This window comes from Massilia genomosp. 1 (assembly GCF_011682185.1).
Classification (GTDB): Bacteria; Pseudomonadota; Gammaproteobacteria; order Burkholderiales; family Burkholderiaceae_D; genus Telluria_A; species Telluria_A rubra.
The window spans coordinates 1-57,671 of sequence record NZ_WHJF01000036.1 but is presented as its reverse complement, the minus strand read 5'-3'; the positions used below and the strand labels follow the sequence as shown (position 1 = coordinate 57,671).

The 57,671-nt window shown below is 64.1% G+C and carries 52 protein-coding genes (1 of these 52 running past the window's edge); 14 read left to right on the top strand and 38 right to left on the bottom strand.

Translation table 11 applies throughout. The features are described 5' to 3' along the window. From pgsA to F1735_RS15430, 23 genes are all read right to left on the bottom strand, one after another. A protein-coding gene (pgsA, locus tag F1735_RS15540; protein ID WP_167237777.1) for a CDP-diacylglycerol--glycerol-3-phosphate 3-phosphatidyltransferase crosses the window boundary here: on the bottom strand, positions 1–579 show its 5' portion. It extends 6 nt beyond the left edge of the window; the window shows 579 of its 585 coding nt (coding positions 1–579); it begins with the start codon at positions 577–579; its stop codon lies beyond the left edge, outside the window. A 122-nt stretch (positions 580–701) separates the two neighbouring features. After that, positions 702–2,591 carry an excinuclease ABC subunit UvrC gene (gene uvrC / locus F1735_RS15535; RefSeq protein ID WP_187364257.1) on the bottom strand — a complete coding sequence of 630 codons (1,890 nt, stop codon included), beginning with the start codon at positions 2,589–2,591 and terminating at the stop codon, positions 702–704. A 26-nt stretch (positions 2,592–2,617) separates the two neighbouring features. Beyond that, positions 2,618–3,010 (bottom strand): holo-ACP synthase, encoded by a 393-nt coding sequence (acpS, locus tag F1735_RS15530; RefSeq protein WP_166895699.1) that lies wholly within the window; start codon positions 3,008–3,010, stop codon positions 2,618–2,620. Then, on the bottom strand, positions 3,010–3,780 hold the full coding sequence (gene pdxJ, locus F1735_RS15525) for a pyridoxine 5'-phosphate synthase (RefSeq protein WP_167237776.1): 771 nt from the start codon (positions 3,778–3,780) through the stop codon (positions 3,010–3,012). The genes acpS and pdxJ overlap by 1 nt, the downstream gene beginning before the upstream one ends. 46 nt (positions 3,781–3,826) lie before the next feature. Then, entirely contained in the window at positions 3,827–4,642 is an 816-nt protein-coding gene (recO, locus tag F1735_RS15520; protein WP_167237775.1) for a DNA repair protein RecO, read from the bottom strand. Between the two features lie 18 nt (positions 4,643–4,660). Next, positions 4,661–5,563, bottom strand: a complete 903-nt coding sequence (gene era, locus F1735_RS15515) for a GTPase Era (protein ID WP_167237774.1) — start codon at positions 5,561–5,563, stop codon at positions 4,661–4,663. Continuing rightward, on the bottom strand, positions 5,560–6,396 hold the full coding sequence (gene rnc / locus F1735_RS15510) for a ribonuclease III (RefSeq protein WP_229477290.1): 837 nt from the start codon (positions 6,394–6,396) through the stop codon (positions 5,560–5,562). Before rnc ends, era begins: the two co-directional genes overlap by 4 nt. Positions 6,397–6,422: 26 nt before the next feature. Beyond that, positions 6,423–6,830 carry a DUF4845 domain-containing protein gene (locus F1735_RS15505; RefSeq protein ID WP_167237773.1) on the bottom strand — a complete coding sequence of 136 codons (408 nt, stop codon included), beginning with the start codon at positions 6,828–6,830 and terminating at the stop codon, positions 6,423–6,425. Between the two features lie 16 nt (positions 6,831–6,846). Next, on the bottom strand, positions 6,847–7,761 hold the full coding sequence (gene lepB / locus F1735_RS15500) for a signal peptidase I (RefSeq protein WP_167237772.1): 915 nt from the start codon (positions 7,759–7,761) through the stop codon (positions 6,847–6,849). Next, positions 7,758–9,551 (bottom strand): translation elongation factor 4, encoded by a 1,794-nt coding sequence (lepA, locus tag F1735_RS15495; protein ID WP_054267248.1) that lies wholly within the window; start codon positions 9,549–9,551, stop codon positions 7,758–7,760. Before lepA ends, lepB begins: the two co-directional genes overlap by 4 nt. 256 nt (positions 9,552–9,807) lie before the next feature. After that, on the bottom strand, positions 9,808–10,068 hold the full coding sequence (locus F1735_RS15490) for a glutaredoxin family protein (protein ID WP_167237771.1): 261 nt from the start codon (positions 10,066–10,068) through the stop codon (positions 9,808–9,810). A 61-nt stretch (positions 10,069–10,129) separates the two neighbouring features. Then, positions 10,130–11,599, bottom strand: coding sequence for a DegQ family serine endoprotease (locus F1735_RS15485; RefSeq protein WP_167237770.1), 1,470 nt, complete (start codon positions 11,597–11,599; stop codon positions 10,130–10,132). A 135-nt stretch (positions 11,600–11,734) separates the two neighbouring features. Continuing rightward, positions 11,735–12,391, bottom strand: coding sequence for a sigma-E factor negative regulatory protein (locus tag F1735_RS36530; RefSeq protein WP_229505801.1), 657 nt, complete (start codon positions 12,389–12,391; stop codon positions 11,735–11,737). A 62-nt stretch (positions 12,392–12,453) separates the two neighbouring features. Further along, entirely contained in the window at positions 12,454–13,056 is a 603-nt protein-coding gene (rpoE, locus tag F1735_RS15475) for an RNA polymerase sigma factor RpoE (RefSeq protein ID WP_166895720.1), read from the bottom strand. 69 nt (positions 13,057–13,125) lie between these two features. Further along, a complete protein-coding gene (locus F1735_RS15470) occupies positions 13,126–13,719 on the bottom strand; it encodes a protein YgfX (RefSeq protein WP_222852996.1) in 594 nt (197 codons plus the stop codon). Positions 13,720–13,811: 92 nt separating this feature from the next. Then, complete coding sequence (gene fabF / locus F1735_RS15465) at positions 13,812–15,059, bottom strand: beta-ketoacyl-ACP synthase II (RefSeq protein ID WP_167237768.1); 1,248 nt, start codon at positions 15,057–15,059, stop codon at positions 13,812–13,814. 28 nt (positions 15,060–15,087) lie between these two features. After that, positions 15,088–15,327: an acyl carrier protein gene (acpP, locus tag F1735_RS15460; protein ID WP_018059410.1), complete on the bottom strand. Its 240-nt coding sequence runs from the start codon at positions 15,325–15,327 to the stop codon at positions 15,088–15,090. Between the two features lie 179 nt (positions 15,328–15,506). Further along, positions 15,507–16,244 (bottom strand): 3-oxoacyl-ACP reductase FabG, encoded by a 738-nt coding sequence (gene fabG, locus F1735_RS15455; RefSeq protein WP_167237767.1) that lies wholly within the window; start codon positions 16,242–16,244, stop codon positions 15,507–15,509. A 44-nt stretch (positions 16,245–16,288) separates the two neighbouring features. Then, positions 16,289–17,236 carry an ACP S-malonyltransferase gene (gene fabD, locus F1735_RS15450; protein ID WP_167237766.1) on the bottom strand — a complete coding sequence of 316 codons (948 nt, stop codon included), beginning with the start codon at positions 17,234–17,236 and terminating at the stop codon, positions 16,289–16,291. 99 nt (positions 17,237–17,335) lie between these two features. Continuing rightward, a complete protein-coding gene (locus tag F1735_RS15445) occupies positions 17,336–18,322 on the bottom strand; it encodes a beta-ketoacyl-ACP synthase III (protein WP_308627578.1) in 987 nt (328 codons plus the stop codon). A 10-nt stretch (positions 18,323–18,332) separates the two neighbouring features. Then, a complete protein-coding gene (gene plsX / locus F1735_RS15440; protein ID WP_167237765.1) occupies positions 18,333–19,394 on the bottom strand; it encodes a phosphate acyltransferase PlsX in 1,062 nt (353 codons plus the stop codon). 196 nt (positions 19,395–19,590) lie between these two features. Further along, positions 19,591–19,773: a 50S ribosomal protein L32 gene (gene rpmF, locus F1735_RS15435; protein WP_008449924.1), complete on the bottom strand. Its 183-nt coding sequence runs from the start codon at positions 19,771–19,773 to the stop codon at positions 19,591–19,593. Between the two features lie 206 nt (positions 19,774–19,979). Then, positions 19,980–20,477: a YceD family protein gene (locus F1735_RS15430; protein WP_167237764.1), complete on the bottom strand. Its 498-nt coding sequence runs from the start codon at positions 20,475–20,477 to the stop codon at positions 19,980–19,982. 180 nt (positions 20,478–20,657) lie between these two features. On the opposite strand from F1735_RS15430, the gene F1735_RS15425 reads away from it, so the two are divergent. Both F1735_RS15425 and F1735_RS15420 read left to right on the top strand, forming a co-directional pair. Next, positions 20,658–21,260, top strand: a complete 603-nt coding sequence (locus F1735_RS15425) for a Maf family nucleotide pyrophosphatase (protein ID WP_167237763.1) — start codon at positions 20,658–20,660, stop codon at positions 21,258–21,260. Positions 21,261–21,265: 5 nt separating this feature from the next. Then, on the top strand, positions 21,266–22,012 hold the full coding sequence (locus F1735_RS15420; RefSeq protein WP_167237762.1) for an SAM-dependent methyltransferase: 747 nt from the start codon (positions 21,266–21,268) through the stop codon (positions 22,010–22,012). Positions 22,013–22,070: 58 nt separating this feature from the next. On the opposite strand, the gene F1735_RS15415 is transcribed toward F1735_RS15420, so the two are convergent. The 3 genes from F1735_RS15415 to aceA all read right to left on the bottom strand — a co-directional run bounded on the left by F1735_RS15415 (position 22,071) and on the right by aceA (position 26,144). Further along, a complete protein-coding gene (locus tag F1735_RS15415; protein WP_167237761.1) occupies positions 22,071–23,330 on the bottom strand; it encodes an EAL and HDOD domain-containing protein in 1,260 nt (419 codons plus the stop codon). A gap of 51 nt (positions 23,331–23,381) precedes the next feature. After that, a complete protein-coding gene (locus F1735_RS15410) occupies positions 23,382–24,512 on the bottom strand; it encodes a 23S rRNA (adenine(2030)-N(6))-methyltransferase RlmJ (RefSeq protein ID WP_229505800.1) in 1,131 nt (376 codons plus the stop codon). 333 nt (positions 24,513–24,845) lie between these two features. Continuing rightward, positions 24,846–26,144, bottom strand: a complete 1,299-nt coding sequence (gene aceA / locus F1735_RS15405) for an isocitrate lyase (protein WP_167237759.1) — start codon at positions 26,142–26,144, stop codon at positions 24,846–24,848. A 667-nt stretch (positions 26,145–26,811) separates the two neighbouring features. Here aceA and F1735_RS15400 point away from each other — a divergent pair. From F1735_RS15400 to F1735_RS15390, 3 genes are all read left to right on the top strand, one after another. Continuing rightward, entirely contained in the window at positions 26,812–27,888 is a 1,077-nt protein-coding gene (locus tag F1735_RS15400; RefSeq protein WP_167237758.1) for a cache domain-containing protein, read from the top strand. A gap of 403 nt (positions 27,889–28,291) precedes the next feature. Then, positions 28,292–29,368, top strand: a complete 1,077-nt coding sequence (locus tag F1735_RS15395) for a cache domain-containing protein (protein ID WP_167237757.1) — start codon at positions 28,292–28,294, stop codon at positions 29,366–29,368. 21 nt (positions 29,369–29,389) lie between these two features. Next, positions 29,390–29,980: a hypothetical protein gene (locus F1735_RS15390; RefSeq protein WP_167237756.1), complete on the top strand. Its 591-nt coding sequence runs from the start codon at positions 29,390–29,392 to the stop codon at positions 29,978–29,980. Between the two features lie 107 nt (positions 29,981–30,087). Here the strand turns inward: F1735_RS15390 and rraA are convergent, their stop codons facing one another. Next, positions 30,088–30,582 carry a ribonuclease E activity regulator RraA gene (gene rraA / locus F1735_RS15385; protein WP_166895745.1) on the bottom strand — a complete coding sequence of 165 codons (495 nt, stop codon included), beginning with the start codon at positions 30,580–30,582 and terminating at the stop codon, positions 30,088–30,090. Between the two features lie 232 nt (positions 30,583–30,814). On the opposite strand from rraA, the gene F1735_RS15380 reads away from it, so the two are divergent. Beyond that, the gene (locus F1735_RS15380; protein ID WP_167237755.1) at positions 30,815–31,546 is read left to right on the top strand and encodes a hypothetical protein; all 732 of its coding nucleotides are present in this window, start codon (positions 30,815–30,817) and stop codon (positions 31,544–31,546) included. A 9-nt stretch (positions 31,547–31,555) separates the two neighbouring features. On the opposite strand, the gene F1735_RS15375 is transcribed toward F1735_RS15380, so the two are convergent. Then, entirely contained in the window at positions 31,556–32,764 is a 1,209-nt protein-coding gene (locus F1735_RS15375) for an MFS transporter (RefSeq protein ID WP_167237754.1), read from the bottom strand. A 73-nt stretch (positions 32,765–32,837) separates the two neighbouring features. On the opposite strand from F1735_RS15375, the gene F1735_RS15370 reads away from it, so the two are divergent. Then, positions 32,838–33,665, top strand: a complete 828-nt coding sequence (locus F1735_RS15370; protein ID WP_229505799.1) for an AraC family transcriptional regulator — start codon at positions 32,838–32,840, stop codon at positions 33,663–33,665. Between the two features lie 96 nt (positions 33,666–33,761). On the opposite strand, the gene F1735_RS15365 is transcribed toward F1735_RS15370, so the two are convergent. The 3 genes from F1735_RS15365 to F1735_RS15355 are packed head-to-tail and all read right to left on the bottom strand — an operon-like array spanning position 33,762 to position 35,769. After that, positions 33,762–34,304 carry a hypothetical protein gene (locus F1735_RS15365; protein WP_167237753.1) on the bottom strand — a complete coding sequence of 181 codons (543 nt, stop codon included), beginning with the start codon at positions 34,302–34,304 and terminating at the stop codon, positions 33,762–33,764. Between the two features lie 14 nt (positions 34,305–34,318). Beyond that, on the bottom strand, positions 34,319–34,873 hold the full coding sequence (locus F1735_RS15360; RefSeq protein ID WP_167237752.1) for a hypothetical protein: 555 nt from the start codon (positions 34,871–34,873) through the stop codon (positions 34,319–34,321). 14 nt (positions 34,874–34,887) lie between these two features. Further along, positions 34,888–35,769 (bottom strand): questin oxidase family protein, encoded by an 882-nt coding sequence (locus F1735_RS15355; protein WP_167237751.1) that lies wholly within the window; start codon positions 35,767–35,769, stop codon positions 34,888–34,890. A 250-nt stretch (positions 35,770–36,019) separates the two neighbouring features. Between F1735_RS15355 and F1735_RS15350 the strand changes: the two genes are divergently transcribed. The 3 genes from F1735_RS15350 (at position 36,020) to F1735_RS15340 (ending at position 41,956) form a co-directional block, all read left to right on the top strand. Then, positions 36,020–38,434 carry a catalase gene (locus F1735_RS15350; RefSeq protein WP_167237750.1) on the top strand — a complete coding sequence of 805 codons (2,415 nt, stop codon included), beginning with the start codon at positions 36,020–36,022 and terminating at the stop codon, positions 38,432–38,434. 1,809 nt (positions 38,435–40,243) lie between these two features. Further along, entirely contained in the window at positions 40,244–40,600 is a 357-nt protein-coding gene (locus F1735_RS38240; protein WP_373888532.1) for a response regulator, read from the top strand. Positions 40,601–40,909: 309 nt separating this feature from the next. Next, a complete protein-coding gene (locus F1735_RS15340; RefSeq protein ID WP_167237748.1) occupies positions 40,910–41,956 on the top strand; it encodes an NF038122 family metalloprotease in 1,047 nt (348 codons plus the stop codon). A gap of 119 nt (positions 41,957–42,075) precedes the next feature. Here F1735_RS15340 and clpB read toward each other — a convergent pair whose 3' ends face one another. After that, positions 42,076–44,658 carry an ATP-dependent chaperone ClpB gene (gene clpB, locus F1735_RS15335; protein ID WP_167237747.1) on the bottom strand — a complete coding sequence of 861 codons (2,583 nt, stop codon included), beginning with the start codon at positions 44,656–44,658 and terminating at the stop codon, positions 42,076–42,078. 170 nt (positions 44,659–44,828) lie between these two features. Here clpB and pepN point away from each other — a divergent pair, with 170 nt between their 5' ends. Next, entirely contained in the window at positions 44,829–47,441 is a 2,613-nt protein-coding gene (gene pepN / locus F1735_RS15330) for an aminopeptidase N (protein ID WP_373888531.1), read from the top strand. Positions 47,442–47,505: 64 nt separating this feature from the next. On the opposite strand, the gene yiaA is transcribed toward pepN, so the two are convergent. The 5 genes from yiaA to F1735_RS15305 all read right to left on the bottom strand — a co-directional run bounded on the left by yiaA (position 47,506) and on the right by F1735_RS15305 (position 52,135). Next, a complete protein-coding gene (yiaA, locus tag F1735_RS15325) occupies positions 47,506–47,940 on the bottom strand; it encodes an inner membrane protein YiaA (RefSeq protein WP_167237745.1) in 435 nt (144 codons plus the stop codon). 21 nt (positions 47,941–47,961) lie between these two features. After that, positions 47,962–48,336 carry a fluoride efflux transporter CrcB gene (crcB, locus tag F1735_RS15320; protein ID WP_167237744.1) on the bottom strand — a complete coding sequence of 125 codons (375 nt, stop codon included), beginning with the start codon at positions 48,334–48,336 and terminating at the stop codon, positions 47,962–47,964. Then, the gene (gene moaE, locus F1735_RS15315; protein ID WP_167237743.1) at positions 48,333–48,791 is read right to left on the bottom strand and encodes a molybdopterin synthase catalytic subunit MoaE; all 459 of its coding nucleotides are present in this window, start codon (positions 48,789–48,791) and stop codon (positions 48,333–48,335) included. The genes crcB and moaE overlap by 4 nt, the downstream gene beginning before the upstream one ends. Then, positions 48,788–51,364 carry a DUF349 domain-containing protein gene (locus F1735_RS15310; protein WP_167237742.1) on the bottom strand — a complete coding sequence of 859 codons (2,577 nt, stop codon included), beginning with the start codon at positions 51,362–51,364 and terminating at the stop codon, positions 48,788–48,790. The genes moaE and F1735_RS15310 overlap by 4 nt, the downstream gene beginning before the upstream one ends. Positions 51,365–51,523: 159 nt before the next feature. Then, on the bottom strand, positions 51,524–52,135 hold the full coding sequence (locus tag F1735_RS15305) for a hypothetical protein (RefSeq protein ID WP_167237741.1): 612 nt from the start codon (positions 52,133–52,135) through the stop codon (positions 51,524–51,526). A 446-nt stretch (positions 52,136–52,581) separates the two neighbouring features. Here F1735_RS15305 and F1735_RS15300 point away from each other — a divergent pair, with 446 nt between their 5' ends. Beyond that, positions 52,582–55,581 carry a PAS domain S-box protein gene (locus F1735_RS15300; RefSeq protein ID WP_229505798.1) on the top strand — a complete coding sequence of 1,000 codons (3,000 nt, stop codon included), beginning with the start codon at positions 52,582–52,584 and terminating at the stop codon, positions 55,579–55,581. An 86-nt stretch (positions 55,582–55,667) separates the two neighbouring features. Continuing rightward, on the top strand, positions 55,668–56,096 hold the full coding sequence (locus F1735_RS15295; protein ID WP_167237740.1) for a hypothetical protein: 429 nt from the start codon (positions 55,668–55,670) through the stop codon (positions 56,094–56,096). On the opposite strand, the gene F1735_RS15290 is transcribed toward F1735_RS15295, so the two are convergent. Further along, a complete protein-coding gene (locus tag F1735_RS15290; protein ID WP_167237739.1) occupies positions 56,093–56,704 on the bottom strand; it encodes a metallophosphoesterase in 612 nt (203 codons plus the stop codon). The genes F1735_RS15295 and F1735_RS15290 overlap by 4 nt on opposite strands. A 200-nt stretch (positions 56,705–56,904) precedes the next feature. Between F1735_RS15290 and F1735_RS15285 the strand changes: the two genes are divergently transcribed. Then, on the top strand, positions 56,905–57,306 hold the full coding sequence (locus tag F1735_RS15285) for a hypothetical protein (protein WP_167237738.1): 402 nt from the start codon (positions 56,905–56,907) through the stop codon (positions 57,304–57,306). Positions 57,307–57,671: the final 365 nt, after the last annotated feature.

Here is a 57,671-nt window from a genome sequence, read left to right as displayed (position 1 = left end):
CATCATGCCGCCTTTTTCCTTGATCAGCGGCCAGGCCAGGCGCATGTAGTAAAACATCGACCAGACGGTCAATACGGCGGCCAGCACCATCAGGTATTGGCCGAGCTGCTGGGTGTCGATGAAGCGAAACAGCATGTCGTGCCACAGCAGCAGCGGAATGGCGGTCATCTGCGCGGCGGTCTTGATCTTGCCGATCGAGCTGACCGCGACCGAGCGCGACGCACCGATCTGCGCCATCCATTCGCGCAGCGCCGAGATGGCGATTTCGCGGCCGATGATGATGAAGGCGATGAAGTGGTCGACCCGGTCCAGATGCACCAGCACCAGCAGCGCGCCGGACACCATCAATTTGTCGGCCACCGGATCGAGGAAGGCGCCGAAGGCCGAGGTCTGGTTCCAGCGGCGCGCCAGGAAGCCGTCGAACCAGTCGGTGACGGCGGCGATGACGAAGACCAAGGTGGCCGCCATGTCCTGGTCGGAGCGCGGCAGCCAGTGGACCGGCAGGTAGTACACGCCGACGACGAGCGGAATCAGGGCTACACGTAACCAGGTCAGGAGAATCGGGATATTAAAGGGCATAGAGGCGGGCGCACTGGTTAAGCGTTGATAGATGCTTGCGCCGCTAGTCTACCTTGCTCACGGTGTTTTAACCAGTTTGGACCGTGCGCGCGGTCGGCGCGCACGGCCCTGCGTCTACATCGTCAGTGCAGCTGCTTGTAAATCTCTTCGGCCAGCTGGGTCGAGATGCCTTCGACCGACATCAGGTCTTCGACGCTGGCGTCGACCACGCCGCGCAGCCCGCCGAAGCGCGCCAGCAGCTTCTGGCGGCGCTTGGCGCCGATACCCTCGATCTCTTCCAGGCGCGAGGTCTGGCGCGTCTTGGCGCGCTTGGCGCGCATGCCGGTGATGGCAAAGCGGTGCGCCTCGTCGCGGATCAGGGCGACCAGCATCAGCGCCGCCGATTCCTTGCCCAGCTCCTGCGACGCGCGCCCGTCGACGAACATCAAGGTCTCGAGGCCGACCCGGCGCCCCTCCCCTTTGGCCACGCCGACGATCAGCGAGATGTCCAGGCCCAGTTCGGCGAACACCTGGCGCGCCATTTCGATCTGGCCCTTGCCGCCGTCGATCAGCACCACGTCGGGCATGACGCCGTCGCCGTTGGCGACTTTTTCGTAGCGCCGCATCAGTACCTGGCGCATGGCCGCGTAATCGTCGCCCGGCGTGATGCCATTGATGTTGTAGCGCCGGTATTCGCCGTTCTGCATGGCGTGGTGATGGAACACCACGCACGAGGCCTGCGTGGCCTCGCCTTGCGTGTGGCTGATGTCGAAGCACTCGATGCGCAGCGCATCGAGGTCGCTCGCGTCGAGCGAGAGCGCTTCGGCCAGCGCGCGCGTGCGCGATTGCTGCGAGCCCTGTTCCGACAACAGGCGCGCCAGCGAAATGTCGGCGCCCTTGTGCGCCATCTCGAGCCACTGGCGGCGCTGCCCCTGCGGCTGGAAAATCAGGCTGATGCGATGCCCGCACTGCTCGGTGAGCGCCACCATCAGGGCCGGCTGGTCGAATTCGATATTCAGGATCAGCACCCCGGGGATGAATTTTTCGCTGTAGTGCTGCGCCAGGAACGCGGCCAGCACTTCCACCTCGATCGAGCCTTCCGCGATCGCTGCGGCGTCGCTGACCTGGGTCGGGAAGTAGGCGCGGTCGCCCAGGTGGCGCCCGCCGCGCACCATGGCCAGGTTGACGCAGGCGCGCCCGCCCTGCACCACCACGGCGATGATGTCGACGTCGGCGTCGCCGCCGGTCTCCATGCTTTGCTGGTGCAGCACGCGCGCCAGCGAGGCGATCTGGTTGCGCACCGCGGCGGCCTGCTCGAATTTGAGTTCGCCCGCGAAAGCGTGCATCTTCGCTTCCAGGTCGGCCATCACTTCGCTCTGGCGTCCGCGCAGGAATTTGGCGGCGTTGTCGACATCGCGCTTGTAATCGTCGCGCGAGACCAGGTCCACGCAGGGCGCGCTGCAGCGGCCGATCTGGTGCAGCAGGCAGGGGCGCGTGCGGTTCGAGTACACGCTGTCCTCGCAGGTGCGCAGCATGAACACCTTCTGCAGGATCTGCATCGATTCCTTGACCGCCCAGGCGCTCGGAAACGGCCCGAAATACTGGTTCTTCTTGTCGACCGCGCCGCGGTAGTAGGCCATGCGCGGCACGTCCTGCCCGCTGATCTTCAGGTAGGGATACGATTTATCGTCGCGGAACAGGATGTTAAAACGCGGCTTGAGCGTCTTGATCAGGTTGTTTTCGAGGATCAGCGCCTCGGCTTCGCTGTGCGTCACCGTGGTCTCGAGGCGCGCGATGCGCTCGACCATCATGGCAATGCGCGGGCTGGACAAATTCTTCTGGAAGTAGCTCGACACGCGCTTCTTGAGGTCGCGCGCCTTGCCCACGTACAGGACCGCGTCAAGCGCGTCGAAATAGCGATACACGCCCGGCAGGTTGGGCAGCTTCGCCACCGTGGTCAGCACCTGTTCGCGCGCGGCCGTCGCCGCGCCCGGGTCGGCCGCGCCGGGAAGTTCGGGAGTCACATCGGTCATAACACAATCAATCCGGGTCAATTCAATCAGGCTTGCCGGGTGACGATCACGAAAGCGACGCCGTATTCGGCTTCATCGCTCACCGTCACCTGGGCGCAAAGCCCATTTTGCCGCATAAAGTCGGCCAGCGCGCCACTGCAGACCATGACCGGCTGGCCGCCGGGCGTATTGAGCATCTGGGCGCTGCGCCAGGCCATCGGCAGGCGCAAGCCCAGGCCGAGCGCCTTCGAGAACGCTTCCTTGGCCGCGAAGCGCGTGGCCAGGTAACGCAGGCCGCGCACCGGGTTCTGCGCGCGGCGCTGGCGGAACACCGCCAGTTCGTCGTCGCCCAGGATCTTGCCGGCAAAGCGCTCGCTGCGCGCCAGCGCCGCGTCGATGCGCGCGACCTGGACGATGTCGGTGCCGATCCCGTAGATCATCAGCGCGCCGCGGTTCCCGCAGCCAGGCGCGCCGCGACCATGATCGCCTTCATCTCGCGCACCGCGTTCTCGAAGCCGGCGAACAGCGCGTGCGAGACGATCGCGTGGCCGATATTGAGTTCACCGATATCGGCAATCGCCGCGATCGCCTGCACGTTCTGGTAGTGCAGGCCGTGGCCGGCGTTGACCTTCAGCCCGCGCGCGACGCCATAGCGCGCGCCCGTGCGGATGCGCTCGAGTTCATGCGCCAGCTGGTCCGGGCCCGCTTCGGCGTAGCGCCCCGTATGCAGTTCGATCACCGGCACGCCGATGTCGGCGGCCGCGCCGATCTGCGCTTCGTCGGCGTCGATGAAGAGACTGACGCGAATGCCCTCCCCTTGCAGCTGCCTGACGGCCGCTTCGACTTCCCTTTGGTAGCGGATCACATCGAGGCCGCCTTCGGTGGTCACTTCCTCGCGCCGTTCCGGCACCAGGCACACATCCTGCGGGCGCACCGAGCAGGCAAAGTCGATCATCTCGCGCGTGACGGCCGCTTCCAGGTTCATGCGGGTCATCAGTTGCGGGCGCAGCGCAATCACGTCGGCGTCCTTGATGTGGCGCCGGTCTTCGCGCAGGTGCAGGGTGATCACGTCGGCGCCGGCCTGCTCGGCCAGCATGGCCGCGCGCAGCGGGTCTGGATAGACGGTGCCGCGCGCATTGCGCAAGGTCGCCACGTGGTCGATGTTCACGCCCAGGTCGATGACCGGGCCATTCGGTTGGAGGAAGCTCATCTTGGTTGGTTGCTCGCTTGGGTTGCGTGGTTAATCCGCAGTTAATCTATAACTGCATCAGGTCGATCAGGATCTGGCGCGTGTTCAGGGTGGCGCCGCCGAGCTGGTGCGCCAGCAGGAAGCGCAGCAGGAGTTTGCTCTGCGCCTGGGTGAGCGGGTCGCTGTAATCTTCGCGTTCCATGTCGAGCAGGGTCTTGCCGCTCACCACGGGCCAGCTGTCGCTAGCGCGCGCCGGGCGCGCGCCGCGCTCGGGGTCGACCACGTAGTCGCCATCCGCTTCGACCGCCGCGCGCGTGCTGGTGCAGCGGGTCAGGTCGGCGGCCACGCCTGTCTCTTTAAGTAAGGCCCGTTCGAATTTTCGCAAGACCACCGGCGCCGGTTCGTTATGCGCCAGCTGGTTCAGGGTCGAGACGTAGTGGTCGAACAAGGCCGGGTGCGGGTCGTCGCGCGCGATCAGCTTGACCAGCAGTTCGTTGAGGTAGAAGCCGCACAGCAGCGCCGTCTTTTCGAGCGGGAGCATGCCGCCCACCCACTCGGCGTCGATCAGGGTGCGCAGTTCGGACTTGCCGCTCCAGGCGGCCTGCAGCGGCTGGAAGGTTTGCAGCACGCCGCGCAATTTTGACAGCGGCCGCTTGGCGCCCTTGGCGACCAGGCCCACGCGGCCGAAGTCGCGCGTGAACATGTCGACGATCAGGCTGGTTTCTTTGTAGGGATAACTGTGCAGCACGAAGGCTGGCTGGCCGCTCACCTTCTCCACGCGCTGGGGCGCGCGCCGCCTGGCGGATGGCGCCGCGGGTGCTTGCGCGGCCGGCGTCGCGTTGGCCGCTACGGCGACGGTCAGGTCGGCGTCGTTGGTGGGCATGCGGCGGGCGGGGACGCCTTACTCGTAGCCGTAGGCGCGCAGGCCGGCTTCATTGTCGGCCCAGCCGGACTTGACCTTGACCCAGATTTCCAGGTACACCGGGCCGCCGAACAGCTTTTCCATGTCCAGCCGCGACTGGGTCGATACTTCTTTCAGGCGCGCGCCCTTGTTACCGATGACCATGGACTTGTGGGTGTCGCGCTCGACCAGGATGGCGGCGAAGATGCGCCGCAGGTCGCCTTCCTGTTCGAATTTTTCGATCAGGACGGTGCTGGTGTAAGGCAGCTCGTCGCCCACCAGGCGGAACAGTTTTTCGCGCACGATTTCGGAAGCGAGGAATTTTTCGCTGCGGTCGGTAATGTCGTCCGGGCCGAACACCGGCGCGTTCTCGGGCAGCAGGCGCTTGATTTCGTTTTGCAGGCCGTCGAGCTGGAACTTGAGCTTGGCCGAGACCGGCACGATGGCCGCGAAATCATGCTTGGCCGCGATCTGCTGGGCGAATGGCATCAGCGCCGCCTTGTCCTTGACCCGGTCCGACTTGTTGATCACCAGGATGCACGGCACGTCGGTCGGCAACAGGTCGATCACTTGCTGGTCGGCCGGGCCGAAAGTGCCCGCTTCGATCAGGTACAGGATCACGTCGGCCGAAATGAGGGTGTTGGTGACCGTCTTGTTGAGCGTCTTGTTGAGCGCATTCGCGTGGCGCGTCTGGAAGCCCGGCGTGTCGACGTAAATGAACTGGGCATCGTCCACGGTCTGGATGCCGGTGATGCGGTGGCGCGTGGTCTGGGCCTTGCGCGAGGTGATCGAGACTTTGGCGCCGATCAGCACGTTCATCAGGGTCGATTTGCCCACGTTGGGGCGGCCGACGATGGCGATATAGCCACAACGGAAGTTTTCTGGGGTGCTTGTGGCGTTCATGCTGATTTCGTTTCCGGATGCGGGTGTTTAGGGGTTTTGGCGTCGACCGGCAAGGCGCCGTCGTCGTCGTGATCGCCATCGCTCTGGATGGTGGCGATGCCGGCCAGTTTGAGCTGGGCCGCGCGCGGCTTGGCCTTGCGGCCGGCCGCTGGCGTCTTCAGCAGGGCCTGCTCGGCCACCTCGAGCGCCAGCTTGGCGGCGGCCTGTTCGCCGGCGCGGCGGCTGCCGCCACGGCCGTAGACCTGGATGCCAAGCTTGGGCACCAGGCATTCGATCTCGAATTCCTGGCTGTGCGCGGCGCCATGCGTGGCCACCACATTATAAGTCGGCAAAGAGATTTTTTTGCTTTGCAGAAATTCCTGCAAGAGCGTCTTGGCATCCTTGCCCAGGGTGCGCGGGTCGACCGAGTCGAGAATTGGGATATAAAAGGCGCGGATCACGTCGCGCGCGGCGTTGAAACCGGCGTCGAGGAAAATCGCGCCCAGCAGCGCTTCGAGCGTATCGGCCAGGATCGAGGGACGGCGAAAGCCCCCCGACTTGAGTTCGCCCTCGCCCAGGCGCAGGAACTGCGACAGTTCCAGTTTCTGGGCGATTTCGTAGAGCGACTGCTGCTTGACCAGGTTGGCGCGCAGGCGCGACAGGTCGCCCTCGTCGATGGCGGCAAAACGCTCGTACAGGACCGAGGCCACCACGCAGTTCAGGATCGAATCGCCCAAAAACTCGAGGCGCTCGTTATGCAAACTGCTGTGGCTGCGGTGCGTCAAGGCTTGCTGCAACAGGCCAGCATCCTGGAACGTATACCCTAAGCGCGTTTGCAATAACTGAAGATTCATGTGTCGGACTTCTTGGTTGGACTGCCTTAACGGACGGGTTCAGCTGGTTTTTCAGGGATCTTGCCGCTTGGATCGGTGGTGCCCGAGTAATCGATCAGCAGGGTGACGTTGGTGATCAGCGGGATGCGCGCGGTGTAGGCAAACGCGACCTGGGTCTCGCCGGTATCCTTGGTGATGATCAATTCGTTACCCTTGATGGAGTTGATGCTGTTGATATCGGCGTGCTTGTCGAAGGCGATCTGGATCTCGCGCACCGTGCCGTCGGCTTTTTTGGCCGAAATAATGCCGGCCTTGACCGAGCGGTATTCCAGGAAGGTCGGAAAGACTTTCATGGCAAACATGGCAAGGAAGGTAATGATGCCGAGCACAAAAATCAGCCCGAGCAGGGAGACGCCTTGCTGTTGTGCCAGATTGGCCGGTTTCGGTCCGTACATAGTAAATTCCCTGACGTTAGTGAATGCTGCCGATGCGTTTGAGGCTACTGAAATTCATCCAGACAAAAAACGCCTTGCCGACGATATTCTTGTTCGGGACGAAACCCCAGTAGCGGCTGTCGGCGCTGTTGTCGCGATTATCACCCATCATAAAGTAATTGCCCGCAGGTACGACACAAGTAAATTGCTCGGCGCTGTAAGTACAGGCTTCATGTTGCGGAAAGTTCTTTACCTGCTCCGGGTTATACGTCAACTTGCTTGGCTCGTTGAGGATACGGTGCGGCGGCTCCGACAGGTTTTCGGTGAATTGCTTATGGTACACGAGCTTTTCGTCGTCGAGGTAGTCGTCCAGCGGCGCGTAAGCGAGCTCCTTGCCGTTCACCGTGAGGCGCTTGTTGGCATAGGTGATTTTATCACCGGGCACGCCCACCACCCGCTTGATGTAGTCCTGCGTCATGTCTTCCGGGTATTTGAACACCATCACATCGCCGCGTTGCGGGTCGTTGACGTCGATCACCTTCTGGTTCAGCACCGGCAAACGGATGCCGTAGGTGAATTTGTTCACCAGGATCAGGTCGCCAATCATCAGGGTCGGCACCATCGAGCCGGACGGAATCTTGAACGGCTCGTACAGGAAGGAACGCAGGATGAACACCAGCGCGATCACCGGGAAAAAGCTGCCCGAGTACTCGATCCAGGTCGGCTGGCGCAGGATCGCCGCTTCGATCGACTGGCGGCTGGTGTTGTCGACCTTGATGCCTTCGGCGGTCAGCTTGGCATTGCGCGCGTCGAAGGCGGCCAGGGCCGCATCGGCCGAGGCGCGCCGCTGACGCGCGAACCAGAACACATCCAGGCACCAGATAATGCCCGTAAGCACCATCGCCACGAACAGGATCAGGGCAAAGTTCCCTAAGATAAACTGCAGGTTCATTTATCGTCCACTTGTAAAATTGCCAGGAAGGCTTCTTGTGGAATTTCCACCGAGCCAACCTGTTTCATGCGCTTTTTACCGGCTTTTTGTTTCTCAAGCAATTTCTTCTTACGGCTGATGTCGCCGCCATAGCACTTGGCCAGCACGTTCTTGCGCAAGGCTTTGACGTTCTCGCGCGAAATGACGGTGGCGCCGATGGCGGCCTGGATGGCCACGTCGAACATCTGGCGCGGAATCAGTTCGCGCATCTTGGCGGCCACCTGGCGGCCACGGAACTGGCTGTTGGCGCGGTGTACGATGATCGCCAGCGCGTCGACTTTTTCGCTGTTGATCAGCATGTCGACCTTGACCACGTCGGCGGCCCGGTATTCCTTGAACTCGTAATCCATCGAGGCATAGCCGCGCGAGGTCGATTTCAGGCGATCGAAGAAGTCAAGAACGATCTCGGCCATCGGCATTTCGTAGATCAGCTTGACCTGGCGGCCGTGGTAACTCATGTCCATCTGCACGCCGCGCTTGCCGATGCACAGGGTGATGACCGAACCGACGTATTCCTGCGGCATGTACAGATTGACCGTGACGATCGGCTCGCGCACTTCCTCGATCTTGGACGGGTCCGGCATCTTGGAGGGATTGTCGACCCGGATCAGGGAACCGTCGCGCATGATCACTTCGTACACCACGGTCGGCGCCGTGGTGATCAGGTCCATGTCGAATTCGCGTTCCAGGCGTTCCTGCACGATTTCCATGTGCAACAGGCCGAGGAAGCCGCAACGGAAGCCGAAGCCCAGCGCCTGCGACACTTCCGGCTCGTACATCAGGGCCGCGTCGTTGAGCTTGAGCTTTTCGAGCGAGTCGCGCAGCGCGTCGTACTGGTTCGCTTCGACCGGGAACAGGCCGGCGAACACCTGCGGCTGGACTTCCTTGAAGCCCGGCAAGGGCGCCGCAGCCGGCCGGGCGGCGTGGGTGACGGTGTCGCCCACCTTGGCGGCCTTGAGCTCCTTGATGCCGGCGATCACGAAACCGACCTGGCCGGCCGAAATCTGCGGCAGCGATTGCGATTTCGGGCTGAACACGCCCACGCTCTCGACCAGCTGCACCGATTCGGACGCCATCAGCAGGATTTTTTCTTTCGGTTTCAGGGTGCCGTTGATCACGCGCACCAGCATCACCACGCCGACATAGTTATCGAACCACGAATCGACGATCAGCGCCTGCAGCGGCGCGTCCGGGTCGCCTTTCGGCGGCGGCACGCGCGCGATCAGCGACTCGAGCACGTCTTCCACGCCCAGGCCGCTCTTGGCCGAGCACTTGACGGCGTCGGTCGCATCGATCCCGATCACGTCTTCGATCTCGGCGATCGCATTGGCCGGATCGGCGTGCGGCAAGTCGATCTTGTTCAGGACAGGCACCACTTCGACGCCCAGGTCGAGCGCCGTGTAGCAGTTGGCCACGGTCTGCGCTTCCACGCCCTGGGAAGCGTCGACCACCAGCAGCGCGCCTTCGCAGGCCGACAGCGAGCGCGACACTTCATAGCTGAAGTCGACGTGGCCCGGGGTGTCGATCAGGTTCAGGTTGTACACCTGGCCGTCGCGCGCCTTGTAATGCAGGGCGGCGGTCTGGGCCTTGATGGTGATGCCGCGCTCGCGCTCCAGGTCCATCGAATCGAGCACCTGGGCTTCCATGTCGCGGTCGGACAGGCCGCCGCAGATCTGGATGATACGGTCGGCCAGGGTCGATTTGCCGTGATCGATGTGGGCGATGATGGAAAAGTTACGTATGTTGTTCATTAATGCAATTCAAAACCAAGTAGGGAAGGACGACATTCGGGGTGGTCGCGCGCTCTTTGCAGTGCCGGCTTGCCGTATCGGGGCGACGCCGCCCCAGACGAAAAAAGCGCTCCGTGGGGCCATGGCAATCCCCAGGCGAGCGCCTTATCAAGCAAGAGAAGCTGTCAAGCTCAGGACAGAAGCTATTTCCGACCCCGCATTTTACCGGATTTCAGGGTAGAAAGCCGGCTTAATCCCGAATTCCGCGTAAACATTGTTAAATCAATACATCGAACGTGGCCAGGTAGCCGCGCACCGCCGCCGCGTCGAGGAAGTAGTGGCACAGCTCGGGTTGGGCCGGGTCGCCGAACAGCACCGGCACCAGCTCGTCGAAACGCGCCACCAGGGCCGGGTCGGCATCGACATCGATCACCTCCACGGCGAAGCGGACGCTGTCCGTTTGCAGTGCCTCGAGGGCGGCCAGCAGGTCGTCGCACAAGTGGCAGTAACCACGGGAATACAGGGTAAATGGGATCATGGGACGGGGACGAAAGAAAAATGGCGGGCGCGCGGCCCGCCGGGAAGGCTTGCCTGTGCCCTTATTGACGCGGGCGGATCACCACGTATTGCGTGCTCTCGTCGCGGCGCACCAGCACGGCGGCGCTTTTCTTGGGATCGAGCTTGGCGACCATGGCGTTAAATTGCTTCGCATCCTTGACTTCGACATTGTTCAGTTGCAGGATCAGGTCGCCCGGGCGCAGGCCGGCGCGCGCCGCCGCCCCCTCGCTGGCGTCGACCAGCACCCCGGAAGCGATCTCGAGCTCCTTGCGCTGCACCTCGCTCAGGTCGGACACGTGCAGGCCCACCGCGTTGGCGGCTTGCTCGGGGGACGGCTTCTTGACAGCCGGCTTGCGCGCCGCCTTGTCGTCGTCGAGGGCGACGATGCCCACCGCGATCTCTTTTTGCTGGCCCTGGCGCCAGACCGTCACCACCGCCTTGCTGCCGACGGCGGTCGAGCCGACCAGGCGCGGCAAGTCGGCGCTGCGCTCGATATCCTGGCCATTGAACTTGAGGATGATGTCGCCGACCTTGATGCCGCCCTTGTCGGCCGGCCCGCCCGCTTCCACGCGCGCCACTTCGACCCCGCGCGCCTTGCCGAGGCCCAGCGACTCGGCCACGTCCTTGCTCACTTCGCCGATTTCGACGCCCAGGCGCCCGCGCGTGACCCGCCCGGTCTTCTTGAGCTGGTCGGCCACGCGCATCGCTTCATCGATCGGCACGGCAAAGGAAATGCCGTTGTAGCCGCCGGACAAGGTCGCGATCTGCGAATTGATGCCGATCACTTCGCCGCGCATATTGATCAGCGGGCCGCCCGAGTTGCCGGGATTGACCGCCACGTCGCTCTGGATCAGCGGCAGGTATTCGCCGGTGTCGCGCGACTTGGCCGAAATGATGCCGGCCGTGACGGTATTGTCGAGATTAAATGGCGAGCCGATGGCGATCACCCATTCGCCGACCCGGATCTTGTTGGAGTCGCCGATGGTCAGGCTGGGCAACTGCTGCGCTTCGAGCTTGAGCACGGCCACGTCGGAGCGCTTGTCCGAGCCGAGCACCTTGGCCTTGAATTCGCGCCGGTCGGTCAGGGTGACCAGCACTTCGTCGGCGCCATCGACGACGTGCGCGTTGGTCAGCACGAACCCGTCGGCCGAGACGATAAAGCCCGAGCCGACCCCGCGCTGGACTTCTTCCTCTTGCGGCTGCTGGGGCGAGCGCCGTCCGCGCGGATCCTGGCCGCGCGGCACCGCGCCGCCGAAGAAGCGGCGCAGGAATTCCTGCATTTCCTCTTCATTGGGACTGCCCTGCCCCTGCTTGAGCTTTTCGGTGGTGCGGATATTGACCACCGCCGGCCCGACCTTGTCGATCAGGTCGGTAAAGTCGGGCAAGCCCTTGACCAGCGGCGCCCCGGCGGCGGCGGCAACGGCGGCCGCGCCCGCAGTGGGGACGAAGGCCAGGGCCGAAGCGGTGATAAACAGGGAAGATAGCAGCTTGTTGCCAGCGGAAAGTGTCATGGTCATCGGAGTGGGGAATCGGAACAAAGATTGACGTTATGGTAAGCCAAAACGCCATCCTTGTCGCGGCGTGCCGCGCGGGGCGGGTGGCAAGCGGCTTTTTTGCCGGAAAACGCCGCTTGCCGGCGCTGCAGCTCAGGAGGAGACCGAGGTAGTGGGCGGCTTGATCGTGGCGTCCGCCTTGGGGTCGGCGCCGCCGTCAGCCGCGCCGGCCGCGCCGGCCTCCAGGTCCGCGCCACCGGCTTTGGGCTCGACGTCGGCGGCGCCGTTGGCGGCCGCCTTGACCACGGCGATGGTGACCGCCGCGGCCCCCGGCGCGATGCTGGCCTCGGCGGCGGCGCCGCTGATGTCGAGCGCGTCGAGGGGCTCGCGCGGCGCCGGGGCGAGCGCCTGGCCATCAAGGTCGAGCGGCGATTCGCTGATCGCGCCGGCACTGGCGCCGGCGGACTCGCCCGGCGCCGCGCCGATCCCGGTCACCGGCCCGGCCGCGCCAGCGGCGACCGCCAGCGGCGTGACCGCCGGGGCGCGCCGCGCGAATGCCTCGGGCGGGGTGCGCAGCAGGCGCTTGGCCGGAGCCGGCTCGGCGGCCAGGCGCGCGGCCAGCTTGTCGGCAAAACCGGCCGACAGGTGAGGCGCGCCCTGCTCGCGGATGACGTCGCGGATGCGGTGGTAGGCATGCCATGCATGTTCGCCCTCGGCCGAGCGCAGCGCGTCGTCGGGAAGCGTGGAAGGCGCCAGTTCGTGGTCGCTGAATGCCGAGATCTGCTCCCGGATGGTTTTCGGGGTGTCCATCGATATTTCCATCACTGTAAGTGTGACCAAAAGTTAACCGATTAGAGCGATCATTGCTACACCTAACGTCGTTTGTCAACCGGATAGTCGAGCAAGGGCCTCAACTTGTCGGCGATGACTTCGCGCGCCCGGAAGATCCGGCTGCGCACGGTTCCGATAGGACAGGACATGACTTCGGATATTTCCTCGTAACTCAAGCCTTCAATTTCGCGCAGGACAATCGCGGTCCGCAATTCCAGCGGCAATGCTTCCATCGCGGCATTGACCGTGTACGCGATCTGCTTGCTTGCCAACACCGATTCCGGCGTGTTGATGTCTCGCAAACTTTCCGCATCGTCAAACGCTTCGGCGCGCTCGGCATCGGCCTCGGTCGAGGTCGGCGCACGCCTGCCCTGGGTGACGAGAAAATTCTTCGCCGTATTGATTCCGATCCGGTACAACCAGGTATAAAACGCGGAATCCCCCCTGAAATGCCGCAAGGCGCGATACGCCTTGATAAATGTTTCCTGCACAACGTCCTCGGCCTCGGCCGGATCATGCACCAGGCGCGACACCAGCCGCATCAGCCTGCGCTGATATTTGCTGACAAGCAGGTCGAACGCCTGCCTCTCGCCAGCCTGGACGCGCTCAACCAGCAGTTGATCACACTCGCGTTCTGTCGTCACTGACCCTGCCCTCTTGGCTGCGGCAGCGAACCGTCCCTATGACTATAGAGTTGGCCGCTTGCAATAAGTTCAAAGTATTTTGTTATTTCCGACAAATTGTTTGTCCCGTCCGGCAATGGCCCGTACAGCGACCGATAAAGCCCGGAACTGCTCGCGGGGCACGCTGTCCGGCCAGATGAGCTGCACAGTGATGCGCTCGCCGGTGGGTGAACCCAGCAGCAGGAGCAGGCTGTACGGCCAAATAGTCGATCCGGGAAGCAATTGCAGCACATCCGCTTGCGCCGGTACTGCGCTCAAGCTCTGTTGTACCGTCAGGCGAATCTCGCCGAGTCCAGAAATATCAATCCTGCGCCGCTTTTCCCCCTGCTTCGATGCACTCCATGCAAGCAATGCTGCCACGGCGCAAGCCAAGGCGGACACTGCCGTCCAAACGCCGGCCGCGCCCATGCCCGCGGCCCAGCGCGAGACGAGCGCAAGAGCCACAGCCAGATTGAGCGCGGCGTAGCCAAGCAGGACCAGGCGCAACAAGCGCGACGGCCTGATGCAGGCGGAAACCGCAATCGACATAATCAGTAGGAAAGGTGCTGCGGGGCGCCAGCGCGTAACGATGCACTGGGCAAATCGGACCCCGGCGAGTGCCGCCGGCGTTTCATCGACGCCCACACTTGAGACAAGTGCGGGCGCCGAAAGTTCATGCTATGACGCGAATATTTTCCTGCGCGTCATTGCACCGTGGATAGAGCGAACCAGGCAGCTTACGCCTTGCCGAACACCAGGGTGCCGTTGGTGCCACCGAAGCCGAACGAGTTCTTCACCGCGATGTCGATCTTCATCTCGCGCGCCGTGTTGGCGCAGAAGTCCAGGTCGCAAGCGGGGTCCTGGTTGAAGATGTTGATCGTCGGCGGCGAGATCTGGTGATGCATCGCCAGCACAGTCAACACCGCTTCCAGGCCGCCGGCGCCGCCCAGCAGGTGGCCGGTCATCGACTTGGTCGAATTGACCACCAGCTTGCCGGCATGCTCGCCGAAGGTCTTCTTCAGGCCCTGCACTTCGGCCACGTCGCCCTGCGGCGTCGAGGTACCGTGCGCATTCACATAATTGACCTGGTCGGTGTTAATGCCGGCGTTGGCCAGGGCCGATTGCATGCAGCGGCTCGCGCCACTGCCGTCTTCGACCGGGGCGGTCATGTGATAGGCGTCGGCGCTCATGCCAAAACCGAGCAGTTCGGCGTAGATTTTCGCGCCGCGCGCCTTGGCGTGCTCATACTCTTCGAGCACCATCACGCCGGCGCCTTCGCCCAGCACGAAGCCGTCGCGGTCGCGGTCCCACGGCCGCGAGGCGGTGGCTGGATCGTCGTTGCGCGACGACAGCGCGCGTGCCGAGGCGAAACCGCCCAGGCCCAGCGGCGAGATGGTCGCTTCGGCGCCGCCGGCGATCATCACGTCGGCGTCGCCATACTCGATCAGGCGGCCAGCCGCGCCGATGCTGTGCAGGCCGGTGGTGCAGGCCGTGACGATGGCCAGGTTCGGACCGCGCAAGCCGTACTCGATCGACAGGTTGCCCGAAATCATGTTAATGATCGAGGCCGGGACGAAGAATGGCGAAATGCGGCGCGGGCCGCGCTTGCTGTAATCTTCCTTGGTGTCTTCGATCAGCGGCAAGCCGCCGATGCCGGACCCGACGATCACGCCGATGCGGTCGGCATTTTCTTCGGTGACCACCAGTCCGCTGTCGCGCATGGCTTGCATGCCCGCCGCCATGCCGTAATGGATAAACGTATCCATGTGGCGGGCATCCTTGGCCGAGATGTAATCCTCGATATTGAAACCCTTGACTTCGCCCGCGAAGTGGGTCGAAAAAGGCTGCGCATCAAACCTGGTGATGTTGGCAATGCCCGACTTGCCGGCCAGTGCGGCGTTCCACGTGTCGGCAACCGTGTTGCCGATAGGTGAAACGGCGCCCAGCCCGGTAATGACGACACGACGATTTCGTGAACGGCTCAAGCGATTCTCCCGAGAAAAATTGTAAAACTTAGGCCTTGACGTGCGCCGTAGCGTAGTCGATCGCCTGTTTCACGGTGGTGATTTTTTCAGCTTGTTCGTCAGGGATTTCCATTTCGAATTCGTCTTCCAGCGCCATCACCAGTTCGACCGTGTCGAGGGAATCAGCGCCGAGATCGTCAACGAACGAGGATTCGATTTTGATGTCTACTTCTGCAACGCCCAGTTGCTCAGCGACGATTTTTTTAACGCGTTGTTCGATATCCGACATGTTATGGCTCCATTGTGTGTGTTACGGAAAGTGCGCGCATTTTATCAGGTTTGCGCGGCGAAAAACTAATTTCGGTGTCTGCCGCAAATTCCACCGAACGTACTGCTAAATGACGAGAATTCCCTCCATTCTCTCCGTGCGCAGGCCCGCAAATGGGAGCGGACAAAGGGATGTCAACATCAATTCATATACATGCCGCCATTCACGTGCAGGGTCGTGCCCGTGATATACGCCGCCTGCGGCCCCGCCAGGAAGGCGACCGCGTGCGCGATATCTTCCGGCGCGCCCAGGCGTCCCAGCGGAATCTGCGTCAGCAGCCCGGTATGCTGCTCGGCACTCAGCGCGCGGGTCATATCGGTATCGATAAAGCCGGGGGCGATGCAGTTCACCGTGATATTGCGGCTGCCGATTTCACGCGCCAACGCCCGGCTCATGCCGGCCACGCCGGCCTTGGCCGCCGCGTAATTCATCTGGCCCGCATTGCCGGCCGAGCCGACCACCGAGGTGATATTAATGATACGCCCATGTTTCGCTTTCATCATGCCGCGCAGGACCGCGCGCGACAGGCGCCCCACGGCCGACAGGTTGGTGGCGATGACGCTGTCCCATTCCTCGTCTTTCATGCGCATAGCCAATTGATCTTGGGTAATACCGGCATTGTTGACCAGGATCGACAGGCTGCCGAAGTCCTTTTGCACCTCGTCGATGGTGGCGGCGCAGGCCGCCGCGTCGGTCACGTTGAGCACGGCGCCCTTGCCGCCGAACTCGGCCAGGTAGGCGGTGATCGCCTGCGCGCCGCTCTCGGTGGTGGCGGTGCCGACCACCTTGGCGCCCTGGCGGGCCAGTTCGAGGGCGATGGCCTTGCCGATGCCGCGCGACGCGCCCGTTACCAGGGCGACTTGATTTTCCAGATTCATTGAGATCCTTTATGCTGACGTTCTGCGATACTGCGCTTAACAGCTTACGCCTGATTGAGACTGCTCAATACGCGCTCGAGCGAAGCCTGGTCGACCAGCGCCTCGCCCACCAATTGCGCATCGATGCGCTTGGCCATGCCGATCAGCACCTTGCTCGGCGCCGATTCGATCACCTGGGTGACGCCGCCGGCCGCCATTTTCTGCATGGTTTCGACCCAGCGCACCGCGCCGGCCGCCTGGCGCACCAGCGCATCCTTGATCGCGTCGGGATCGTTCAGGATAGCCACGTCGACGTTGTTGATCAAGTCGATCCGGGGCGCCGCGAACGGCACGTCTTTCAGGTAGTCGCGCAGGCGGTCCGATGCGGGTTTCAGCAAGGACGAATGGAACGGCGCCGACACCGCCAGTTTCATGGCGCGCTTGGCGCCCTTGGCCTTGGCCAGTTCGCAGGCGCGCTCGACGGCGCCATTGTGGCCGGCGATCACGATCTGGGTCGGTTCGTTGAAATTGACGGCCTCGACCACTTCGGCCGGATTGGCTGCCGCCGCTTCGGCGCACAGCGCGCGCACCTGGTCGGCCGGCAGGCCGAGAATGACGGCCATGCCGCCCTGCCCGACCGGCACCGCTTCCTGCATGGCCTGGGCGCGAAAGCGCACCAGCGGCACCGCATCCTTGAAGGCGATCACGCCGGCCGCGACCAGGGCCGAATACTCGCCCACGCTGTGCCCGGCCACCACCGACGGCACGGCGCCGCCGGCCGCGATCCAGGCGCGGTACACGGCCACCGAGGCGGTCAGCATGATCGGCTGGGTGTTGGTGGTCAGGTCCAGCTCTTCCTTGGGACCGTCGGCGATGAGCTTGCCGAGGTCGAAGCCGAGCGCTTCGCTGGCTTCGGCGATGGTCTGTTCGACCACCGGGTTGCCGGCGAAGCCGTTCAACATGCCGATGGCTTGCGAACCCTGACCGGGAAATACGAACGCGAATTTACTCATGGAATGATGTCCTCCTGTTTTGTTTTTATGGTGGCATCCGCACCAAGGACTGCTGCGGGCAAAAATCGGTTGGCGCAGCCCGCAGGCTGCGCCCGGCCCTTACATGCGCACCAGCACGGCGCCCCAGGTAAAGCCGCCGCCGACGCCTTCCATCATGACGGTCTCGCCAGCCTTGATGCGGCCGTCGCGCACGGCAATGTCGAGCGCCAGCGGAATCGAGGCGGCCGAGGTATTGCCATGCTGGTCGACCGTGACCACCATTTTGCCTAACGGCAAGCCGAGCTTTTTGGCCGTGCTTTTCATGATGCGGATATTCGCCTGGTGCGGCACCAGCCAGTCGACCTGGCCGGCCGTCATGCCGGCATGTTCCAGCACTTCCTTGGCCACCTGTTCGAGCACGGTCACGGCCAGCTTGAAGACGGCCGGGCCATCCATGTACAGGAAGCCGCTGCCGGCGATCACGCCGCCGGCCAGGGTGCCCGGCACGCTCAGGATGTCGGAATAGCGGCCGTCGGCATGCAATTTGGTCGAGAGGATGCCCGGCTCGTCCGAGGCGGTCAGGACGATGGCGCCGGCGCCGTCGCCGAACAGCACGCAAGTGGTGCGGTCGTTAAAATCGAGAATCCGCGAAAACACTTCGGCGCCGATCACCAGCACATTCTTGTGCGCGCCCGACTTGATGAAGGCGTCCGCCACCGACACCGCATACACGAAGCCGCTGCAGACGGCCTGCACGTCGAAGGCGGCGCTGTTGTTGTGCATGCCGAGCTTGCGCTGGACGATGCAGGCGGTGCTGGGAAAGCTGCCGTGAAAGTCCGGGGTCGAACTGGCCACGATGACGAGGTCGATTTCCTCGGCATGCTTGCCGGCCATTTCGAGCGCCTGCCGGGCGGCCGCGACCGCCAGGTCGGAGGACAATTCGTCGGGCGCTGCGTAATGCCGGTTCGAAATGCCGCTGCGCGAGACGATCCACTCGTCCGAGGTTTCGATGCCCTTGGCCGCCAGTTGCTCGGTCAGGTCGCCGTTGGAGACGCGCTTGGCCGGCAGATAGCTGCCGGTGCCGATAATTTTGCTGTACAAGGTCATGCTGGCCGTCCTACGAGTGGGTTATTCCTGGCACTTCCGGGTCAGGCGTGCGGGGCATTAACTCGGTGATCATGGCCGAGAGCTGCTCCTGCACATTGTATTTTGCCGCGTCGAACGCCCTTTTGATCGCCCACTCATACGAGTAGGCATCGGCGCCGCCATGGCTCTTGAACACCAGACCGCGCAAACCGAGCAGGCTGGCGCCGTTGTAGCGCGACGGATTGAAGGTGTTGGAAAATTTCTTCAACGCGCCTTTCCCGATCAAGGCGGCCAGCATGGTCAGCGGAGTGCGCTTGAACTCGGTGGTGAGGGCGTCCTTGACGAAGCGGCCCAGGCCCTCGGCCGCCTTGAGCGTGACGTTGCCGACGAAACCGTCGCACACCACGATGTCGGTGGTGCCCTTGAAAATATCGTTGCCCTCGACATTGCCGAAGAAATTCAGGGCGCCGCGTTCATGGTCTTCGCGCAGCAGCTTGGCGGTGGCCTTGACCACTTCATTGCCCTTGATTTCTTCGGTGCCCACATTGAGCAGGCCAATGGTGGGACGCTTGATGCCTTCCATGGCCGAGACCAGCACCGACCCCATGATGGCGAACTGGTGCAGGTGATGCGGCTCGCAGTCGACGTTCGCGCCCAGGTCCAGCATGTAGGTCGGGCCGTTTTTCTGGTTAGGAAGGATCGAGCAAATGGCGGGACGGTCGACCCCGGCCATGGTCTTGAGCACATAGCGCGAGACCGCCATCAGGGCGCCGGTATTGCCGGCGGACACGCAGGCCTGGGCCTTGCCGTCCTTGACCAGCTCGATCGCCACGCGCATCGACGAATCCTTCTTGCGGCGCAGCGCGATGTCGATGGGATCGTCCATCGTCACCACTTCCGAGGCATGCAGGATGGACAGGCGCGGATGGCTGTCGGCTTTGTGCTTTTTAAGTTCTGCGCGCAACTCGTCCTGCAGGCCGACCAGAATCAGTTCTGCTTCAGGTTCGCTGGAAAGGAAAGAAAGTGCTGCGGGGATAGTAACTGAGGGGCCATGATCGCCGCCCATGCAGTCAATGGAAATTTTAATTGTCATTTTGTGGATTCGTACCGCGACTCAACAGCGTGTGGCGGCAGGATGCGATCTGTATGTGGACGAACGCCAAGCAGAGTCTGCGTAATTCGAAATGACGGTGTGCAAAGCTGGTTTGCAGCCGGGGACAAAGAAAAAGCGGTGCGACGCACAAAAAAGTCGTTGCACCGCTTTTATCTTACTCAAACTAAAACGTCGATTACTCGTCGTTTTTGGTTTTGAGAACTTTGCGACCACGGTAAAAGCCGTTAGGGCTGATGTGGTGACGCAGGTGCGTTTCACCGGTGGTTGGCTCGATGCCCAGTTGTGGCGCGACCAGGAAGTCGTGCGAACGGTGCATACCGCGCTTCGAAGGGGATTTCTTGTTTTGCTGAACAGCCATGATGACTCCTAATACATAAGTTCTAAAATTCTAACACAATCGATCAGCAAATACATGCGAATCGAGTATCCCAGCGGCAAAATTTCTTACCGACATGTTTAACGCCGACCTACCTTTTACTACCAATGCCATACTCGACTACAACACGCGTTTGACACGTTCTTGACTACTGCTTGTTCTGTATTTCAGCCGCCCGCGGCTTCCGGCTATTCCGGCTTGAGGTTCTTCAGCCCCGCAAACGGCGATGGCTTGTCGGACTTGACCGCATCGAGCAGCTTGCTGTCCGGGCACACGTCGTGCTTGGGCACTTGCGGCAGGGCCAGCAAGGCCTCGTCCTCGAACAGGTCGCGCACATCGCATTCGCGGCTGCCGACGATGACGTCGATGCTCTCGTCGCCCAGGATCCCTTCGATCTCGTCCGCATGCTCGTCATCCTTGCCGAGCATTAGCACGGTGGACGAATCCATCTCGTAAGCGAACGGGGCCAGGCAACGCTGGCATACCAGCTGGACCGTGCCGGAAACCGACAAGCTCAACTGCGGATAGCCCAACTTGCTGGTCGACCCATCGATGGTCCAGGCGATCTGGCCCGACTGGTCGGCACAATCCTTGTTCAACCGGCTCATTTCAGCGACAGGCGTGACGCCTTCGCGATGGCCGTTGCTTCGACAAAACTCAAAAGCGTCGATGACAAAAGCACTCATTGCAGAAATTTTCCCCGGAAAACCTGCGATAATAACAGGCTTCTCGTTATGGAGTCAAAGACTTAGCGCGATTATTTGGGCAAGGACCCGCGCGCTGTTGCTGGCGCGTACACGCCGCGCCCGCCACATGAATCCCGCTGCGCCCGCTTGTAGGGACAGCCAACAGGACTGAAGTACGACATGATACCAACTTCCAGCGCACCGCGGCTAATTCTTGCATCGGGTTCCGCCTACCGGCGCGAATTACTTGAGCGCCTGCGCCTGCCGTTCGACGTGCTGGTGCCCGATATCGACGAAACGCCGCTGGCCGGCGAACTGCCCGAAGCGACCGCCCTGCGCCTGGCACGCGCCAAGGCCGAAGCGGTGGCGGCGCGCGCGCCCGGCAGCGTCGTCATCGGCTCCGACCAGGTCGCCACGCTCGACGGCGCCCAGATCGGCAAGCCCGGCGACCACGCCAACGCCCTGCTGCAACTGCAAACCATGCGCGGGCGGCGCGTGGTGTTCCACACGGCGCTATGCCTGTGGGATGGCCGCTCCGGCACGGCGCAGGTGGAGAGCGTGCAAACATTCGTCACCGTGCGCGACCTGCCCGACGCCGAACTCGACGCCTATCTGCGCATCGAACAACCCTACGATTGCGCCGGCAGCGCCAAGAACGAAGCGCTCGGCATCGCCATTTTGGAACGCATCGACAGCACCGACCCGACCGCCCTCACCGGCTTGCCCCTGATCGCCCTGACCGGCATGCTGCGGCGCGCCGGTTTTACCTTTTTTACACAGTGAGCATTATGTCCGGCACCTTATATCTGATCCCCAACACCCTCGGCGCGGCCGACCCGGCCGACGATGCGCTGGCGCACATCATCCCCGAGCAAGTCCAGGCCCTGACCGCGCGCCTCGATTACTTTGTCGCCGAAAACGCCAAGACCGCGCGCGGCTTCCTGAAACTGATTGCGCTGCGCCATCCACTGGCCAAGACCTTGCAGGAAATCGAGATTGCCGAACTGAACGTGAATACCCCGGCGCAAGCGCTGGCCGGTCTGCTGGAGCCCCTGTTGGCCGGGCGCGATGCCGGCCTGATCTCGGAAGCGGGCGTGCCGGCGGTGGCCGATCCCGGCGCCGACCTGGTGCGTCTGGCGCACGAGCGCGGCATCCAGGTGCGACCGCTGGTCGGACCGTCCTCGCTGCTGCTGGCCGTGATGGCGAGCGGCTTGAACGGGCAAAGTTTTGCTTTCAACGGCTACCTGCCCACCGACGCCGCCCTGCGCACCAAGCGCATCAAGGAGCTGGAAGCGCGTTCGCGCGCGGAAAAGCAGACCCAGCTGCTGATCGAAACGCCCTACCGCAACGGCGCCATGCTCGAAGCGCTGGTCGGCGCCTGCCAGCCGGGCACCTTGATCTGCGTCGCGACCGATTTGAGCTTGCCGACGGAATCGATCCGCACCTTGAACGGCGGCAAATGGAAATCGCTGCTGGCGGCCGGCAAGGGGCCGGATTTCCACAAGAAGCCGACGGTGTTTTTGCTGCTGGCGTAATCAGGATGGGCTGGACGGCCGCTGGCGCCGCCTTCCGGCCCAGCACCACATAGCTTGCTCAAGTCACCAGTTCATTGACCCAGCCAAACGCTTCCAGCTCGATCTCGCGCATGGTCTTGGCGCTCAAGCCAAGCGTCTTGAGCGCCCTGGCCAGTTCCGTGCCGCGCCTGGGGTTGTCGACCAGTTCGACCACCTTGAGCATCTCGCCCAGCACGCCTTCGCGCTCGAGCAAGGCGGCGCGCACTTCGTCGGCCACCACCACGGTGTTGAGAATATCCTGCATCGACATCGAAAACAGCGCATCCATCAGCGACATGATGCCCACCGTGAAGCCGGCCTCGGCGCTGACGCGGCGCTCGGGCGGCACTTTCCGCGTCATCAACTCCATCAGCTTGCCGCGCGTGGTGGCCATCTGCAGCAACGGCGACGTGAGTTCGACCGCCCCACCCGGCTTGGCGTACAGCAAAATCTGCAGCCAGCGCTGCAATTGCTGGCGCCCCAGCACGTACAGCGCTTCGCTCAGCGAATCGATGCGCCGGCGCGCGCCCGCCGCCGGGGTGTTGACCAGGCGCAGCAGGTTCAGGCTGATCAGGGCGTCGCGCTTGACCGCGCGCTCGATCTCGGCATTGCCGGCGTCGGAATTGATCAGGTCGAGCAAGCGCAGGATGACCAGTTCCGACGGCGCGATCTTCTTGCCGCTGAGGATGGCCGGGCGCGCAAAGTAATAACCCTGGAAATATTCGAAGCCGAGCGCCATGCACATCTCGAACTCCTCGACCGTCTCGACCTTTTCGGCCAGCAGCTTTTTATGCCGCCCGTTCAGGGCCGCCACCAGCTTGGGCAGGTCGGCCGCCGCCACCGCCTGCACGTCGACCTTGATGATGTCGACCAGGTCGACCAGCTTGCGCAGGTCGTCGGACTCTTCCACCACATCGTCGAGGGCAAAGGTGAAGCCAAAGCCCTTGAGCTCGGCCACGCGGGCGACCAATGCCGGGGTGGCCTGGACGGTTTCCAGAATTTCGAGGATGACCTTGTCGTGCGGCAGGAAGCGCACGAAGTCGCTCATCAAGACGATGTCGTCGACATTCACGAACGCCAGGCGCTCGCCGACCACCTTGGCCATGCCCAGCTGGGAAGCGTGCGAAATCACGGCCGCCGTGGCGGCGGCGTGATCGGTTACATTCGCGTCGCCACCATTGGCGCTGCGAAACAAAAGTTCAAAGGCAACCAGTCGCTGGTTACGTCCGAGAATCGGTTGGCGCGCGAGAAAAAAATCGTCGGACGGCAGCGCCAGCTCGGCCACGGTGTCAATAGGCATGGGAAATCCGGAAAACAGGCGCGCCAACAACGGCGCCCTGCGATGACTATACTACGAAGGACGGCGTGGACCGCTGTTGCGTGGACCGGTCGGACGGGCGCTCTTGCCCGCTGTGCCAGCCTCGGCAGGGCGCGCACTCTTGCGCGTGACCCCGGCTTCGGTGGGACGGGCGCTCTTGCCGGCCGCGGCGGCGGCAATGCTGGAGCGCTTGACCGCCGGCGCGCGTGGTGCGCCGGCCGCCGCGCCGGGGGTGCCGGCGGGCGCTTGCCCGGGCAGGCGCAGGCTGCCGGTGCCGGCGGTCGGGCTGGCCTTGCGGGCGTTACCGACCGGCATGCGCGCAGCGCCATTGGCGCCGGTACGGGCGGCAGCCGTGCCGGTCACTTGCGTGCCTTTTTCGATCACGTAGGTGGCGTCGGCATTCTTGCCCAGCACTTGTACCAGGTAAGGCATCACCTGGCGCAAGGTCGGCTCGAGCGTGTAGGGCGGATTGAGAATGAACATGCCGCTGCTGTGCAGGCCGAAACCATCCGGGCCCGGGGTGGTGATGGTCAGGGTGACATTGAGCCAGTCCTTGGCCGCCAGGCGCTTGAGCTTGTCGGCGAACTGGCGCGATTCCATGCGCTGCAGCACCGGATACCAGACCGCGTAGATGCCCGACGGGAAGCGCACCAGCGCATCGTCGAGCGCATCGCGCACCTTGCGGTAATCCTGCTTGTCTTCGTAGGGCGGGTCGATCAGCACCAGCGCGCGGCGCGAGGGCGGCGGCAACAAGGTCTTGAGGGCGTGGAAACCGTCGCCGCGTTCGATCAGCACGCGCCGGCCGCGCGCGCTCGGGCGCTCGCCCTGGGCGGCGGCGTGCTCCGCCACCTTGCGGAAATTGTCGGCCAGGATCTTGCTGTCGGCCGGATGCAGTTCGAACAGGCGCAGGCGGTCGTGCTCGCGCATGACCTTGTCGGCGCAGTACGGCGAACCCGGGTAGTAGCGCATCTTGCCGCTCGGATTGAGTTCCTTGATCAGCTTGACGTACTCGGCCAGCGGCTTGGGCAGGTCGTTACGCTCCCACAGCGGGCCGATGCCGGTTTCGTATTCGGCGTTCTTGGACGCGTAACCGCCATCGAGCGCATACACGCCGGCACCGGAGTGGGTGTCGATATAGGTGTAGGCCGTGTCTTTCTGATTCATGTACTCATGCAGCTGAATCTGCACGAAATGCTTCAGGACGTCGGCGTGATTACCCGCGTGAAAGGCGTGGCGGTAGCTCAACATAACGTGGGAATTCCATAAAAAAGGGGGATCTGGGACGCCATTATCTCCTATAAAGAGGGATTCGACGCAAAAAGCGCGCAAATGCACAACGCCCTCCCCCTTGTCCGCGCGCCGTGAGCATGCCGCGAACAAGGGGGAAGGCGCTGTGCGTTTGCACCCGCGGGGGCGCGCGACGGCCCTTGTCCGGGCAACTGTGCCGGCCGTCGCGCTGGCGGCGCTCCTTCTGGAAGCGTCGCGGATCAATAGCTTTTAGGCTACTTTCTTTTCGTCGAAGAATTGTTCATCTTCGGTCGAACCATGCAGCGCGGTGGTCGAGCTCTGGTTTTGCTGGATGGTCTGGGTGACGGCGTCGAAGTAGCCGGTACCGACTTCGCGCTGGTGCTTGACGGCCGTAAAGCCCTTGTCGGCGGCGGCGAATTCGGCTTCCTGCAGCTCGACGAAGGCCGACATCTGACGGCGCGCATAGCCGTGCGCCAGGTTGAACATGCCGTAGTTCAGGGCGTGGAAGCCGGCCAGGGTGATGAACTGGAACTTGTAACCCATGGCGCCCAGTTCTTTCTGGAACTTGGCAATGGTGGCGTCGTCCAGGTTCTTTTTCCAGTTGAACGATGGCGAGCAGTTGTAGGCCAGCATCTTGCCCGGGAACTTGGCGTGTACGGCGTCGGCGAACTGCTTGGCGAAAGCCAGGTCCGGCTTGCCGGTTTCGCACCAGACCAGGTCGGCGAACGGGGCGTAGGCGATGGCGCGCGAAATGGCTTGCTCGATGCCCGGACGGACTTTATAGAAGCCTTCCACGGTGCGCTCGCCGGTGCAGAATTCACGGTCGTTGTCGTCCACGTCGGAAGTCAGCAGGTCGGCCGCTTCGGCGTCGGTGCGGGCGATCACCAGGGTCGAGGTGCCCATCACGTCGGCCGCCAGGCGCGCCGCGGTCAGCTTTTCGACGGCTTCCCGGGTCGGCACCAGCACTTTGCCGCCCATGTGGCCGCATTTCTTGACCGATGCCAGCTGATCTTCGAAGTGAACGCCGGCGGCGCCCGCGTCGATCATCGACTTCATCAGTTCGTAGGCGTTGAGCACGCCGCCGAAACCGGCTTCGGCATCGGCGATGATCGGTGCGAAGTAATCGATGTCATCCTTGCCTTCGGACCATTGAATCTGGTCGGCGCGCTGGAAGGTGTTGTTGATGCGGCGCACAACCAGCGGCACCGAGTTGGCCGGGTACAAAGATTGGTCGGGATACATTTCACCGGCCACGTTGGCGTCGCCCGCAACTTGCCAGCCGGACAGGTAGATGGCTTTCAAGCCGGCCTTGACCTGCTGCATGGCCTGGTTGCCGGTCATGGCGCCGAGGGCGTTGACGAAAGGCTCGTTGTTCACCAGGTCCCACAGTTTTTCGGCGCCGCGCTTGGCCAGCGTGTGCTCGATCGTCAGCGAGCCGCGCAGGCGTACCACGTCCGCCGCAGTGTAGTTACGTACAACACCTTTCCAGCGCGGGTTGGTGTCCCACTCTTTTTGCAGTTCTGCTACTTGCTGTTCACGAGTTGCCATGGTGTTCTCCTAATTGAAAGCCGTTTAAGAAATGAAATGCCTTGAACAAATGATAGACCGTTTTGCGCGCTGCAACAACACTCTTATATAAGACATATAACTAAATTTAATTCCTTATATATCAATGACTTGAAATCAAGTTTTCATGATGCGGTATGGAATTTCTCTAAATGAAAGATCGCAATGGTGCAAACGCACCACGTCATTTCACATTGTGAAATACCCTCCACGCCTGATGAAATCCGGCAGCCTTTTTGCGGCGCGGATGCTGACCGGCGGCAGGGCGCGCCCGCACGCGCACCAAAATAGGGCATCAGGTGTTGCACAGAAGACACACGGGGGTATAATACTCACGAAAAACAACAGGAATCGCGCGAAAACCCATGCTTCCCTTGGTACACCGTAGGATAATGTGCTCTCAGGCAATCCTTAATCACTGCCACCCGACGCACATGACGTCGCCAGGCAGATTGCGACGCACGCCATGGCGCACAGTGCAACTCCTGCCAACATTTCCTCATCCCCAACCCCTTGCGCCGAGGAGCGGGATGATTGTCAGATAAAAGCCCGGCACGCTGTTTAGTGTCGGCCCAGCAACCGGTATCTTGATGTCCGATACGCTGGCCGATCTGCCACGTCAAGCAGACCTACATTACGAATGCATCTCATGAACCCAAAATTTACTCTTAACATCTTCCACAAAGTACTCATCACCCTGCTCGCGGTGACCTTGATACCCCTGATTACCCTGTGGCTGGTCAGCAATAAGGCTGCGCAGAGCCAATTGACGAAGAATGTCTCGCAATCCCTGGTCCTGACCATGGATACCGTGGCCGACGGCATCGAAGCCTGGGACAGCACCAACGTGCGCGCCATGACCCAGGCCAGCAGCCTGGACGACATGATTTCCATGAAGGCCGAGTTGCAAAACCCGATCCTGTCGGTCACCGGCACCGCCTACGAATGGTCGTACCTGATGTTTACGGTCGCGCCGGACGGCGCCAACGTCGGCCGTAACGATGGCGGCGCCCTGGTGCCGTACGGCGACCGCGCCTACTTCCAGCAAGTCATCAAGGGCGCGCCGGTCGGCCGCCAGGTGGTCATGGGCAAGACCAGCGGCAAGCCGGCGCTGATCCTGGCCACCCCGATCAAGGACGCCAACGCCAACCTGGTCGGCGTGCTGGCCATGTCGATGTACCTGACCGATATTTCCAAGATCGTGACCGATATCCGCATCGGCGAAACCGGGCGCGCCATCCTGCTCGACGCCACCAACAAAGTCATCGCCCACGGCGACTCTTCCAAGGTGCGTACCGCGCTCCAGGATTTCAGCGCCTATCCGGCACTCAAGGTGGCCGGCCTGGCCGACGCCCCTGTCGTGTATTCCTCGGAAGACCGCCAGGTGATCGGTTTCATGCGCAAATTGCCGCAAGGCTGGACCTTGCTGGTTGAACAAGACTACGACGAAGCGTTCGCCACCATGAAGCGCATGGAAAAAGAGGCGCGCATCCTGATCGCGATCAGCATCGTGCTGGTCATCGCCATCGCGATTTTCCTCGGCAAGGCCCTGACCCGTCCGATCAACGAACTGACCACGATCGCCCGCCAGCTCAGCAATGGTGAATTGCAGGTCACCATCGCGCAGACCGAACGCGGCGACGAAATCGGCGCCCTGGCGCGCGCCATCGAACGGCTCGGCGTCAGTATTCAGCTGGCCATGGATCGCCTGCGCAAGAAGATCTGAGCGAGCCGGCGGCATGTTGCCGCCTGTTCTATCTTCAGCGAAGAAATTGTTGCATCGAAAACACAATACGAGATGATTCTCACGAATTACAACGAGAATTGCCCGAAAACCCATGCTTTTGGTAAAGACCGGTATAATAATGTGCTTACGAGCAACCCTAATACACTGCTGAAGATCGCGCTCCGATGTCGCTGAACAAGGGCGGCGCGCTCCATGACGGACAGTGCAATCCTTCCGACAGTGACCTCCGAATGTCCGATCCCGTTGCGCGCCAAGCGAACGGGATTGCCAGATACAAAAGTCCGACACCTTGCTTTAATGTCGGCCCAGCAATCGGTATCTTGATGTCCGATACGCTGGCCGATCTGCCACGTCAAGCAGACCTCTATTACGAAGGCGCAGTATGAACTCAAAATTTACTCTCAATATTTTTCACAAGGTACTGATTACCTTGCTCGCAGCCACATTGATCCCGCTGTGTACGCTGTGGCTGATCAGCGAAAGGGCGTCGCAACGCGAACTGACCGATAACGTGTCGCAAAGCCTGGTCCTGACCATGAACACCGTTGCCAACGGCATCAACGCGTGGGACGAGACCAATCTGCACGCCATGGGCCAGACCAGCCGCCTGTCCGACGTGGTGTCGATGAAGGCCGAGCGCCAGGTGCCGATCCTGAAGGCGACCGGCAAGGCCTACGAATGGTCGTTCCTGATGTTTACGATCGCGCCCGATGGCTCGAACACGGCCCGTAACGACGGCGGCGCCCCGATCAATTACGGCGACCGTTCGTACTTCCAGGCCGTGATGAAGGGCCAGCCGGTCGGCCGCCAGGTCGCGATCAGCAAAACCACCGGCAAGCCGGCCCTGATCGTGGCCACCCCGATCCGCGATGCCAACGCCGCCCTGGTCGGGGTGCTGGCGATGTCGATGAACCTGGCCGATATTTCCAAGATCGTGACCGATATCCGCATCGGCGAGACCGGCCGCGCGATCCTGCTCGACGCCGGCAACAAGGTCATCGCCCACGGCGACTCGTCCAAGGTGCGTACCGCGCTGCAAGATTTCACCGCCTACCCGGCGCTCAAAGTGGCCGGCATCGTCGACGCGCCGGTCGCTTATACCGCCGAAGACCGGAAAGTCATGGGTTTCATGCGTAAATTGCCACAAGGCTGGACTTTGCTGATTGAACAGGACTACGATGAAGCCTTCGCCACCATGCACAAGATGCAACGCGACGCGCGCATCCTGATCGCCGCGGCCGTGATCCTGGTCATCGGCGTCGCCATTTTCTTCGGCAAGGCCCTGACCCGTCCGATCAAGGAACTGACCGCGATTGCCGTTCAGCTCAGCAACGGCGAACTGAAAGTCAACATTCCGCAAACGGCCCGCGGCGACGAGATCGGTTCGCTGGCCCGTGCCATTGATCGTCTCGGCGTGAGCATCCAGCTGGCAATGGATCGCCTGCGTAAGAAGGTTTGATACCGATGAGAGGTTACTGATATGTCACAACCGGAATTCATGCCATTTATCGACGTGGTCGACCAGATCGCTGGCTTTTGCTCGCAGCGCGTCAGTGGGACTGCGTTGCTGATCAGCGACGACAACCGCATGGCCCAGGTTCACCTGCAAGGCGGCAAGATCGTCTTCATCCTGTGCCGCGGTCGCCGCGGCCGCGACGGCCTGGCGATCATGCGCACCATGAAAAATGCGCGCCTGACCCTGGACAAGGCCGGCGTCGTCAATGCCGACGGACTGGACTGGCCGACCGAGATCGTGCTGGGCTACCTTGACGGCACCCTGGACGACTTGCCGGGCACGGGCGTGCTGGGCGGGGCTGCGCCACGCGCGGAAGCCTCGGCCGCACGCCCGGCCGCCACGCCGGGCCTGACACCAGACATCAAGGCCACCTTGCAGCGTTGCCTGGTCAAGTATGTCGGCCCGATGGCCGAAATCGTCTGCGCCGACCACTTCGACGGCGCCACCGATGTGCGCGCCGTGGTCATGGCGTTGTCCAAGGAAATCCCCAACGAGGACCAGGCCGCCAAGTTCAAGGTCGACGTCGCCAAGGCGCTCGACATGCCGGCGTTCTGACGACACCTGCGCGCAGCGGCTGCGGCCGCCGCGCGCAGGCTGCTCGTACACGCTGCTTTGACGCCCTGGCCCGCTGTTTTCCGCTTTTCCGCGCCCCTCCCTCCCTGTCAGGCCAGCTTGCGCTGCGCCACCACGATGCCGTCGGCATCGGCATACAACCAGTCGCCCGGCTGCACCGCCACCCCGCTGACGCAGATGCGCACATTGCGTTCGCCCGCGCCCAGCTTGCTGCTCTTTTGCGGATGCGTACCCAGCGCGCGCACCCCGATGGCGCAGGCGTTGATTTCCTCGCTGTCGCGCACGCAGCCGTCGACCACGATGCCGCTCCAGCCATTGTTTTGCGCCAATAACGCCAGCTGGCCGCCGACCAGCGCGCGCCGCAGGCTGGCGCCGCCGTCGATCACCAGCACATTGCCGTTGCCGGGCGCTTCCAGGGTGGCGCGCACCAGGGCGTTATCTTCAAACACTTTTAATGTCGTCACGCTGCCGCAAAAGCGCAGGTGCTGGCCGTAGTGCCTGAACAGCGGCGGCAGCACGGCCATGCGGCCCTCTTCGAGCAGGTCGGGATGGTCGTCGCACAGGTCGGTGGTGGCAAAAGTCATGTCGGCTCGCTCGCAAAAGGTGAAATGGGAACAATTCTAAGCGATTGCCGCCGCCGCCCGTGTACGCGCCTGCCACTGCATGAAGTAGGACCATGCGAACGGCGTTCAGGTTCCTGCAAAAACAAGGCATTCGCGGCGCGCGTGATGTGTCACAAGCGAAACGCAGGGAGCGGCTGACGCGGCGACCGAAGCGCGCCATAATCGGCTCCTCTTTCTTGTCAGGGGGGCATGCATGCTCAGCACGCTGTCACAGCTCCGGCGCCTGTGGGACATTCTCGCCGCAATCGTCAAACTGCCGCTCGCTCACTTGCAATTCGACATGGCGCTCGCGCCCGCCGACGTGTGCGCCACCTACCGCAATTTCACCCGGCGCCATCCGCGCTACCGCATCATCGGCAACAAGACCATCGGCGCGGCCCTGCTCGACATCGGGCAATTCGCATCAAGCGCGCAGTACCGCGACTCGATCGGCGAGCGCAACTGGGGCGGTTTCTTCGCGCGGCGCGCCCAGGCACGCGGCTACCAGTTTACCCGCATCGAGCGCAACTGCTATGTCGACGACATCCACGCCATCAACCAGTCCATGCCCGAGCGCCAGGGCCGGCCCATGGCCGCCGGCTACCAGGACCGGGTAGCGCATTACACCGACCGCGAGAACTTCCGCTATGTCGGCGTGCTCGATGCGTCGGGCAAGCTGGTCGCGTACTGCGAACTGGGCATTTACGGCAACTTCGCCCTGTTCTCGCGCTTGCTCGGCTACCGCAACAACGATGGCGTCATGCACTTCATGATCGTCGAAATCGTCAGCATGCTGATCGCCGAGCGCAGCGTGCGCTACGCCATGTACGACACCTGGTTCGGCGCCTCCGAGGGACTGCGGCGCTTCAAGACCGTGCTCGGTTTCAAACCGTACCGGGTGCGCTACGCGCTGCTGGGCGTGGCCAGCCTGTGCCCGGTCACCTAGTATTCGGGCTCAGGCTTGCTTGAGCGCCGGCGCCCGGCTGCTCCCGCCCACGGTCAGGGCGGTGCCGATCGCCAGCACCTGGAACAGGGCGATGCAGCCGAACACCCAGGCCGGATGGCCCCGGTCCATCATGGCGCCGAACAGAAGCGGACCGAGCGCCAGGCCGCTGTCGAGGCCCGAGTACACGATGCCGAAGACGCGGCCGGTCGCATTTTTCGGCGCCGCGGCGCGAATGAGCAGGTCGCGCGAGGGACCGGCGACGCCGGCGGCCAGGCCGATCCCGCCCATCAGCACCACCGCCATCCAGCCCGGCACCACGGCCGCGCCCACCAGCAGCGCCATCAGCGCGGCGCAGACGAACGAGAACGCGATGGTGCGCTCGTGGCGCTTGGCGCGCGTCGCCAGAAAGCCGCCCAGCACCATGCCGGCGGCGGACGCGAGCATGTAGGCGGTGTAGGCGGTGGTGGCCGAGGCCAGCGAAATGCCGTACAGCGCCACCAGGCTGGCCGACGAAAAACTCTGGATCCCGCCCAGCGCAATGGCGGTCAGGAAAAAGAAGCCGAAGCTCATCCACACCGCCGGCAGCTTCATGAAGGCGAACGAGCCGTCCTGCGCCGTGCCGGCCGCTTGCACCGGGGCCGGGTCGGCGCGCAGGTGGGCGCGCTGGAAGAACAGCAGCGCCAAGGTGGCGAAGGGAATGGCGGCGGCCGACAACAGGGCGATGCGCCAGCCGGCCAGCGCGGCGATGCCGGCCAAAAACGCCGGCGCGGCCGCCCAGCCCAGGTTGCCGCTGATGCCGTGCAGCGAAAAGGCGTGGGCGATGCGGGCCCGGCTCACGCGCTGGTTCAGCAAGGTGTAGTCGGCCGGATGGAACACGGCGTTGCCCAGGCCGGCCAGCATCGACCCGGCCGCCAGCATCACATAGCTGTGCGCGCCCGCCAGCACCAGGGCCGCCGTGCCGAGCAGCGCCAGCCCGCAAAACAGCACGCGGCGCGCGCCGACCTTGTCCACCACGAAGCCGGACAGGGCCTGGCCGATGCCGGAGACCACGAAGAACAAGGTCATCAACAGCCCCAGCTGGGCATACGACAGCGCGAAGGCGGGCTTGAGCCACGGGAACAAGGCCGCCAGGATCAAGTGATAGAAGTGCGATACGCCGTGCGCCAGGCTGACCAGGCCGATGACGCGCGCATCGTCGCGCAGGGTGGGTGTATTCATAAAGCATCCTTAGTTGAGCAGATGTCAGTGTAAGCAAAAAGCCATCGACAGTTTTGAGACAGGAAGCCATACTTTGTCGCAATTCCGCCAAATGCATCCCGAGCCGACCGTGTCCCTGACCATCCTCACCCATACCCGCTGGCAAGCTCCTGATCTGGCGCCGACCCCGGCGCGGCCGGTACGCGCCCTCGCCCGCGACCTCGACATCACCCAGTCGCTCGATCCGCACCGGCATGCCTGGGGTCAGGTGACCTTCGCCCTGTCCGGGGTGCTGCGCGTGACCACGCCCGGCGCAAGCTGGATCCTGCCGCCGCTGCGCGCGATCTGGGTGGCGCCGGAGGTGATCCACTCGGTCCATGTGCTCGAAGATGCGCGCCTGCGCCCGCTCGGCATCCTGGCCGCGCGCGCCCCGTTCGAAGGCGATGAGTGCCGCGTGCTGGCCGTGTCGGCGCTGTTGCGCGAGCTGATCGTGGCGCTCGGCGAGACCGGCGCCGGTCCGCGCGAAACGCTGCTGGCCGAACTGATCCTCGACGAGTTGCCCGGCGCGGCCACGCGGCCGATGCGCGTGCCGCTGCCGCAGGACAAGCGCCTTGGCGCCCTGTGCGCGGCCCTGATCGACGACCCCGCCTCCCAGCTGACCCTGAGCCAGTGGGCGGCCCGGGTCGGCGCCTCCGAGCGCACCCTGACCCGCTTGTTCGAAAGCGAACTGGGCATGCGCTTCGGCCACTGGCGCCAGCAAGTGCGCCTGGCCCACGCGGCGCCGCTGATCGCGCGCGGCATGCCGCTCTCGCAGGTGGCCGGGGAGCTCGGTTACGCCAGCCAGTCGGCGTTTTCGGCGATGTTCAAAAAGACCTTCGGCAGCTCGCCATCGGCATTTTTCGCCGGCGACAGCGCCGCTTGAGCTTGCATCTTCTCTACGCGAACGGGCGCGGCGTGTTCCTGCCGGGCGAGGATGGCCGCTCGACCATGGCGCTCAAGGGCGACCTGGTGGGCGACATCATCGCGCGTTGAGCCGGTGCATCGGATCAAACACCGCGTCAAGTTCCTGTGCTGAACACCGTTGCAACAGTCCCATGCCGACAGAACGTTGTTCTCCCTCGGCGGGACCGGTGATGACCTTGTTGATATTGATGATTTTCGCTGTGCGCAAGTTGACTAGGATGCCGACATGCGTCCCCGGCTTGACAGTCATGGCCGCGGGCGCGGCAAAGCGAAGGCTGAGGTAATACGGCAGCACGCTTTCGTCGTGGTACCAGGACGCGCTGGCGCTCACCTGCGCCATCTGGCGTGACGGCAGCAGCGCCACGATGCAGCGCGGCAGCGTCGTCACGTGCCCACCGAGCTGCAGGATCACGCTGCCGACCGCTTGTTCCGCCCCTGGCGCGGCGAAGACCACGTTCATCCGGGCCGGCCCGTACTTGGCCGGAATCGTGTCCATCATTCCATCTGGAGAAAACTCAACGATGACATCGACGTGAGCGAGGCAGGCGCCGCTGCTTCCCATCAATGCGCCCAGCAACAGCAGTTGGTGCAGTTTCATGTGGTTCTTTCTGTTCATTGCTTGGAGAGCTTGCGCAGATGGATCCTGGCCGCCGGGTCGAACACCGCGTCCAGGTCCTGCGGCGGGCAGATCGCCGCGATGTCCAGGCTGACGTAACGGCGACTTCGTTCCTCGCCATCGATGGTGAAGGTGTGGATGTCGGCCAGCTTGGCCGTGCGCACATCGAACAACATGACGACCGGGTCCGCGCGCCGGCTCGCCGCGACTGCCTCGGGAGCGACAAAGGTGAGGCTGAGCCTGGACGGACCGCTTTCCTCATGGTTCCAGGCTTGTGCGGCGCTGATCTGCGCCATCTGGCGCGATGGCAAGCGTTCGACGAGGCAGGCCGGCAGCGTGGTCACGCGCGCGCCGAGCCGCAGCGTGACGCTGGCGACGCAGGGCGTGGCCCCCGGCGCGGCGAATGCCACATCGAGCTGGCCGGGTCCGAACGCCTCCGACAGATCGAGGGTTCCCGACGCCGGCGCGACAGGGAGACGGTCTTGTTGCGCCAGGCAGGTACCAGGGCTTCCCGTCAGCGCCAGCATCAACAGCAGGTGATTCAGTTTCACATGGTCCTTTCTGGTCATTGCCCGGCCAGCTTGCGCGCGGCAATCGCGAGATAGCGCGCATCGCCGTAGGCCAGGTGCTCGCAATACGCCGACCAGCACAGCTTGACGACGTGCGCATCGGTAGCCCGCGCAGCTTGCGCCATGCAGGCATGCCAGTCAATCTCCGAGGCGACGGCAGGCTCGGCAGTGACCTCGGGCTCGACCGTCAAGGTGGCGACCACGACCGCCTCCCACAGGTAGCGCAAGGCCCGGCGCGGCTCGCCGGCATACGGCAGCAGCAGCCGGAATGCATGGCATGCCGTAACGGTATGCAAGAGCGTGAAATCCTCGCGCGCATGATAGGCGCCGAGCGCGAACTGCGCCACCTGGCGCAGGTCCAATCCCGATGGCTGGATCGGCGTCCCGGTCACGCCAGGATGGCGCGCAGCCTGCCGCATGCGGTCGATGATGATGCCGTCCCACGGCGCATGGCCGGCCACCGCCAGCGCCAGGCGCGCGGCGATCGCGGCCGGCGTGGCGTCGACCGTGTCCGGCGGCAAGTCCAGGCTCGCGTATTCCATGACCCAGTACGCCAGCGCGGCGCAGAGCTCGTCATGCTCGCCGGCGTCGATCGCGTACGCCAGCCGGATCAGGCAATGAAAAGCCGACGCCGACACGCCCGGCAACAGGCGCGGCACCCAGTCGCGCAGTACGGCGCCCGGCCCGTCGCGCCCTGCGCACGCCTGGAAATACCGCTCCAGCCCGCCGCCATTGCGGCCCTGGCCCAGCCAGTCGGGGGCGTGCGTGACCGGGCTGAGGTCGGCGTCACGCGCCCGCAACTGGCGCGCGTTGGCGTCGAAAGCGCGCGCCATGCTGTCCGCCGGCGCGCCCATGCGATCGAGCGCGATGAGCGTCATCGGCTAGTGATTGGCGAGCCGGTCGCCATATAGCGGCCCGAAACGCTTGCTGCGTTCGAGCAAGGCGCGGCAGGTATCTGACAAAGTTTCCATGCAACTTCTCCATATTGTTCGTCCACCGCAGGGTGGCGCTGGCGGCGCCCTGATCTCCCGCGCCGCATCGCCTGTCCGTGATCAAGTACGCGGCACCTGAGCGATGCAAACTCGACAAGCCAGGGGCGCCGGCCCCACTCTTTCTAAGAGGTAATCAATGGTCACACGTAAAAAAAGCGGACCGTCCACCGACGGCGCAGGTTCCGTTCTCAGTACTGTCGCGGGTCCCTCGGACCCGACCTTGCCCGGCAGCCTGGGCAGCACTAATCCGATCGCCGAGCGCCTGTTGGAGAAAGCCGGCGGCGTAGCCGACCTGGCCGACGAGCGGCCCTTCAACGCCACCAAGCCGCTCGAATATGGCGACCAGGCATTGACGCCGCATACCGGCGAAGCCTATGCGGTGTCGACCCCGCTGGCCACGGCCAGCACCGGCACCGAACACATCGCCTCGCCCAAGGTCGGGGATGGCACTGCGCACCTGGGCGCCAACGCGCTCAACAGTTCGCTGGACCGCGTGCGCGCCGACGATACCGAACAACGCCTGACCACCAACCAGGGCATTCCTGTTGCCAGCAACCAGGATTCGCTCAAGATCGGCTTGCGCGGACCGATCGCGCTGGAAGACTTCGTCATGCGCGAAAAAATCACGCATTTCGACCATGAGCGCATCCCGGAGCGCGTCGTGCATGCGCGCGGTTCGGCCGCCCACGGTTACTTCGAATCCTACCAGGACCTGGGCCAGTTGACCCGCGCCGCCCCTTTCGCCTACGCCGGCAAGCGCACCCCGGCGTTCGTGCGCTTTTCCACCGCCACCGGCGAGCGCGGCTCGCCCGACACGGCGCGCGACGTGCGCGGCTTTGCGGTCAAGTTCTACACGGACGAAGGCAACTGGGACCTGGTCGCCAACAATATCCCGGTATTCTTCATCCAGGACCCGATGAAGTTTCCCGACGTCGCCCACGCGCTCAAGCCGGAGCCGCACCACGGCATGCCGCAGGCGTCCAGCGCGCACGACAGCTTCTGGGACTTCGCCTCGCTCAGCCCCGAAATCACCCACATGCTGATGTGGCTCATGTCCGACCGCGCCATTCCGCGCAGCTACCGCATGATGCAAGGTTTCGGCGTACACACCTTCAAGCTGATCAACGCGAGCGGCGATGTACGCCTGTGCAAGTTCCACTGGACCCCGCTGCAAGGCACCCACTCGCTGGTGTGGGACGAAGCGTTCAAGCTGCGCGGGCTCGACACCGACTTCCACCGGCGCGACCTGTGGCAAGCCATCGAAGCGGGCAACTTCCCCGAGTACGAGCTGGGCCTGCAAGTGTTCACCGAAGCGCAGGCCGACAGCTTCCCCTTCGACATCCTCGATCCGACCAAGCTGATTCCTGAAGAACTGATCCCGGTGTTCCCGGTCGGCAAATTGGTCCTGAACCGCAACCCGGACAATTTCTTTGCCGAGACCGAACAAGTGGCTTTTTGCACGCAGCACATTGTACCCGGCATCGATTTCACCAACGATCCAATCTTGCAGGGCCGCAACCATTCCTATCCGGATACCCAGATCACGCGCCTGGGCGGTCCCAATTTCCATGAAATCCCCATCAACGCGCCGCTGGCCGAGGTGCATAACAACCAGCGCGAGGGTTTCCACCGGCAAGCCATCCACCGCGGCCGGGTCAACTACGAGCCCAACTCGCTGGCCGGCGGTTGCCCGTTCCAGGTGGGCCGCGCCGGTTTCGTCAGCGTACACGAGCCCGTCATCGGCAACAAAGTGCGCGGCAAACCGGAACTGTTCGCCGACCACTATTCGCAAGCGCGCCTGTTCTGGATCAGCCAGAGCGCGCCCGAGAAAGCCCACATCATCGACGCCTTCCGTTTCGAACTGACGCGCGTGGAAACGCTGGCGATCCGGGTCCGCATGGTGGCCGGGCTGGTCAATGTGGACCCGACCCTGGCGCACGCCGTCGCATGCGGCCTCGGCATCGCGGTGCCGCCGCCGCTGCCGCTGGCCACCAGCTTGCCGCTGCCGGCCTACCCGCCCTCGCCCGCCCTGTCCCTGCTCAGCCGGCCGGGCGTGACCGGCATCCGCACGCGCCAGGTCGCCATCCTGGTCGCGCCGGGCGCCGACGGGGCGACGGTGCGCGCGGTCTATACGGCCTTGCTGGAAGCGGGCGCCGTGCCGCGCCTGGTGGGCCAGCAGCTGGGACAGCTCAGCTCGCAGGACGGCCAGCCGCTGCACGTCGAAACCACCTTCGACGTCACGCCCTCGGTGGTGTACGACGCGATGGTCGCGAGCGGCGGCGACGATGCCGTCCTCGCACTGGCGCGCGACGCGCGCGCGCTCGACTTTGTGCGCGAGCAATACCGCCACGGCAAGCCGATCCTGGTCCTCGGCAACGGCACCGACCTGCTCGCCAGCGCCGCCATTCCCCTGCTGCTGCCGGACGGCTGCGACGACCCCGGCATCGTCAGGCTCGACGCCGCCCTCGCCACGCTGGCGCTGGCCCAGTTCAAGCTGGCGCTGGCGCGGCACCGCACTTTCGAGCGCGAAACCGATCCGCCGACCGTGTAAGCGGCCGCGTGTGTGGTAAAGCCGGCATGCGCCGGCTTTTTTGTGCAGCGCAAAAATAGTGTCGGGATCTGCCCTTTCCTGCCAAGGCAGCTCAGGAATACCAATAAAGTAGCATGATACGATACCAAATCTTCACTTTTCTCAATCGCTTGCGGCCGGTCCTCACGCAAGCCGACGTGAATTGCCCACAACCATCCATCGTGTTCTCCCCCGCGCCGGTGTATCATTATTGCCTACAACCAAGATCGCCTTTTATTAACCAATTGCCTTGAAAAAAGGTAACGACGGAGAGCTGTTCGCGTGTTTACTTCAAGTTACGAAACCAATGTCGGCATAGGCGTTTTGATCATTTTGTTACTCTACGTAGCGTACCGCGTAGTGATCTACAAGTTGCGCGAGCGCGAGATCAAGGCGCTCCAGCAACGCGATGAACCGAGCATGCTCGATGCAAACGAGCAAACAAAGAGCTTCGCGCGCCTCCAGGCCGAGAAGGAAGCCGCCGAGGAAGCGGGGCGGGTCGAAGAGGCCCGCCTGATCGCCGAAGCGCGCGCCCAGGACGAACAGAACCGCCTGTTGGCGCTGGAACAAGCGCGCCTGGAAGAAGAGCGCCTCGCTGCCGCCGAAGAAGCGCGCCTGGAAGAGGTGCGCGAGGCGGCCCGCCGCGAAGCCGAACGGGTCGCCGCCGCCGAGGAAGCGGCGCGGCTGGAAGCCGAACGCCTGGCGCTTGCCGAGGCCGAGCGCCTGGAAGCCGAACGCCTGGCCGCCGTGGAAGCGGCGCGCGTGGAAGAAGAACGCCTTGCGGCCGAGGAAGCGGCGCGGGTCGAAGCGGCGCGCATGGCCTTCGACGCAGCCGTTCGCGTGGAAGCGGAACGCATCGCCGCGATCAATATTGCCCGCATGGAAGAGGAACGTCTGGCCGCAGAGCAAGCTGCGCGGCAAGATGCGCAGCGCCTGGCCGACGAGCAGGCAGAGCAGCTGGAAGCGGCGCGTCTGGCCGATGAGCAAGCCGCGCAAGCCGAAGCGAAGCGCATCGCCGAAGAGCAAGCGGCGCAACTGGAAGCGGCGCGCCTGGCCGATGAGCAGGCCGCCCAACTGGCAGCGAAGCGCCTGGCCGACGAGCAGGCAGCGCAGCTGGAAGCGCAGCGCATCGCCGACCAGCAAGCGGCGCAGGCCGAAGCGAAGCGTCTTGCCGATGAACTGGCCGCGCAGCAGGAAGCGGAGCGCATCGCCGCCATCGAAGCGGCCCAGCGCGAAGCGGACCGCATCGCTGCCGACGAGGCGGCGCGGCGCGAAGCCGAGCGCCTGGCGGCGGCCGAAGCCGAGCGGATCGAAGCGGACCGCATCGCTGCGCAAGAAGCGGCGCGCGTGGAAGAACAACGGCGCGCCGAAGCCGAGGCTGCACGCCTGCAGGCCGAACAGGCAGCTGCGGAAGAAGCCGCACGCGTCGCCGCCGCGCAAGCGGAAGCGGAACGTGCCGCCGCTGAAGCGGCCGCCCGGCTGGAAGCCGAACGCCTTGCCGCCGAACAGGCCGCCCGGCTTGACGCCGAACGCCTTGCGGCGCAAGAAGCTGCGCGTGTGGAAGCTGGACGTGTCGCGGCCGAACAAGCGGCACGCGCCGAAGCCGAACGTATCGCTGCGGAACAAGCGGCACGCGCCGAAGCCGAACGTATCGCTGCGGAACAAGCGGCGCGCGTCGCCGCCGAAGCGGCGGCACGCGTGGCGGTTGCGGACAGCGCCCCCGTTGTCGCGGCCCCGGTGGCGGCTCCCGCCCGCGTCCACCAGGCCAAGGTCGCCACCGACACCGTCGTCATGATCGCCGACGATTCCAAAGTGGTCCGGGTGAAAACCAACCGCTTGCTGGTCAACAATCAGTTCCAGGTAGCGATGGCGGAAGACGGCCTCGACGCAATGAAGCAGATCGCCGAACGCATGCCCGACGTGCTCATCACCGACGTCGAAATGCCCGGCATGAATGGCTTCGAGCTGACCAGGCACCTGCGCCAGAATCCGCTGACGGCGCACATTCCCGTGATCATGATCAGCGCCGAAGAAACCTACCAGCTCAAGGCCGCCGAAGCCGGTGTCGATGTCCTGCTCGGCAAGCCGTATTCGGACGCCGTCATGCTCGATCACATCGAGCGCTTCATGCGTGAAGGCCGCGCCTGACGCGCACGCCGTCCGCTGCCCGCTACACTGGCCGCCATCCCTGCACACGCAGGCATGGCGGTTTTTTCTTTCCAGCCAGCCTACGCGCACCCACGCCGGCGCTGTCGGATATCTTTACACTGCAACTGTCAAATCCGCCCTCGTTCAAAATTTACTGTTTAGTAACAAAGGCTTAAGTTTCAGGCGCGAAACTTGCTTTAAAAATACGCTTTGACGAGTGAGCCATGCGGGCAATGCCACATTGCACCAAGCATGGTTAAAAATATAATCATAGTCTGATTCCAATCAGCGACACCTTGAAAAGCGGAAATGAAAACCCTCAAACATCTACTGAAGATCGCGCCGGCCCTGCTGTGCGCTTACGCCGGCTCCGCCCAGGCGCTCGTCATCAACTTCACCCCGGCCCCTGGCATGGATCCGCTGGCGCTGGCCGGCTTCCAGGCGGCCGCCGCGCGCTGGACCAATGTGTTGCAGGATAAGGTGCAGGTCAACCTGAACATCGGCTTCATGGCACTTGAACCGGGCGTGCTCGGCTCGACCGGCTCGACCCAGGAACTGTTCAGCTACGACGCCTACCGCAACGCGCTCGCCAAGGATTCCTGGAGCATCAGCGACAAGAAAGCCGTGTCGAACCTGTCGACCGCCAGTTGCCTGAATGTGATCATGAACGGCACCGGCACCAACCCGTCGGGCATCGGCAGCGCCACGCCCTTCCTGGACGATAACTGCGACGACAACAACAACAGCATCCGCATGACCCGCGCCAACGCGCGCGCGGTCGGCCTGGCCGGCGCCAAGGACGACGTCTCCGACGGCGAGATCAATTTCAGCAGCCTGTTCGACTGGGACTTCGATCCGGACAATGGCGTCGACGGCAAGGCCTACGACTTCATCGGCGTGGCCGCGCACGAAATCGGCCACGCGCTCGGCTTCATCAGCGGCGTCGACGTGCTCGACTACAACCGCGACGGCGACTATGCCGACTCGGAGTTCAGCTACATCGCCCCGGGCGACCTGTATCGCTGCTCGGCGCACAGCAAAAAGAAAGCGGCGGACCTGGACTGGTCGGCCGACACGCGCACCAAGTTCTTCTCGCTCGATAAATGCCAGACCACCCTGGCGACCTTCTCCACCGGCTCGACCTACGGCGATGGCCAGCAAGCGAGCCATTGGCAGGACGACCTGCATCTGGGCTTGCTCGACCCGACCGCCGGCCGTGGCGAAAAGCTCGGCCTGTCGCCGCTGGACGTGCAGTATTTTGACGTGATCGGCTGGAACGTGGTTCCCGAGCCGGGCGCGATTGCGCTCTTCATGCTTGGCCTGGCCGGCCTGGTCGGCGTGCGCCGCAAGCGTTGAACCAACTGACGCAGGCAGAATGTCGCTAACCTAAGCTCCGTCATTCCCGCGCAGGCGGGAATGACGGAGCGAAGTTTAGGGGCAAAATCATTAATTAGATCCTGCCCGCGCTAAACCGACTACTCGAAGCTCAAGCTACCGCCCTTGACCCGCACCGGAATGGTGTCCTTGGGTCCGAAGCGTCCCGACAGGATCAGCTTCGAGAGCGGATTTTCGATCTGCTGCTGGATGGCGCGCTTGAGCGGGCGCGCGCCATACACCGGGTCGTAGCCGGCCTCCGCGATCTTCTGCAAGGCCTCTTCCGACACGTCGAGCGTCATCTCCATCTTCGCCAGGCGCTGTTCCAGGTGCTTGAGCTGGATCTTGGCGATGGCGCCGATATTCTTCTCGTCGAGGGCATGGAACACCACGATCTCGTCGATCCGGTTGATGAACTCCGGCCGGAAGTGCGAGCGCACCTCGGCCATCACCGCCAGCTTGACCACGCCCGGATCGTCGCTGTCCATCGACTGGATCTTGTGCGAACCGAGGTTCGAGGTCATCACGATCACCGTGTTCTTGAAGTCCACCGTGCGCCCCTGGCCGTCCGTCATGCGGCCGTCGTCGAGCACCTGCAGCAGCACGTTGAAGACATCGCTGTGCGCCTTCTCGACTTCATCGAGCAGGATCACGCTGTACGGTTTGCGCCGCACCGCCTCGGTCAGGTAGCCGCCTTCGTCGTAGCCCACATAGCCCGGCGGCGCGCCGATCAGGCGGGCCACCGAATGCTTCTCCATGAATTCGCTCATGTCGATGCGGATCATCGATTCCTCGGTATCGAACAAGAAGCCGGCCAGCGCCTTGCACAACTCGGTCTTGCCGACGCCGGTGGGGCCGAGGAACATGAAGGAGCCGTACGGGCGGTTCGGGTCCGACAGGCCCGCGCGCGAACGCCGGATCGCGTCGGACACGGCGACGATCGCCTCGTCCTGCCCCACCACGCGCTCGTGCAGCTTCTCTTCGATGTGCAGCAGCTTGTCGCGCTCGCCCTGCATCATGCGCGACACCGGAATGCCGGTCGCGCGCGAGACCACTTCGGCGATTTCTTCGGCCCCGACCTGGGTGCGCAGCAGCTTCGGCTTGGCGCCTTCGGCGGCCTTGCTGGTGTCGGCTTCGGCGTGCTTGAGTTGCGCTTCGAGTTCGGGCAGCTTGCCGTACTGGAGTTCCGACACCTTCTGCCAGTTGCTGCTCCTGGTCGCTTCTTCCATCTGCAGGCGCACGCGCTCGATTTCTTCCTTGATGTGCGTGGTGCCCTGCACGATCGCCTTTTCGGACTTGAGGATTTCTTCGAAGTCGTTGTACTCGCGTTCCAGGCGCGCGATTTCGTCGCCGATCAGGTCGAGGCGCTTGCGCGAGGCTTCGTCCTTTTCCTTCTTGACCGCTTCGCGTTCGATCTTGAGCTGGATGATGCGCCGTTCCAGCTTGTCCATCACCTCCGGCTTGGAATCGATCTCGATCTTGATTTTCGACGCCGCTTCGTCGATCAGGTCGATCGCCTTGTCGGGCAGGAAGCGGTCGGTGATGTAACGGTGCGACAGTTCGGCCGCCGCGATGATGGCGGCGTCGGTAATCTCGACCTTGTGATGCAGCTCGTATTTGTCCTGCAGGCCGCGCAGGATGGCGATGGTCGCCTCCACGCTCGGCTCGTCCACCAGGATCTTCTGGAAGCGGCGCTCGAGCGCGGCGTCCTTCTCGATGTACTTGCGGTACTCGTCGAGGGTGGTGGCGCCGACGCAATGGAGTTCGCCGCGCGCCAGGGCCGGCTTGAGCATATTGCCCGCATCCATGGCGCCTTCGGCCTTGCCGGCGCCGACCATGGTGTGCATCTCGTCGATGAAGACGATGGTCTGGCCTTCATCCTGCGCCAGTTCCTTGAGCACCGACTTGAGGCGCTCCTCGAACTCGCCACGGAACTTGGCGCCGGCCAGCAGGGCCGCCATGTCGAGCGAGAGCACGCGCTTGCCCTTGAGCGAATCGGGCACCTCGCCGTTGATGATGCGCTGGGCCAGGCCTTCGACGATGGCGGTCTTGCCCACGCCAGGCTCGCCGATCAGCACCGGGTTGTTCTTGGTGCGCCGTTGCAGCACCTGGATCGCGCGCCGGATTTCGTCATCGCGCCCGATCACCGGATCGAGTTTGCCCAGGCGGGCGCGCTCGGTCAGGTCGAGCGTGTATTTTTTGAGCGATTCGCGCTGCCCTTCGGCGTCGGCCGATTTCACGCCTTCGCCGCCGCGCACGGCCTGGACCGCCGTCTCGAGCGCTTTGCGGGTCAAGCCGTTTTCGCGCGCCAGGGTGCCGGCGTCGGACTTGTCTTCGGTCAGCGCCAGCAACACCATCTCGCTCGAGAGGAACTGGTCGCCGCGTTTTTGCGCTTCCTTGTCGGCCAGATTGAGGACGCCGACGAACTCGCGCCCGGCCTGCACCTGGCCGCCATTGCCGGACACCTTCGGCAGGCGCTCCAGCGAACTGCGCAGGGCCGTGGTCAGGCTGCCCACGTTCACGCCGGCGCGCTGCAACAGCGAGCGCGCGGCCCCGTCATCCTGGCTCAACAGGGCCGACAGCAGGTGGACCGGTTCGATATACTGGTTGTCATTGCCCACCGCAAGGCTTTGCGCATCGGACAGCGCTTCCTGCAGTTTGGTGGTCATTTTGTCTTGGCGCATGGTCGAGCTCCACGTAAAAGTGCGATTAACTTGATTGAAAGATTGGGCCGCGGACGGGTTTTTCAAGACGCCCCTTCACGGCCAAGGCGTTTCCCATGATATTCTTGCATCGTTGAAACTTTTATTGGACTGCCGCCTTGTCTGCTTCGTCTCTTTCCCGCTTCAGCGCCGTGGGCGCCCTCCTCCTGGCCAGCGCCGCCTGCGCGGGGGCGCCACCAGCGCCGCCCGCGCGCGCCGACGCACTGACCCAGGCCGACGCCACGGCGCGCTCCCAGCGCATCGCCAACGTGGCCTATGTGCTCGACTTTACGCTGAGCGGCAAAGAGAACTTCGACGGGTCCAGTACCTTGCAGTTCGACCTGGCGGACACGCGCGCGCCGATCCGGGTGGACCTGGACAAGGCCACCATCGCCAGCCTCACCGTCAACGGCGTGGCGCGCGCGCCGCAGTACAACCAGGCCTACCTCACGATCGCCGCGCGCGACCTGAAGGCGGGACGCAACAGCATCACGGTCGCCTACCAGCGCGCGCACAGCACCAATGGCGAAGGCCTGCACCGCATGCTCGATCCGGTCGACGGCAAGGTCTACACCTACTCGCACTTCGAGCCGGCGGCGGCGAGCCAGATGTTCGCCCTGTTCGACCAGCCCGACCTGAAGGCGACCTACCAGCTGACGGTCACCGCGCCGGCCGACTGGCAGGTGGTCTCGACCAAGCGCGAAAGCGCCATCGAAGAGCGCGGCGCCACGCGGCGCTGGACCTTCCCGGCCACCAGGCAACTGTCGGCCTACAATTTTTCGATGCACGCCGGCCCGTACAAGGGCTGGGAAGACAACAGCGGCCCGTATCCGATGCGCCTGTTCGCGCGCCAGTCGGTGGCCGCCCAGGTGTCGCCCGCCGACTGGTTCAAGTACACCAAACAGGGCCTGGCCTACTTCGACAATTACTTCGGCGTCCCCTACCAGTTCGAAAAATACGACCAGCTGATGGTGCCGGACTTCCTGTACGGCGCGATGGAAAACGCGGCGGCGGTCACCTTCGCCGAAAACGGCTTCCTGTACAAGGCGGCCATGACCGAGGCCCAGCGCGAAAGCCTGGCCGAAGTCATCCTGCACGAAATGGCGCACCAGTGGTTCGGCGACCTGGTGACCATGACATGGTGGAACGGCCTGTGGCTCAACGAAAGCTTCGCCTCCTTCATGGCCACCATGGCGACGGCCGAATCGACCGAATTCACCGGCGCCTGGCAAACCTTCTACGCCGAAGGCAAGCAGCAAGCCTACGTGCAGGACCAGAGCCCGGCCACGCACCCGATCGAGGTGCCGGTGGCGTCGAGCGCCAATGCGTTCGATAACATCGATGCGATCACCTATTCGAAAGGCGCGTCCACCCTCAAGCAACTGCGCCACCTGCTGGGCGAAGAAGTGTTCCGCAAGGGCGTGCATAACTACCTGGTCAAGTACCAGTACAAGAACGCGCAGCTGGACGACTTCATCGGCAGCCTGGGCGACGCCGCCGGGCGCGATCTCACGCCGTGGACCCGGCAATGGCTGTACAAGGCCGGCGTGAACACGCTGGCGGCCGACTACCGCTGCCAGGCCGGCAAAGTGGCCAGCTTCACCCTGCGCCAAAGCGCCCCGCCCGCGCTGCCGACCCTGCGCGAGCAACGCGTGCAGGTCGCCACCTTCGTGCTCGATGGCGGCACGCTCGCGCGCGGCAAGACCGTGGCCGTCACGTACAAGGGCGCCGCCACCGGCGTGCCTGAACTGGTGGGCAGCGCCTGCCCCGACCTGGTGTATCCGAACTACCAGGACTGGGGCTATGTCAAGGTCAAGCTGGACCAGCGCTCGTTCGCCTCCGCCAGCGCGCACCTGGGCGCCATCGACGAACCGCTGCTGCGCGCGATGATGTGGCAAAGCCTGTGGGATGGCGTGCGCGATGGCGAACTGCCGCTGGACAGATTCATCCAGACCGCGCTGGCCAACGCCCCGCTCGAAACCGACTACAAGCTGCTGGGCGACGTGCTGACCAAGGTGGCGAAAGCCAAGCACTACATCGATGCGATGCACGCGCCGCCGCGCTACGCGCAAAAGACCACCGCCGCGCTCGAAGCGATGATGTGGCGCGGAGTCGAAGCGAGCAAGGGCAACGCCAACTTCACGCACCAATGGATGGACGCCTACCTGGACGCGGCCACCACCGTGCAAGCGCAAGAACGGCTGCTGTCGATCCTCCATGGCGAGACGGTGCTCGGTGGCGTGCCGCTCGACCAGGACCTGCGCTGGAAGATCATCGAAGCGCTCAGCCGCGCCGGTCACGCCGGCGGCGCGGCGCTCATCGCGGCCGAACAGGCGCGCGACAATTCCGATGCCGGCCAGGCGGCGGCGCTGCGCGCCACCGTGATCCGGCCCGACCCCGCCGTCAAGCAGCAGTGGCTGGCCACGATCATGGACTTGAAAACCACGCTGCCGTTCGCGCGCGTGCGCACGGCGATGGAAAACCTGTATCCGCCCGGGCAGCGCGCGCTGAGCGAAATGAGCGCGGCCGAGCGCCTGCGCCAGCTGGCGGCGCTGGACAAGGCCGCCGGCCCGGTCTACATGCGCGCCTGGGCCGCGACCATGATTCCGAAGGATTGCACGCCCGCCAGCGTGGCGCGCCTGGCCAGGGCCGGCAAGGAGTTCAAGGGATTATCGGAAGGGACCATGCGCGCGCTGCGCGAACAGCATGAAAACGAGCGGCGCTGCCTGGCGGTGAGGAAGGCGATGAAGTTCCCGCAGGAGTGACGCGGCAACCGATGGCGCAGTGGCCGGGCCGCGATGGCCCGGCCACTGGAACATGCTTGCAGGCTTATTCCTTGCCCGAATCGACATAGACGTTCGCATCCTGCGACAGCGCGACATCGCGCACGTTCTTTTGCACCGCCACCGCCGCGAACAGGCTCAGGACGAAAGACATCGCATAAAACCCCTTTTCGCTCGGCGCCAGCGTGGCATTCCACAGGCCCACCGTCAACAGCAGCACCGACAGCAGCAAGGACACCCAGCACAGCGCGAAGTAAATGCCGGTCACCTTCACGCCTTCGAGGCGGTCGCGCACCGATTTTTGCAGCGACACGGCGGCAAACAGCCCGTACATCAGCAAGGTAAAGTAGTAACCGCGCTCATTGAGCTGCATGGCCGAATTCCACAGCCCGACGAGGAAGGTGCCGGCGCCGACGAACAGGGCTGCCCACGATGCGCCGATAAAGGCCCCGGTAGGACGTTGCGGCAGTTGCTTGGACATTCAATTCTCCTTGGTTTGACATCACGTGGACAAAGCGCGCCAGCTGGCATGGCCGGCGATACAGCAGGTAACGGATCCGGCCAGGTGCAGGGACGCATGCGCCAGCGCCCAGCCATAGTCGCCGCGTTCGAGCAGCACCATCGCCTCGCCTGAAAAAGTGGAAAACGTGGTCAGCCCGCCCAGGAAACCGGTCACCGCGAACAGGCGCCATTCGGGCGGCAACTGCGGATGCGCACCAAAAAAGCCCAGCGCCACCCCGATCAGGTAGCCGCCCGCCAGGTTCACGGCCAGGGTGCCGAGTTGCAGCTTCGGGTGCCAGGCGCCCATCCACAATGCCAGTCCCCAGCGCAGCCACGCGCCGAGCGCGGCTCCCACGCCGACGGCGACAAAGTTCACCCGGCGGCCCACCTGGCCAGCGCGGCGTCGTCGCTCACGCGCGCGTCGACCCAGCGCGCGCCGTCCGGGGTTTGTTCCTTCTTCCAGAACGGGGCGTCGGTCTTGAGGTAATCGATGATGAATTCGCAGGCGGCAAACGCTTCGCCGCGGTGCGCGGCGCTGCACGCCACCAGCACGATCTGGTCGAGCGGCGCGAGCGGCCCGACCCGGTGTACCACCAGCGCACCGTACAAGGGCCAGCGATCAAAGGCCTGCGCCACGATCTTTTCCAGCGCCTGTTCGGTCATGCCCGGATAGTGTTCGAGCTCCATCGCGGCCACGCTGGCGCCGTCGTTCATGTCGCGCACGGTGCCGACAAAGCTGACCACCGCACCGATGCGCGCATCCTGCGCGCGCAGGGCCGCCATTTCGGTGCTCAGGTCGAAGTCGGCGGCCTGGACCCGCACCGCCATCATTTGCCGGCCTTCGATTTGTCGTCCCTGGCAATGCGCGTGAACAGGTGCTCGATGCGCGAGGCGGTGCGCTCGTCGACCAGCGCCGCCATGGCGCACAGCTGCAGGAACTGGGCTGCCTGGTTGCCCGGCTTTTGCCCGGACTTGAGCGACGATTGCAAGGTCTCGACCTGGAGTTTGAGGCGCTCGCGCGCAAATTCGCTGCCGCTGTCGATGCCGGCGGCGATTTCGAGGCGCAGGATTTCGTGCAGCAGCGGTGCGCGGTTTTTCTCGAGCAGCGCGGCAAAGGCGGCACGGCCGTCGCCGCTCGCCGCCAAGGCCGCCAGCGCCGCATCGAATCGCGCCTTGAGCGTGCGTTCGTAGTTGGCGTCGAGCGCCGGCAAGGCGCTCCAGCGCGCGGCCCAGTCGCAGCTGTCGGCCTGCTCGCTGCCGCCGGCAACCGCCGCTTCGAGTTCCTGGCACAGGCGCAGCTTGTCGCGCAGCGCGCTGGCCTGGGCGCGGCTGGCGTCGCGCTTGGCGGCGTCGACATGGTGCTGCAGCGCGGCGATGGCGGCGTGGTAGCGCTTGTCAACCTTCGCTTCGTTGGCGCGCGGGACGGCGCCGATGGCGTTCCATTCGGCCGCCGCTTCGCGCAGCAGCCTGGCGGCGTGGGCGGCGGCGTCCGGCTCGCCGGCAGCGTGTTCGAGGCGCGCGCTGATGGCGTCCTTGGCTTCCTGGTGGCTGCGCCGTTCGGCGTCGGCGGCGTTGGCGCTTTCTTTCCGGCGCGCGAAGACAGCGTCGCAGGCGGCGCGGAATTTCTGCCACAGGGCCTGCTCGGACTTGCGTTCGAGCGGCAGCGCCCGGGCGTGTTCCTGCCAGCGTTCCTGCAAGGCGCGCAGGGTGTCGAGCGCATGGCGGTCATGGGCGTCGAGCGCGGCCACCTGGGCGATCATGGCTTCGCGTTCGGCCACTTCGTTCTTGCGCTGCTGTTCCAGCGGCGCCTGCAAGGTGTTGAGCGCGTCGGTGAATTCGTGGTCGAGGCGCTTCTTTTCCTTGCGGTCGATCGCGCCCAGGTGGCTCCACGCCAGGCGCATGCGCTGCACGGTGGCGGCCATGTGCTTCCAGTCGACGCCCTCGCCTTCGGCCAGCTTGGCGGTTTCTTGCGCCGCTTCGGCGATCAGCTCTTGCGCCTTGGCCGCGTTGGTGTGGCGCTCGTCGGCCAGGTGCTTGAAGTGGGCGGCGGCCGGCGCGTAGGCGGCGCTGCAGGCGGCGTCAAAGCGCTCCCACAGGCTCTTGGGGGCGGCGCCCGACAAGGTGTCGAGCGCCTTCCAGCGTTCGCGCATGCTGCCGACCTTCTTGGCCAGTTCGCTCATCGCCAGTTTTTGCGTGCTCAGCTGCTCGACCGCCTTGATCAGCTCTTCGCGCGAGACGTTGCCACCCCAGCGCGCCCAGTCCGACAGGCGCTTGAGTTCGCCGCGCGCGTGCGCCAGGCGCTCCGACAGGGCCGGCGTGAGGCGCGTACCCTTGCTGTCCTTGAGGATCTTGTCCATCTCGGCCGCGCTGCCGAGCGAGCCTTGCTGCAAGGCCGCTTCCATGGCGTCGAGCGCGTCGAGGAAGTGCTGGTCGGGCGCTTGCGCGGGGGCGCTTTTGCGCGGCTCCCTGGCCGGCTTGCCCGGCGCGGCGAGCGGCGCCGGCACCAGGGCAAGCAGCTCCTCGAAGCGCTGCTGCAGGTCGGCCGCTTCGGCCGGCGCGGCCGGCGGCAACTGCTGCCAGGCTTTCTTGAGTTGTTCCTGGTTGAACGCGCCGGGCGGCGTGGCGCGCCATTCGGCCAGCGCGGTTTCGCGCGCGATCACGGCCGACTGGCCCTGCTCCAGCGCGCCGAGCGACGCAGCCAGGCGCGCGTGCTCGGAAGCGAATTCGTTGGTCAGGCTGCGCGGCAGCGAGGCGTGTTCCGGCGCGGCCAGGGCGGCGGCCTGGGCCTGCGCCATGGCGTCGAGCCGTTCGGCCAGGTCGGCGGCGCGCAGGCCGCCAGCGCCGAGGGCGCGCAAAGCGGTGAGGCTGTCGATCATGGCGCGCTGCAAGGTCACCTGCGCTTCGAGGCGCTGGGCCAGCCGGGTGCGGATGGCGTTGAACTGCTCGGCCAGTTCCGGGGCGGCGATCACCGACCAGCGGCGGTCCAGCTCGGCAACCTGGTTGGGCGAGAGTTTGTCGTCCTTGAGCAGGGCCTCGGCCTGGTCGATACAGGCCTGGCCACGCCCAAGCTCGGCCTGGTGGTGGCGCAACGCGTCCAGGCGCGACTGCATGAGCTTGGCGACACGGCGGTCGGTGTTGCGCATGGCGGCGTGGACTTTTTCGAGCTGGACCGCTGTATGGACGTGCTCGGCGGCGGCCAGGCGCAGCTCGGAAAAATCGGAGTGCAGGATGAAGTCGACGGCGGCCGCTTCATCGCCGGCCAGCGCGGCTACCTTTTCGGCCTGCTGGGCACGCAGTACGCTGGTCTGCGAGGGCTGCGGCGCCGGATTCGGGCTCGCCTGCGCGGACTTCCCGGCAGGGGTGTCGGACTTGTCGGCCGGACGCTTGAAAAGGAATTCGAACATGACGTGAGATCAACCATTCAAAACCACCATGATAGCAAGAATGGCGCGGAAAGCACGCGATCGGCTAGAGTATTCCTGCCCGATACCGCGGGTAGCGTCGGCCACCGGGTTGGCTGGCGCCGGCCCGGAGCGCTCCGGCGCGGGCGAAGCGGCCCGCCGTCAGTGGGCCAGATGGGTGGCGAGGCGGCGCCGCCCGCCGTGGTCGGTGCGGGCGACTTCACGCTCGTACTCGTAGCCGGCCGTGCCGATGGCCGAGCGCGCGGGCTTGCGGTCTTGCTCGTACGCATCATGCACCAGCATTTCGTTGGCGATGGAAAACCACGCCTCGCCGGAAATCACGGCCCGCGCCACCGGGAACAGTTCCTTTTCCTCGCGTTCGAGGCGTTTGAGCGTGGCGCTGCAAAAGGCGTCGAGCGCGGCGCAGAACTGGGCCACGCTGGCATACGTGTCGAGCGCGGTGACACCAAGGCGCACCACCAGCACGCCGACGGCGTCGGCGGCCCGGCCCAGTTCTTCCAGGTCGAGCAGCAGCCGCTCGGCGGCGGGGCTGGCCTTGCGGATGGCGGGCGCCAAAAACATGTCGATTTTGCGCCAGTGGCAATTTTCGTACAGGCGTTTGACCATCTCGCATGCGGCGCCAACCTGCCCGGCGGCCAGCGCATTCTGGTGCGCGAAGGCCGAGTGTAGCAATTTTTGCAAAGTCTGCACTTGCTTGCGGATATTCGCTTGCTCGACAGACAGTGCAACCAGGGTATATGTCGCCGTTAACATTCGTTCTCCTCAGAAGATGCCCGCATACGCAAGACCGGGACGCTGCAAGCGCCCGGGAGCCTGGCTGGAGTCGTGCGTTCAGGCAGGCTTGGAGTTGTTCTTTATGAACTTTTGCATCAGCCCGGAGAAACCAGTGTAAAGAACTCCGACACCATCCGTTTGATCTAGCGCAAGGGGCGTGCCATGAGCGCGCGTCTTGTCGGTACATCGCAACGTAGCGTAGAGCATTTAGTAACGAAACGCCACGCTATGTTCTTGCACCCAAGATTTTTTCGCGTGCGCCGACCACATCACCGGTATTTGCGCGCAGAATGTAAGTTAGCGTGCGGCCGCATGTCATGCACTTGCAGCCGCGCCAAGTCTTATGATGCTACTCAATTATCAGGGGGACGCCTATTCCTTCCGCCAGCGCATTTCGCCGCTCAGCCAGGCGCCTGTTCCGGGTCTTGCTGCTCCCCTGCTTCGCGCTGGCGCTGATGGCGTCCATGTGGATCACCCTGTTTCACCAGATGGGGGTCGAGCGCGCCGCCGCCCATCACGACGCGGTCCTGGCCAGCCAGGCGCTGGCGCGCGTGCTGTCGGAGCACGTCAGCCACATCCTGCGCCAGAGCGACCACGCAACCCAGCTGTTCAAGCTCAAGTTCGAAGAAACCGAGGGCGCCCTGCGCCTGGCCGAATTCAGCCGGCGCAACGGCCTGCTCGACAGCGTGCTGCCAGCCAAGCTCAACCTCCCGATGGCCCTGGTCGGGCGCGATGGCGCGCTACGCGACAGCGCCAACGGCTTCCAGGCCGGCGCCGCCTCCGGCGCGGCGTGGTTCGAGGCGCTCGCGCGCGGCGCCGGCGACGCGCCCCAGTTCTCCACCCCGGTGGTGGAGCCGCGCAGCGGCAAATGGATGATCCAGATCGCGCGCCGCCTGAACGATGGCGCCGGCCGCTTCGCCGGCGCCATCGTGATCATGATCGACCCGCTGTATTTCGTCGACGACTACGACCGCGTCAACGTCGACGACGAAGCGGCCCTGTTCCTGTGGGCGCACGATGCCCAACTGAGCATCGGGCGCGTCGGCGAGCACCTGTTCGTGGGCGAACGCCTTGGCTTCCGGGCGCACAGCAAGGGGTCGGATGAACTGGTGCCGAGCGCACCGCCGGACCGCATCGCGCGCATCTACAGCTACAGCGACATGGACCGCTACGCGCTGGTGGCGGTGGTCGGCATCACCGAGCGCGCCGCGATGGAAAAATTCGAACGCCACCGCATCCGCTACCTGGCCATCGCGCTGGCTGCGACCCTGGCGATCGCCCTGGTCACGGCGCTGCTGATGCGCCAGAGCGCGCGCCTGCGCGCCAGCATGCGCGCCGCGCGCGACGCCCAGGCCACCTCGCGCGCGGCGGCCGAGGGCAGCCTCGATGGCGTCATGTTTCTCAAGGCGCAGCGCGACGCCGACGGCCAGGTGGTGGACTTCACCGTCACCGACATCAACGACAAGGGCGCGGCCCTGCTCGGGCACACCCGGGCGGCCGTCACCGGGCAAGGCATCCTGCCGCTGCTGCCGCACAACGTCGACCCGCCGTTCCTGGCGCGCTACGCCCAGGTGCTGCTCGAATCGCGCCCGCTGGAAGAAGAAGTCGAACTGCGCACGCCGGGCGAGCGCCCGGTCTGGATCCGCCATCAGATCGTGCCGCTGCCGGCCGGCGTGGCGGTGAGCTGGCGCGACATCAGCGCGCGCAAGCTGGCCGAACTCGAAATCAGCGGCAACCGCGGCTTCTTGCAGTCGCTGATCGAACACCTGCCGCTGCTCATTTACGTCAAGAGCGTGCGCCCGGCCAGCTTCGGCACCATGGTGGTGTGGAACAAGGCGGCCGAAGCGGCCACCGGCTACGCCGCCGACGATGTGATCGGCCAGACCGACTGCGCCGCCTTCGCGCCGGACTTCGCCCTGTGCAGTCCCGAAGAAGACCGCGCCATGCTGGCCAGTCCGGCGGCGGTCGACCTGCCCGAAAAGCCGCTGCGCCGGCCCGACGGCGAACTGCGCTACCTGCACACGGTGTCGGTGCCGCTGTTCGACAACAACGGCGTCATCGAATACATTTTATGCATCGCCGAAGACGTCACGCGGCGCCACGAACAGGACCAGAACCTGCGCAACAGCGAAGCGCAGCTGACCGCGATCACCAACGCCTCGCCGCTCGGCCTGATCCGCGCCGACCTGCGCGGCCACTGCACCTACGTCAACCGCATGTTCGAAACGATCACCGGCGTGACGCGCGAGCGGGCGCTGGGCAGCGGCTGGAAAGACGCGCTGCTTGCCGAGGAGCGCAACAGCCTCGACATCATCTTCCGGCACCAGCGCAGGAACGCCGAGCCGTTCAAGAAAGTGGTGCGCTGCCTGCATCCCGACGGCAGCCTGGTATGGGCCTCGCTCAAGGTGGCGGCGGTGCGCATCGGCGGGCGCATCGAAGGCTTCGTGGGCACCGTCGACGACATCACCACCCTGCGCGAAGCCGAGATGGCGCTGCGCGAAAGCGAGGCGCGCCTGCGCACCATCGCCGACACCTTGCCGGCCATGGTGGCCTACATCGACGCCAACCAGGTGTACCGCTTCCACAACCTGGCCTACGAGCGCGAGTTCGGGCGCGGCGGCGGCCAGGTGCCGGGCATGACGGTGCGCCAGACGGTCGGCGAAAAGCGCTTCGCCACGCTCGAACCGTACATCCTGCGCGCGCTCGGCGGCGAGACCCTGGTGTTCGAAGAACACGACGAGAACGAAGGCAGCGAGCGCGCGCTGGAAGTGACCTACATTCCCCAACTGGGCGAGGATGGCGTGACGGTGGTCGGCTTTCACGTCATGCGCCAGGACATCACCTCGCAAAAGCGCGAGAAGAAGCGCCTGCTCAAGCTGGCCCAGGTCGACGCGCTGACCGGGCTGGCCAACCGCGCCGGCTTTTTGCACAAACTCAGCCTGGCCATGCGCGAGAGCGCCGACGACGGCCGCCTGATGGCGCTGATGTACATGGACATCGACCATTTCAAGCCGGTCAACGACACCCACGGCCACCATGTGGGCGACGCCCTGCTCAAGGCGTTTTCGGCGCGCCTGGCGCAGACCCTGCGCGCCAGCGACACGGTGGCGCGCCTGGGCGGCGACGAATTCACCATCATCATGGAAAAGCTGGCGCGCCCGGAAGACGCGCAAGCGATCGCGGCCAAGATCGTTGGCGCGATGCAGGCGCCGTTCGAGCTGGACATGGTCACGGTGTCGGTCTCGGCCAGCATCGGGCTGGCCTACTTCAGCGGCGGCCTGCCCGATCCGGACGCGCTGCTGCAGCAGGCCGACATGCAGCTGTACCAGGCCAAGCAGGCCGGGCGCAATACCTGGCGCGCGGCGGCCGGAGACCACGCGCCGCCTGCGGCGACGGCAAGCCCTTCCTTCCAACAGGTGTGGTAGGAATTTTCCTATTCGCTGATGTGTCCGCTTTGCAGCCGGGCGGCGCGGATTAGAATTTCCTTTCTCTATTTCTGAAAGGATCCGGCATGAACAGAAAGCCCGATGGAAGCGATGCGGCGTGGAGCCTGATCGGCTTGAGCATCATCATTCTATGCATCCTGTGGAAGTGTTTCAGCACGCTTGCGGCAGCCATGCATCTTGGCATGGAGCCGTGCGTCTGGTTCACTGTTGGCGTGATCGCGTTGGCGGCGAGCGCGTACGCTGTTGTCCGGCACGACTGGCCGGGCCGGGTAATCGCCTTCATCTTGCCGCTAATCTATTTCTTCTTCGTGCCCGCGCTGAATTTTTGGGCGCGCATCGGGCCGTGGGGGTTTGCCGCCTCCCATTTATCCGAGCATGTCAACCGCATCGATCCGTTGTGGTACGGCACAATCTGGACCCATGGCGCGGCCGTTGCGGCGCTGGTCGGCGTGGCGTTTTACCTCAACCGGGACCTGCTCGAGCGATCGTATTAAGGTCTTCCATCGGCCGGAGCGCTGCTGCCGGGAGGGCTGCTGCTACCAGGGAGCAATTGCGCCGGCAGGCATCCGGCCGGCCACGATCTTCCACCTGGCCCCGGAAATCGCCAGCGCGCCAGCCAGGCGCGCTGCGTATCGGTGCTGACGCCCTGCAGGTAGCCGGTGGTGTCGAGCGCAAACAGGGCCACCTCGTCTTTCTGGACGTGATAGAACGGGTGCGGCATTTTCCAGCGCGCCGAGCGCCAGGTGCAGGCGACCTGGAACTGCGGCTTCCCGTAATCGAGGGGCGGATCGCCATCGTCGTGGTTGCCCAGCATGGCGTAGAACGGCAGGTCGAGGCCGGCGTAGGGCAATTCGAACTTTTGCCGGAACTGGGGATCATCCGGGCGGGTGATGCCTTTCCCGTAGAAATTATCGCCCAGATAGATCACGAAATCGCAGCCCTTGCGCGCGCACAAGGCCGCCATGGCCTTGCCGTTGGCGTACTGGGCGAGATTGCCTTCGCCAGCGTCGCCCAGGGCCAGGAAGCGCACCGCGCCTGTTGCCGGCAGCGCCAGCGCGGCGCCTACAAGCGCGCAGATCCGATGTGTCAGTCGAGCAAACATGGCAGTCCTCCCGGTTGGCCGTCCGGTTTGACTGTAGCAGGGGCGCCAGGCCGGCCGCTGAACGGGCACAAGCGCAAGCGCATGGCGGGTGCGCAGGCAAACGGACTACAATACGGGTCGTACCCTGCAATCGCTTGCGTCGCGTTCATCGGCATGCATGCAGGTGAAAAGCTTGGAGACGTTGTCGATATCGAGAAAAAATGACCACACCGGATCGCTCCGACGAGGATGATTTTTACACCCAAGACTTTGAAAGGGATGGCTTTGTGTCCGTTTGGGTGGGCAAGACGGACGCACGGCACGCACCACGCGTCGACATACTGCAAGAGCTTTGCGGCGTCGGCTATGACCGCCTCGACGATCAGGAAGCGAATAGTTTCGATTTCGACGAGGTGCCGTTGCATTCCCTGCTGAAAGATATTTCTTGCTCCACATCGTTCATGGATGAGGTCCTGCGGGCTGCGGGTGGAAAGGGCTGTCTTCAGGCACGCTGGGTGGCTCTGCAGTACGAATTTGCTTATGACCCTGCACAGGTGACCCGCCCCATTGCGGACGACCCAATCTTCATCGGCGCGTTTCCTTTTACGACCGACGACGAGTAGCATCGCGCTTCGGCCTCATTCCCGGCACATCCTGACTGAACGTAAGCGGAACGGCGCTGGGCGCGAACTTCAGCGAAGCGGGCCTGTCCAACTTCTATCGTCGGCAATCACCTGGCATTTTCCCAGATCGCGCTACGAGGAGCCACAGGCGCACGGGGCATGCCGGCTTAATTGCGCTAGTGTAGTGTTGCATTCTGTTTGCCGCTTAAGCGGCTGTTGGCGCGAATTACCTTTTGCAGGATATCGCGCGCAGTTCGGAGCGTGTCAAACTATTTGAGACAGTATTTACAGATTGTTTAGGGAGCATTCTTCGGTCTGCTCGTTGGTGCCAATGTCCATTTTGGGCATGTTGATTCCGGCTTCGG

Coding starts and splice junctions, on each gene's coding strand:
- F1735_RS15505 (WP_167237773.1), bottom strand. CDS start 6,830: ATGTACGGACCGAAACCGGCCAATCTGGCACAACAGCAAGGCGTCTCC.
- rnc (WP_229477290.1), bottom strand. CDS start 6,396: ATGAATCTTCAGTTATTGCAAACGCGCTTAGGGTATACGTTCCAGGAT.
- fabG (WP_167237767.1), bottom strand. CDS start 16,244: ATGAATCTGGAAAATCAAGTCGCCCTGGTAACGGGCGCGTCGCGCGGC.
- clpB (WP_167237747.1), bottom strand. CDS start 44,658: ATGCGCCAAGACAAAATGACCACCAAACTGCAGGAAGCGCTGTCCGAT.
- F1735_RS15485 (WP_167237770.1), bottom strand. CDS start 11,599: ATGACACTTTCCGCTGGCAACAAGCTGCTATCTTCCCTGTTTATCACC.
- rpmF (WP_008449924.1), bottom strand. CDS start 19,773: ATGGCTGTTCAGCAAAACAAGAAATCCCCTTCGAAGCGCGGTATGCAC.
- F1735_RS15340 (WP_167237748.1), top strand. CDS start 40,910: ATGAAAACCCTCAAACATCTACTGAAGATCGCGCCGGCCCTGCTGTGC.
- acpP (WP_018059410.1), bottom strand. CDS start 15,327: ATGTCGGATATCGAACAACGCGTTAAAAAAATCGTCGCTGAGCAACTG.
- acpS (WP_166895699.1), bottom strand. CDS start 3,010: ATGATCTACGGGATCGGCACCGACATCGTCCAGGTCGCGCGCATCGAC.
- F1735_RS15425 (WP_167237763.1), top strand. CDS start 20,658: ATGATACCAACTTCCAGCGCACCGCGGCTAATTCTTGCATCGGGTTCC.
- uvrC (WP_187364257.1), bottom strand. CDS start 2,591: ATGACCGATGTGACTCCCGAACTTCCCGGCGCGGCCGACCCGGGCGCG.
- fabD (WP_167237766.1), bottom strand. CDS start 17,236: ATGAGTAAATTCGCGTTCGTATTTCCCGGTCAGGGTTCGCAAGCCATC.
- recO (WP_167237775.1), bottom strand. CDS start 4,642: ATGCCCACCAACGACGCCGACCTGACCGTCGCCGTAGCGGCCAACGCG.
- F1735_RS36530 (WP_229505801.1), bottom strand. CDS start 12,391: ATGGACACCCCGAAAACCATCCGGGAGCAGATCTCGGCATTCAGCGAC.
- lepB (WP_167237772.1), bottom strand. CDS start 7,761: ATGAACCTGCAGTTTATCTTAGGGAACTTTGCCCTGATCCTGTTCGTG.
- F1735_RS15305 (WP_167237741.1), bottom strand. CDS start 52,135: ATGTTAACGGCGACATATACCCTGGTTGCACTGTCTGTCGAGCAAGCG.
- F1735_RS15290 (WP_167237739.1), bottom strand. CDS start 56,704: ATGTTTGCTCGACTGACACATCGGATCTGCGCGCTTGTAGGCGCCGCG.
- F1735_RS15295 (WP_167237740.1), top strand. CDS start 55,668: ATGAACAGAAAGCCCGATGGAAGCGATGCGGCGTGGAGCCTGATCGGC.
- era (WP_167237774.1), bottom strand. CDS start 5,563: ATGAACGCCACAAGCACCCCAGAAAACTTCCGTTGTGGCTATATCGCC.
- F1735_RS15355 (WP_167237751.1), bottom strand. CDS start 35,769: ATGACGCTCATCGCGCTCGATCGCATGGGCGCGCCGGCGGACAGCATG.
- F1735_RS15365 (WP_167237753.1), bottom strand. CDS start 34,304: ATGAAACTGCACCAACTGCTGTTGCTGGGCGCATTGATGGGAAGCAGC.
- rraA (WP_166895745.1), bottom strand. CDS start 30,582: ATGACTTTTGCCACCACCGACCTGTGCGACGACCATCCCGACCTGCTC.
- plsX (WP_167237765.1), bottom strand. CDS start 19,394: ATGACAATTAAAATTTCCATTGACTGCATGGGCGGCGATCATGGCCCC.
- aceA (WP_167237759.1), bottom strand. CDS start 26,144: ATGGCAACTCGTGAACAGCAAGTAGCAGAACTGCAAAAAGAGTGGGAC.
- F1735_RS15350 (WP_167237750.1), top strand. CDS start 36,020: ATGGTCACACGTAAAAAAAGCGGACCGTCCACCGACGGCGCAGGTTCC.
- yiaA (WP_167237745.1), bottom strand. CDS start 47,940: ATGTCCAAGCAACTGCCGCAACGTCCTACCGGGGCCTTTATCGGCGCA.
- F1735_RS15390 (WP_167237756.1), top strand. CDS start 29,390: ATGTCACAACCGGAATTCATGCCATTTATCGACGTGGTCGACCAGATC.
- F1735_RS15490 (WP_167237771.1), bottom strand. CDS start 10,068: ATGATCCCATTTACCCTGTATTCCCGTGGTTACTGCCACTTGTGCGAC.
- F1735_RS15285 (WP_167237738.1), top strand. CDS start 56,905: ATGACCACACCGGATCGCTCCGACGAGGATGATTTTTACACCCAAGAC.
- F1735_RS15415 (WP_167237761.1), bottom strand. CDS start 23,330: ATGCCTATTGACACCGTGGCCGAGCTGGCGCTGCCGTCCGACGATTTT.
- F1735_RS15420 (WP_167237762.1), top strand. CDS start 21,266: ATGTCCGGCACCTTATATCTGATCCCCAACACCCTCGGCGCGGCCGAC.
- pdxJ (WP_167237776.1), bottom strand. CDS start 3,780: ATGAGCTTCCTCCAACCGAATGGCCCGGTCATCGACCTGGGCGTGAAC.
- F1735_RS15395 (WP_167237757.1), top strand. CDS start 28,292: ATGAACTCAAAATTTACTCTCAATATTTTTCACAAGGTACTGATTACC.
- F1735_RS15445 (WP_308627578.1), bottom strand. CDS start 18,322: ATGACCTTGTACAGCAAAATTATCGGCACCGGCAGCTATCTGCCGGCC.
- F1735_RS15410 (WP_229505800.1), bottom strand. CDS start 24,512: ATGAATCAGAAAGACACGGCCTACACCTATATCGACACCCACTCCGGT.
- moaE (WP_167237743.1), bottom strand. CDS start 48,791: ATGATGGCGGTGCGGGTCCAGGCCGCCGACTTCGACCTGAGCACCGAA.
- F1735_RS38240 (WP_373888532.1), top strand. CDS start 40,244: ATGATCGCCGACGATTCCAAAGTGGTCCGGGTGAAAACCAACCGCTTG.
- lepA (WP_054267248.1), bottom strand. CDS start 9,551: ATGAACAACATACGTAACTTTTCCATCATCGCCCACATCGATCACGGC.
- F1735_RS15430 (WP_167237764.1), bottom strand. CDS start 20,477: ATGAGTGCTTTTGTCATCGACGCTTTTGAGTTTTGTCGAAGCAACGGC.
- F1735_RS15380 (WP_167237755.1), top strand. CDS start 30,815: ATGCTCAGCACGCTGTCACAGCTCCGGCGCCTGTGGGACATTCTCGCC.
- F1735_RS15375 (WP_167237754.1), bottom strand. CDS start 32,764: ATGAATACACCCACCCTGCGCGACGATGCGCGCGTCATCGGCCTGGTC.
- F1735_RS15310 (WP_167237742.1), bottom strand. CDS start 51,364: ATGTTCGAATTCCTTTTCAAGCGTCCGGCCGACAAGTCCGACACCCCT.
- F1735_RS15400 (WP_167237758.1), top strand. CDS start 26,812: ATGAACCCAAAATTTACTCTTAACATCTTCCACAAAGTACTCATCACC.